Origin of the sequence: Enterobacter roggenkampii, assembly GCF_001729805.1 — a bacterium.
In the GTDB taxonomy this organism is placed as follows: domain Bacteria; phylum Pseudomonadota; class Gammaproteobacteria; order Enterobacterales; family Enterobacteriaceae; genus Enterobacter; species Enterobacter roggenkampii.
The window spans coordinates 57,672-115,342 of the sequence record NZ_CP017185.1; the positions used below are offsets into that span (position 1 = coordinate 57,672).

The following is a 57,671-nucleotide window of genomic DNA, read 5'->3' on the forward strand; positions in this document are numbered from 1 at the left end:
AAGTTACACTGATACATTAACAGACATTAATCCGCATATTATATAACCGATTTACCCTGCTGATATCCCACGAAAGTACGCAGGCCGTGCCGTCAGTTCCCTCTCGATGAGTTCATCCGCAAACAGCGGCGCGATCCTGTTAACACGGCGCTCCAGATTCCGCCGACGGGTTGCCGCCTTGCGCTCATCGCTCCAGCGCCTGACAGGCCTGTCATACAGAAAATCTACGCACACAGCATATCCGGCTCCGGCCACCCACAGTGACATCACGGACTCAGGTGCTGGCTTCCCTGCCTCCACCACTTCTGACGCCAGCTCTGGTTCACCGGGACAGGGACCGGGACGCTTCCAGCGCAGTGAGTAACGCCACTTCATACCTGACTCCGCGCGGTCAGCTTGTTGGGGACCATCCAGCGCTCCAGCTGCCTGGCAGACTCAGTGCTTTCCCGCGCCAGCGCATCCGTTTCAGCCATCACCGTCCAGAAAGGCTGGTTATCCGTCATCCAGCGTTCCATTGGCGCCAGTGACGGAAAACGCTCGCTCCAGCGCCAGAACATCTCCTCCAGGTCGTACAGGCGCAGTTCAGTCCCCGACCAGCGTGCGCTCCAGCTGCTGACCGTCTCCGGGGTATGGAATGCCAGCTCAATCTCCGCCTGCCCTGCCAGCGCCTGATACGCTGTTTCGCGCTGGCACGCTTCCTTACGGCGCTGGCGGGTGTATTTTTCATCCCGCAGAGCGTCCTGACAGCGAACCCGCTCGGTCTGCTGAAAGGCCACCTCCGGAAAGAGGCGCTGACCTGCACCGACAGGAAGCGGCAGCCAGCAACACGTCCCGCGACTTTCAATCAGGGCATCGATGGCACTGAGCCAGCAGTCCCTGCAGCCCCGCAGCTCCCGCGCCGTCAGCACCGGCGCAAAATGATGGATTTCCCTGAGTGAGATGCGCGTGCTGCCCGTGAGCCGGCGAAAAAAGGCGCTGGCATACGGGTACGCCGCTGACACCGCGCCGCGCGACCGCCTGCGCTCAACCTCAGCGATGGCTTCCATCGCGGCGCGGCGCTCAGGGCTGAAGGGAACCAGAGAGAGATGTGAGGGGATCATGCCGCGCCCTCCGCTGCCAGAATACTGATGATACTGGCCTGACTGTATCCGTCCGCATCGAGACGCGCCGTCAGGCTGACGGTGTGGCTGACAAGCTCCGGCTGGTAGCCGCTCAGGGTTCGAATGACGGAGAACGGACGACCGCTGGCGGGAACGAACACCACCATCCAGACGGGACTGATGGCACCGGGACTGCACACCGCAATATGATAATTGCCGTGCGAGGGGGTAAAGCGCATCTGTACGGGGAAGAACCCGCCGAACTCGCTGCGGTACTCGCCGTTCATGTCCCAGTTGTCAGGGCAGGACAGGTCACGCATGACGGCGTGGGTCAGTTCACGGCGGTAGTCTTCGCCGCTGTCTCGCCAGTCCTCAAACTCATCACAGGACATCGTTTTCAGTACATCGGAGGTCAGAATAGTGCGCATGGGTTTATCCTTATCGCCGCCCCGCAGGGCGGCGCTCCGTTATCAGGCGGCGTGTGCCGTGTCGGTGATGTTGTTGTCAGTGCTGTCGGTATCTGAAACGGCGTCGTCAGCACCGGATTCAGCCACTGACTCCGGTCCTTTCAGCCATGCCGGAACCCAGCGGGTGTGCTGCATAAAGTGCTCTGCATGTGCTGCGGCGTCGCCTTTCTTCATCTTCTCCGCGTCACCCGCCGCGCCCGTCAGCCCCGCCTCCTTCAGGGAGGCGACAATCTGCGGATGTTTCAGGCTGCCGAAGTAATTGTCCTTCGTCGGCTGCCACCAGTCGCGCAGGTGGAACCCGATTGCCGCCTCGACCGTATCGAGGGTACTGCGCGAGGTATGCCCCATATCGCGGGTCTGAACCCCGTCAACGGAACAGGCCGTGCAGAAGGCCATGAGCGACATCAGCACCTCCCCGCTCAGGGCGAAGAAGGTGGTGAAGTCCTTCTCCCAGCCCGCTGGCAGCAGGGCTTTCAGACGTGCTTTTTCTGTCATCAGGAGGTCAAACGCTGCGCCGCTCTTACCGGACGGGGCATTCTCCGTCAGGCTGCCGTGAGACACGGTCAGGCTGATACGGAACGGGTGTGTCGTCGTCAGACAACCGGAGAACACGCAGGTACACATGCGCCATACCATCAGCGCCACGGCTTTTTCAGGCTGCTGCATCAGCGCGGCCTGTACCGCCAGCGTACGCTCGGAGGTCATTTTCGTGAGCAACGGGACGCTGATCCCCTCGGCGGCATCTGTCTGACGCGAGGTGAACGGCACCGTTACGCTGCTGGTTTCGGTTTCTTCCGGCATATCCGCTTTCAGGCGCACACCTCGCTGCACGTATACCTGCCCTTCGTACAGACTGACCATTACCCCCGCCCCTGACTTCATATCGTCAGTCCACGCGCTGACTTCTGAGGCCTGTTCGATCGCTTCGATCTCAGCTTCCAGCGCGTCCGTCTCGTCGCAAACGCTGTCATATGTGTCGTACTGCTCCCGCAGGGCATCAAGACGCTGCTGTTGTTCAGGGGTGTAGACCGGATCGGGTTCAACAGGCTGAACGAACTCCTGACCGTCTTCGCCGTGATACCAGATGCGGGCTGCGCGTCCGCGGCTCCATGCCCAGCCCTCACGCTGCTGTATGTCCTGGGCGATACGCTCCAGCTTCTCCTGCACCAGACGCTCGACCAGCACGCTGTCAGCCGTGCCGTCGCCCTCGTCCTGGCTGAACAGATCTTCGCGGACGTACCCTCCCGCCGCCTCGTAAGCCTCGCGTCCAATGAAACGGAATTTGGTGTTGTCGGTGCGCATCTCGGTTTCAGTAATGGCGCGTTTTATCAGGTGCGCGGGGGCATTCGACCAGCTGGCCTTCACGCTTTCGAAGACCTCAACCTGACGGGCAGGATCGTCCTCGAGACAGATCGCCTGACACTGCTCAACAGTCAGTTCGTCCTGCGCGAGCCTGTCCATCAGGGACGGGGCGAGGTTTGCCAGCTTCAGCATGCGCTGCACGTGGCGGGTGCTGAATCCGAGGGCGTCGCCAATCTGCGCGGGGGTTTTGCCCTGCTCTGCCAGGGTACGGAAACCTGCGATCTGCTCGGCGGGGTGCATGGCGGCGCGCTGCTCGTTCTCGGCAACGGAGGCGAGCGCAGCAATATCGTCAGAGACGCGCCTGACCATCACGGCGTGGTCATCCGGCAGACGTCCCTCCTGCGCCAGCAGATTCAGGGCGGTAAGACGGCGGCCACCTGCGGCCACACCCAGCTTTCCGTCTGCGAGAGTGTGAACAATCAGGTTCTGGAGCAGTCCGAGCGTCTCAATGGAGTCGGCCAGACCGCGAACGCTGTCCACCGAATAGGGGATGGTGCGCACGTTAAGCGGGGATTTAACGAGATCGGACAGCGGAACATACTCGACCTCGGCGGCCTCAAGGGCGGCTTTCAGGGCTTCTTCCTGCGCCTTCGTGATTTTTTTGCTGCTCGCTTTTTTGGGTGCTTTTGATTTAACATCGGTTACTGACATAGTTAATACCTCACAGATTGATGATTGTCCGGCCCTGCGGAGTTAGCGCTCCGGCAGGGCACCTCTTACTGCTTACTTCGTTTTACGGATACCGTAACGTTCGATGTAACGGTTGAGCCATTTCCCTGCATCCGCTTCAAAATTCCATGCGCGCCACACCATCTCGCCATCCTTACGGACAACGAGGCGAAAGTGCGTCCCCTGGTCATCCTCAATCGCAACATTCTCAAACTCCGCCGCCACGGCTTCAGCCTGTTCGCGGGTGAAGGTGTCATCCGGTAACGGTCCGGCGTTATAAATACTCATGTTTTCTCCTTCAGCCCCGCCAGTTGCAGGGCGTGTTCATCAGGGTTTCAGTACGGGGCATCATCATCCATCGGCGGATAGTCGTCCGGTAGCGGCTGCGGCACCTGCTGAGACGGTGCGGCGCTCTGACGGCTTTTTCTGGCTCCCTTCGCTTTCGGGGATTTTTCCTGCGCATCAGCTGGCTGTGGCTGAGTCTGCGACTGCTGCGGGGCGACATTCCGGGACTGACCAGCGTCACGACGACCACCCAGCATCTGCATGGTGCCGTTCTGCCCGACCACGATTTCGGTGACGTAACGGGTCAGGCCGCTGTCGTCCTGCCAGTTACGGGTACGCAGCTGGCCTTCGACATACACCTGAGCGCCCTTGCGCAGGTACTCCCCCGCAACTTCCGCGAGCTTGCCGAACAGCACGACACGGTGCCATTCGGTATTTTCTCGCATCTCTCCGGTCTGCTTATCGCGCCAGGACTCTGATGTGGCGAGGCTGAAGTTAGCCACCGCGCCGCCGTTGGGCATGTAACGAACGTCCGGGTCCTGCCCCAGATTGCCCACGATGATGACTTTGTTGATGCCGCGTACTGTCATGATGAATCTCCTTCCGGTTGTTTTGCCTTTAAAAACCATCACCCGTTGAGTTGCCGGGGCCGCGGTTTTGACGTTTTGCGGGGACCTGCTGAACCTGCCCCCTGGTTGTTACCTTCACCCGTTTGAGAGCCGTTCGCCGCAGGGGCGTAAACCAGCACGGGCGATGGCGGATGTCCAGGGCGCGGTTTACCGCGTGCCATTTACCCTGGACAGCTGACAGCGACTGTGCTTGTCTCAGCCCCGGCGAAAGGACTCAGAGGGGTGAAATGACCAGGAGGAAATGAGCAGGAACCCGCCGCAACGACGGAACGCGCGGGCGCGAAACGGCGTTGCGCCTTACAGCCCGGCATCTGTTTGCCGGGGTGCAGAAAGCGCAGGATACGGCGCGTGAAGGGCGGCGTGACCGGAACGGTCGCAGCAAGCCTGCCGTTGACGTTGCGACAGAGGGATGGAAACCCGCTGCCCCGGAGGGGCCGGGCAGAGACAGCTCTGCTGGCTCTGTGCAGAGCATGACAGCCCCGGTTCCCGCCAGGGAAGTCGCCCGCACTCATATCGCTCAGGAAGAAAAGCTGACAGGGCAGCGATATCATCCTGTGCGCCATCACCAACGGCAACGGCAACGGCAACGGCAACGGCAACGGCAACGGCAACGGCAACGCAGGAATTATCACCGGAACAGAAATACCGCCGACCAGCTACAGCTCACCGGTATTCATACTCTGACACCACAGGAACATCAGACACTGGCGGAGATGCGCGGCGCCGCAGGCGCTGCGTACTTCGCCGGCAGGCAGCGCCTGCCAGGTTTTTGCGCGCGGGCTGACAGGCGGCTAAACCGCCTGCCCGGGATAATCAGTTGCTGAAGACGTAGCCGTCGTGGAATACATAACCGCTGCTGAACAGGTCACGCGCCCAGGCTTCAAAATCGAAATAGCTACGCAGCGGCTCCGGCACCTCATTCAGCAGGCCGTTGTCTTCAGCCATTTCACGCGCATAGTCCTCCTCGCTCTCCGCCTCGCCGCGATACGCATCATCAAACGCGTCATAGTCACACTCGCCTGTATACTCCGCCCAGGCGATAAACGCGGCTTCCCTGCCCTCTTCTTCGGCGCGTTTGTACGCGGCGATAAAATCCCAGTCGATGGCGCATTCAGAGACGAACTGTGACGGGATACCCTCCCAGTCCTGGAACATAAATTCTGCGCCCCATTCATCGGCGTGCAGCGCCTGACAGGCCTCGTAAAAATCCTCCCGGCCGTCAAACTCCGTCAGGTCAAACCATTTGCCGAAAATGCTCCCGCAGTTGTACTTGTGGTACGTGCCAACGTAGACAGCAGGTGTGGTGGTCGTAGTGCTCATGGAAATTCCTCCGTGGTCGATGTCGTCTGAGTTCCGGCTTACGCCGTGCCGACACGACAGCCCGACAGGGAGCGAAAAATGCATGGGCGATGCATGAAGCCGCAGCGCCGGTAAACAGCGGAGAGGGTCTGGACGGTTAGCGAGCGAATATTGAGCGAGATAACGACGGGAAGAACCGCGACAGGCATTTAAACAAACGGCGACCGGGTGAAGGCATCGACGTCAGTGAACCCTTGCATTTGCAGCGTTCGGGCTAAAGTAGAGGCACGGCGTTTGCCGCAGGCCGCACGAACGTCACTCACCGCGCGGCCGTAACGCCGTGGAGGTCTCGCCGGAACAGAGGAGCTGGCGACATCCTTTTACGTTGCAGGACCGGCAGGGCCAGGATTGCTCCCGGCCCTGCGGCTGCATCAGATCCGCTCCATCAGCATTCTGACATCGTGTAGTGCCTGTTTGAGGAATTCAGGCGTGGGTCGCCCGGCCTCCCATGCCTGCCCGACAAGATTTTCCAGGTCACCTTCCTGTCGCCGCAGTACGCGCATGAGCAGCGCCGCAGGAACGCTTACCTCGCGTGCCACGGCCTCACGGTGTCGTACCAGAAGGTCGCATACGCCTGAATTTGTAACGCCTTCCCTGCGATATACAGCCATATCCGTATTACCGGTTGTTTCCATCAGTCCCTGAATCTCGGCAGGTTCCGGCTTTACATCAAGTTCACCGCAGGCGACATAAAAAGCTTCTTCGGTCCATACCAGCAGTACCAGCGGCTCGTCGGGGGTGAACATGTTTTCGAGCCGGGTGCAGAGTTCTTCGCGTGTTCCGTACATTCTGATTCTCCAGAGTCTTCTTCTGGCGGGCGTTTCCGCCCGCCCGTGTCAGTCTTTAAAGCTGGCGTCCAGCTCCAGCGCCTGCCGGTATGCTTCAAGATAAAGTGCGTTGATGCGGCAAATTGTCTGGCGGGCCAGGCGCTCCGTCAGGTTCTCCGCGTCGTAGCGGTAGCGGGATTCCAGCGCATTGAGCGTGGCGCGCAGATCGCACATGCTGTTTGCCAGGGCGGCAACGTCGGCACGCAGTGCTTCGTTTCCGGCATAGTTCGTCATGCGGCCTCCGGATACCAGCGGTCGTCATTTGCCGCCGGGGTCTGCATGGCGCGGCGTACCGCATCAAGGCGTTTCTGTCCCGCCTGGTGATACTGCTCCAGCAGTTCGATCCCGATGTAGCGACGGCCAGACTGGAGGGCAGCCACGCAGGTGGAGCCGCTTCCGGCAAACGGATCGAGAACAATGGCGTTCGGGTGTGTGAAGCTCTCAATCAGCGGTTGCAGGCTGGTTACGGGTTTTTCGGTCGGGTGGTGGCGGTTGCCGCTGTATTTCCAGCCCAGCACATCCGGCAGCGGGTTTTGCGGAAGGGCCGGACGGCCTTTTGCCAGCAGGTAGGCACATTCATGGCGATAGCCAACATAAGCGGACTTCGATGTGTAGGTTTTGGTAAACACCAGGTGGCCGACAACGCTGAATCCGGCATGTTTCCAGGCGGCCATAAAGCGATCGACGCGGTTCCAGCCGTAGAAACTCACCATCAGCGCGTCTTTTTTCAGCACGCGATACATCTCATGGCAGGCGGGTTGCAGCCATTCATCGGTTTTGTCACCGGCGATGGTACGCCCCTGACGGTCACGAAAACCTACCAGATATGGTGGGTCTGTCAGGATAAAATCGACAGCGTTATCCGGAAAGCCGGACATGATATGGACGCAGTTACCCAGGATAAATCGGGACATGATACTTCTCCTTTCTCAAATGCGGCGCCAGTTACGCCGTGCCGATACGACAGCCGGGTTAAAAGCGGAGAATGCAGGGGCGGTGCCGCAAGCCGCAGCGCAGTGAAAAAGCAGACGCTGGCTGGACGGTTTGACGGCGAAAATTGAGACGGAAAACGACGGGAAGACAGCGGGTAATGCCTCTGAAATTAACTGCGACCGGGTGAGGACACCGACAGAGTGAACCCTTGCATTCGCAGCGTCCCGGCTACAGTAGCGGCACGGCGGCCACACGATGGCAGGAACCTTAAATACGGCCTATGTTCAGAACTGAGGTGAACCCTGATTAGAGATCCACAGCGGAGAAACACAATGTGTGGTCGGTTTACGCAGTATCACTCCCGCGAGGAGTACCAGGCCTTTCTCGGAGAAGAAGCTGAACGGGATATTCCGTATGATCCGGAGCCCGTCGGCCGCTACAACGTTGCGCCCGGAACCCGGGTATTGCTGCTGAATGAACGCCGCTCGCAGCTGCATCTTGATCCTGTTCACTGGGGTTATGCCCCGGAGTGGTGGAAAAAGCCCGCTCTCATCAACGCCCGAAGTGAAACTGCTGCCGGCAGCCGGATGTTCAGGCCACTCCAGGAGCACGTACGGGCCATTGTTTTTGCCGACGGCTGGTTCGAGTGGAAACAGCAAAACGGCGTGAAACAGCCGTTTTTCATTTACCGAAAGGACGGAAATCCACTCCTGCTCGCAGCCATCGGGAAACAACCATTTGAAAACGGCAATGACCAGGAAGGATTCCTAATCGTCACAGCAGCTGCGGATGAGGGACTGCTGGACATTCACGATCGGCGACCGCTCGTGTACTCACCGGCTGCCGCACGTAAATGGCTCAGCGAAAACACAACCGGTAAAGAGGCGGAAGACATTGCCCGCGAGGGCAGTCTTCCTGCCGAAGATTTCACATGGCACCCCGTCAGCCGGGCAGTTGGCAATCCCGGTAACCAGGGCCGGAAACTTATTGAGCCACTGACCTAGCAGACGCTGAGATACGCGGCATCCACTCACAGGGTTATGCACCGTTTCTGTGGATAACCCACAGCCTGTTTTATCCGCCAGAACAATGACCTGGTAATAGCCGGTAAAATTCTCCTTGCAGGACGGAAAATATCTTAAATAATACTGTATATAAAAACAGGTATTTTAAGAGGTATGCCATGATCCTTTTTGTCGCTCCCGCATCTGAGCCAGCACTGTTTACCGCACCACTTTTCACAGAGCGCTGTCCGGCAGGTTTTCCGTCACCGGCTGCGGACTACACCGAAGACGAACTGGATCTGAACGCCTACTGTATCCGTCGCCCCAGCGCGACTTACTTTGTCCGTGCCATTGGCGATTCGATGAAGGATATGGGCCTGCACTCCGGCGACCTGATGATTGTCGACAAGGCCGAAAGACCTGTGCAGGGGGATATCGTCATCGCAGAAACAGATGGCGAATTCACCGTTAAACGCCTGCAGCTTAAACCCCGGATTGCCCTGCTGCCGATGAATCCCGCCTACCCCACTCTTTATCCGGAAGAACTGCAGATCTTCGGCGTGGTGACGGCATTCATACACAAGACGCGGGGTACGAACTGATGTTTGCACTCGCTGACGTGAATTCATTCTATGCCAGCTGTGAAAAGGTATTTCGTCCGGACCTGCGTAACAGGCCCGTTGTGGTGCTCAGCAACAACGATGGCTGCGTCATCGCGCGCAGTGCCGAAGCGAAGCGGCTGGGTATTAAAATGGGCGTCCCCTGGTTCCAGCTGAAGACGGCAAAATTCCCGGAGCCGGTCATTACGTTCTCGAGCAATTACGAGCTCTATGCGTCTATGTCGAACAGAGTTATGTCTCATCTCGAGGAGCTGGCGCCGCGCGTGGAGCAGTACAGCATCGACGAGATGTTTCTGGACATTCGTGGCATAGACCGCTGCATTAATTTTGAGGACTTCGGCCGGCAGCTGCGCGAGCACGTGCGTTCCGGTACGGGGCTGACAATCGGTGTCGGGATGGGGCCGACCAAAACGCTGGCTAAAAGCGCGCAATGGGCGTCGAAAGAGTGGCCACAGTTCGGTGGGGTGCTTGCCCTGACTTTAAATAATCCGAAGCGAACGGAGAAACTGCTCTCACTGCAGCCGGTTGAAGAAATCTGGGGAGTAGGCCGGAGAATTTCGAAAAAGTTGGGCACTATGGGTATCACTACGGCACTGCAGCTGGCGCGCGCGAACCCTGTATTTATAAGGAAAAATTTCAACGTTGTGCTGGAGAGAACCGTCCGGGAACTCAACGGAGAAAGCTGTATTTCACTGGAAGAAGCACCTCCGCCGAAACAGCAGATTGTCTGCAGCCGCTCCTTTGGGGAGCGCGTCACGACATATGAAGCCATGCGGCAGGCAGTCTGTCAGTATGCTGAACGTGCAGCTGAAAAGCTGCGCGGCGAGCGTCAGTTCTGCAGGCATATTGCCGTTTTTGTGAAGACGTCGCCGTTCGCTGTAAACGAACCGTGTTACGGGAATGTGGCCAGTGAAAAGCTGATGACTCCCACGCAGGATACCCGGGACATCATATCCGCAGAGGTGAAAGCGCTGGATCGGATCTGGGTGAATGGCCATCGATATGCAAAAGCAGGTTGCATGCTCAATGATTTCACTCCTACCGGTGTTTCACAGTTGAATCTGTTCGATAATACTCAGCCCCGAAGCAACAGTAATCAGCTGATGAAAGTCGTGGACGGTATTAACCATTCTGGTATGGGGAAAGTGTGGTTTGCGGGGCGAGGCATTGCTCCTGAGTGGCAAATGAAGCGGGAGATGCTTTCTCCTGCTTATACGACACGCTGGTCAGATATTCCTGCAGCGAAACTGGCGTGAAATTTTGGCGATTTCACCTTGAAATTCTCAACCTAAATTATCTAATTACAATAAGTTAGGTGTGAAATCGCCGTGGCGAAATTATTGGCTCAAATTTCTTTCAAGGACCTCGTTGATAGCCTTGTCCAGTTCATCCTGAACCACTTTTGACATACGGCTAAACTCATAAGTCAGCGTGCGCCCTTTCACACGCTTGCGCGCGAATTTGTCCTTTTCTTCAAAGGACCAGAGTGGGGAAATCACTGACTTTTCCTTGGGGGGGGGAGCTATCAATGCCTGCGATGCCTGAGAAATCAGCTTCAGTATACTGGCTTTCTGTTCGTCTTCTGGTCGCTCGCGATCACTCAAAATTGCATTGTGTTGATCAGAGACAGACTGAATGAGTTCTTCAGACGTTAAGCCCTTTTCACTGAGCTTTTCATTAACCTCTAACAGAATTTTATAGTCACTAAACGACAGCTCAGACTGAACCGGGAACAAAGAAATCAATTCTTGCGGTACGGCTGCCGCCTGCAGTGCCCTGGTGACCTTAGCCTGGGATAACCCCTCCAGTTCAGCAATTTCCTTTTGATTGAATCCGGACTCTTTCAGAGCCATCAATCTTAAGCCGATCTCCCGAAGGTTATGCTCTTTAGCTGTCTGGATATCTTTAGCCAGCTGGCGAGCTTCATCAGCTGATAAAAGTTCATCGGTAACCATTACATCAAGGCCTGTACGGATATAAATCGCTGAGGCTCGCCGTCTTGAACCATCCAGTATCTCAATCCTTTCACCTTGTTGTATGCCAATACAGGGGAAGAACTGCTGAAACTTAATCGTCTGGATAATAGATTTCAGGGACTCCCTGGTCAGAGCAAGTTGATCTCTTCCGTTGGTTTCCTGGTTTACGAATGTCTTACTTTCAACGTCCGATGCAGGTACCCGAACAAACCTGAACGTTATCTTCCTGCCGGTTTTTAGAGTAAATACCTGACTTCTTTGGGTGTCAGTCATCTCGACCATTGACGCCTGGGTATTTAACTGCCTGCCAATGGTTTTTCTTTTCTCATTCGACATCACATACCTCCGTTAGTACGAATGAACTCAATGCGATCAAATACGGCCTTCGCAAAGTCTTCCGCTGCTGATTTTGCGCTTTTAAGCGCCTCGGTGCTTCCATCATAGGTTGCTGGATTTGCGGAAATAACGGTGTCAAAAGTCTCCCCGCAGCGCTCGAAGCCATCCAGCCGCGGCAGAACCATGTCGAGCATATCGGCACCGAATACCTCTTTGGCCTGACTATGGCAAATTTTGTGATCAGATTTGTTCAGGATTTTAGACATAAAACCGACATTTCCGATGAGATTGCAGGTGTGTCCATCCTGTTCAATCGAATCAATAAGCGCAGGAAGGCTGGCTACAAACTTCAGGGAAGAATGAAAATCAACTGTTGCCGGTGGAAGAGGGGTCAACATCAGGTCTGCCGCACCGATGCAGTTTTTCAGGAACGCATCGAGGTGAGGACCACTATCAAGGAAGATAAAGTCGTAGTCATACCGGAGCTTGTCGATAATGTTCTCTTTAAGCACTGCATGAATATTTTGCCCTGGCAGATGTTCCTCACACAATCCCTTCCAGCCTTCAGCAAGGAATGCATCGTCAATGGAAGCGGGAATAACATCAACGCCCGGGATAATTGACGGCACGATGAAATCTGACAGTAATTCTTCACGAGACACGTTCTGGAGCATGGCCTGAGCAGCCGTATTTTCAACCAGGCCCACTGAATTCTCATGGCTCAGGAACATTGTCAGAGATGCCTGCGGATCGAAATCGATGGCCAGAATACGCAGGTCTTCGAACAGAAGCTGAGGATGAGCCCGAAAAGCATGGGATAATGAAGCGGTAGATACTGTCTTGGAACCGCCACCTTTAAGGTTACATACAAAAAGAGTGAAGGCTTCATCGAAGCGATCTCTGTACTTGGGTACTTTACGATGGAAATACAGATCGATGACGTTCTGAATCGTCATCGCGTACTTCATCGTATTGCCGGAAGGTTTCTTTTTAAAAATGTAGCCACTGGCTTCCATTTCGGCCACAGCATACTCAACACTCCCTTTGCTGAGCTTAGGCAGCTTATATAGGGCGGCTTTGCTGTATTCCTGATAGAACTCGGTAAGCTTCAATTCCTCTTTTTGCTGGCGGATACTTTCGCTCAAGGATGTCAGAAGTTTACCTGCACGTGTGGCGACTTTCCGTAACTGATCAATATTTTTCATTTATCACCTCATGACATTTTTTGTCATTTTGAACAAAAAGAATCATGTTGCAAGAAATAATTCATATTATTTTGATTTTGCTCTCACAGGAGACTCCGAAGATTAAATGGAGAAGAGGGCACTACGTCCACAATCATTTTGTTGACCCAAAGCGCAAACCGTGAGTCTGTTCAGAACTTGCTTCTGAGCAGGTAAGGGGTTGGGCAAGCCCGGCGGGTGCGTCAGTCTGTCACATTTGAGTATGCTCTATATATCCCACCAGTAAAAATATCGTCAAATGTTATTGTGACCACATAAATGATACCATGGTATGCAAGACCACTTAAATGTTACCAGAAGGACAAATAATGTTCGTTTTTGGTTACCTCCGGGCATCAACATCAGAGCAGGATGCCAGCCGGGCAGAAAATGCACTGAAGGCATTTGCAAACCAACATGGCCACCGTATTGCTGGCTGGTATATCGATAATGTATCCGGTACGACAATGAACCGTCCTGAACTGATCAGGCTACTTGGTGATGCTGAACCAGGTGATGTTATTCTCATTGAACAGGTCGACAGGCTTACCCGTCTGGATGATAAAGGCTGGGAGACACTCAGAAAACAAATCACCGACAAGCAGCTGGCCATCGTCAGTCTTGATCTACCGACAAGCCATCTGGCGCTATCCAGCACAGTAAGTGATGACTTTACCCGAAGTATGCTGAAGGCCGTAAATGGCATGATGCTGGATATGCTCGCCGCTATTGCCCGAAAAGACTACGAGGACCGGCGACGGCGCCAGGCTGAAGGTATAAGCAAGGCAAAAGCGGAGAGCAGGTATCGGGGCAGGGTAGCCGATGCACAGAAACATGAATTGATACGCACTCTGCGGCTGGTCAACGGAAAATCGCTACGAGAAACAGCCCGCCTGGCTGGCGTATCAAAGATGACCGTAATCAGGGTCTGTAACAGCAACCATAAACAGGATACTGATTGACGATACTTATTCACGTTAGGTTCAGAACAAACAATTAAGATAATGGAGCGAATATGGCTGAAAGAATATCTCAAAGAGAACAGGAGTTGTTGGAGGATTTCCTTTGTACTGTTCTGGATGATTTCAGTAAAGGCAGTATAACCCGCCATCAGGCTGTCAGCGGTATCGTGACATTATATACAGCTGCCGCAGAAGGACGTAGAGAAGAGGCTTTAGAATATCTGAGAGAGGGAAGAAAGTTGCTCAGGCAGTAATCGATGATGAGTAAATAAGGTTCAGGAAGGGGACCGAACCCCCCCGGAACGGCCCCCTGAAGGAATGGCAATTCCTTTCACCGTAAATACTAGCTTTTTTCGAGCTGTGATAACATATTCGGGTCATTTTTCAGAGCCAGGGCTGATGAAGAAGAAAAACAGCACACCCACTCCTCACGATGCCACGTTCAGGCAGTTCCTGACGCAACCGGATATTGCCCGGGATTTCATGGAAATCCACCTGCCCGCAGAGCTGCGAGCAGTCTGCGACCTCAGCACACTAAAGCTGGAATCAGGCTCGTTCGTTGAGGATGATCTCCGCCAGTATTTCAGCGACGTCCTCTACAGCCTGAAAACCACAGCCGGCGACGGCTATATTCATGTTCTTGTCGAACACCAGTCAACGCCGGACAAACATATGGCTTTCCGCCTCATACGCTATGCGGTAGCCGCCATGCAGCGCCACCTGGAGGCTGGGCATAAAAAACTGCCACTGGTGATACCGGTGCTGTTCTATACGGGTAAGCGCAGCCCGTATCCGTACTCCACCCGGTGGCTGGATGAGTTTGACGATCCCGGGCTGGCAGGCAAACTCTACAGCGGCGCTTTCCCGCTGGTAGACGTTACGGTTATCCCGGATGATGAAATCGCTGGCCATCGCAGCATGGCCGCCCTGACTTTACTGCAAAAGCATATTCACCAGCGGGACCTGGCAGAACTGGTTGACCGGCTGGCGCCCATCTTGCTGGCGGGATACTTGTCTTCATCGCAGGTGATATCGCTGGTACACTATATAGTACAGGCAGGTGAAACATCCGACGCCGAAGCCTTTGTACGCGAACTGGCACAGCGTGTGCCGCAACACGGAGACGCACTTATGACCATCGCACAACAGCTTGAACAGAAGGGCATCGAGAAGGGGATTCAGCTCGGTGAACAACGTGGTATTGAAAAAGGCCGTTCAGAAGGGGAGCGCGAAGCGACCCTTAAAATTGCCCGAGCCATGCTGCAGAACGGTATCGACCGCAGTACCGTCATGAAAATGACCGGTCTGACTGAAGACGACCTGGCGCAGATCCGCCACTAATCCTTTCCTGACACTCCCTGTCTGGCCATCAGCATAAACTGGTGGGGCAGGGAGGCACCAGACTCTGCCAGCCACAACGATTAAACAGCTTCATTACCCCCGCTACGTTCCCTGTCAGACGTGCTGTCAGCGGATTTATCTGTCGGTCGCTGTCGTCAAAAGCGACATCGAGGTTGGCCCGTGAGAGATAAATGCCGTTCACGCCCGCACTGAGCGCCACAACATTCCGGCCGGACCATTCCCGACCGCTCAGCAGACGGTAGTTCCAGTGCATATCTTTCTTTTTTACCAGCTCATCCTGTGAGCGTCACGCTGTAGCCAGAATATAAGTAGTGCTCGCCGCAGCCTTGTGACCGAGCAGTGCGAGCGAACTGGCGAGGAAGCGCAAGATCATCATTACTAAAATGGGCTGGTACGCGCCTGTGTTTGATCACTGAAAATGCATATTTTATCGATTTTACTTCAGTGGGTTATCCACATATACAGCTCTTCGATCCAGCAATAAGATCCTTTGATCGATCCCTTCAAGATCCATATAAGATCCCCGGATCGCTGCAGCCCACGTCTGCTTTGTTCTTAGGGGATGATCACATAAGCTGTAGCAGGATAATCATAAGCTGTAACTTGTTTACAATAAGCTGTATCATGCAAAGGATATACTGTAATGAGTCAGGAACATAAACTACAGTAAGTATGAAGCCCAGAAATTTGCCCTGGGTTGTGTATAACATGAAGCCACTTGTAGTGGACCTTACGGCTATTACAGGTCATCAATCAGCATTCTTATTCTTTACTTTTCCACCGCCCGGAGGCTATCTGGACAAGGACAATCTGAACATAAAAAAACTGTTTGAAGAGGTGGATAAGTCCTCTGGCGAAATAGTTAACCTTACGCCTAACGGCAGCAACACGGTACAGCCCGTGGCGCTGATGCGGCTTGGTGTTTTCGTTCCAACGCTCAAGTCTCTGAAAAACAGTAAAAAGAATACGCTTTCCCGTACGGATGCTACGGAAGAGCTGACGCGCCTTTCCCTTGCCAGAGCTGAAGGTTTTGATAAGGTCGAGATCACAGGCCCGCGGCTTGATATGGATAATGATTTCAAAACTTGGGTCGGGATCGTCCATTCCTTTGCCCGGCATAAGGTTATCGGCGATAAGGTGGAACTTCCGTTCGTCGAGTTCGCTAAATTGTGCGGTATCCCTTCAAGCCAGTCGTCCCGTAAACTTCGGGAGCGCATCAGTCCCTCGCTTAAACGCATCGCGGGCACCGTGATCTCATTTTCCCGCACTACCGAAAAGCATACCAAAGAGTACATCACGCACCTGGTCCAGTCTGCCTACTACGATACGGAGAAAGACGTGGTTCAGTTACAGGCGGATCCACGTTTATTCGAGCTTTATCAGTTTGACCGCAAAGTACTTCTGCAGCTCAAGGCTATCAATGCCCTGAAGCGCAGGGAATCTGCTCAGGCACTATATACCTTTATTGAGAGTCTTCCGCGTGATCCGGCTCCTATCTCGCTGGCGCGCCTCCGGGCCCGCCTGAATCTGAAATCACCTGTCTTTTCACAGAACCAGACGGTAAGGCGTGCGATGGAGCAGCTGCGTGACATTGGATACCTGGACTACACTGAGATCCAGCGTGGCCGGACAAAGCTTTTCTGTATCCATTACCGGCGACCCAAGCTGAAGGCACCCAACGATGCAAGTGCGGAGAACCCGCAGCTGCCGGCGGCGAAGCGGGATGTCAGTCCGGAAATGGCTGAAAAACTCGCTGTCCTGGAAAAGCTGGGTATCACGCTTGATGATCTGGAGAAGCTGTTCAAAACATCATGAACATAAGCTGTAGTGAGTAATCGTATTGTTGCTACTCACCACAGCTTATATTACTGGTTCTGGAGAGTAACTTGCTCACTATAGTTTATATATGCTGTCGCGAGGCATCTCCTGTCAGGGCGTTTGTACCACTTGTCAGATTGCTGTTATCTTCGGTCTGAGCACTATTGGCTCGTTGCAACGGACGTTCTTAAGGATAAACTTACTCACTGTAGCTTATGCTACTCATTGTAGTTTATGTACTGGGCGTGTTGCTCACCATAGCTTATGTCATTGTGGTGGGTACTAAGGTCATTTCAGTGGCGGCAGTGCCCGTAAAATCTCAGCTGCATCACGTCCGTCTCCGGTACACGGCACTGCCAGCGTGGCGGCCATGTCCAGCGCAAACACCCGCGTATAAACCTCCATAGAACGCGGATCCTTGTGCCCCGCCAGCGCCTGAATAACTTTCCTGGGTTGCCGGTGATAGAGCATGTGCATGATATAGCTGTGGCGGAACGTGTGCGGCGTCACCGGGATGGAAAAATGCACACCGTCTTCTCCGGCCCGCTTCACCGCCTGCTTCAGTCAGTTGCGCATGGTTTCATCGGTGACGGCCCACAGAGGCTCGCGCCGGCGGGGCCGCGTGGTGACCATCCAGCTCTCCATCTGCTGCACAAAATTTCCGTCCGTCAGCGGAACCAGTCGAACCTCATCTTTTGGCGGGCGCCCGCGACGCGCGCGCACTTTTTCTGACAGAACCCGTACAAAGGGTCTTAACCCGTCCAGATCAAACGACTCCGGGGTGAGGGTTCGTGCTTCCCCGATACGAATGCCGGTGTTCCACATGGTGGCAAACAGCATGTGATGGCGCTGATCGGGCATATAAAAGAGGAGGGCGCTTACTTCAGGCGCCAGCAGATAAGCCGGTGTGGCACCGGTGGAGGTGGCCATCCGGCGGAGTGCGACAGCAGTCGCAAAATCAACTCCCGGGGAGATCGGCATCAGGGAGACGCGTTCTGGTTAATTCTGCAGAGGAATGATGTTATTCATCGGCTCATTTTCATATAGCGCACGCACTGTTTATGAATACAGTTATTCTGAACTGCAGGGCATGAGCCTTCCATCACAATAAGTCGCAGCGAAAGGATCCTTTTGTTGTCTTATCCTGCATTATTGCGGGTAAAACCAAACATATAAAGAATCACTTTTCGCCCCTGATCCACCACGAAGCCAGTTGACCTGCCCCCAGTATTAGATACAACCTTCAGTTAGTAATGTCGGTTGATTTTTCTTCATGCTTCCCGTTTCGCCAGCCTGCTGCAAATTCAGCTGGCGTCTGGTAATTCAGCGATGAATGAGGTCGACACTCGTTATAATCCTGCCGCCAGTCATTAATCGTTTTCCGGGCATGAAGAATATCGCTGGACCAGTGTTCATTCAGACACTCATCGCGAAAGCGTCCGTTAAAACTCTCAATAAATCCGTTCTGCGTTGGCTTACCTGGCTGGATAAGCCGTAGTTCCACACCATGCTCAAAGGCCCATTGATCGAGGGCGCGGCAGGTAAATTCCGGGCCCTGCTCGGTTCTTGTTGTCGCCGGATAGCCCCGAAACAGCGCGATGCTGTCCAGAATACGCGTGACCTGAACGCCTGAAATACCGAAAGCGGCGGTGATCGTCAGACACTCCTTCGTGAAATCATCCACACAGGTCAGGCACTTAATCCGGCGGCCGCTGGCAAGTGCATCCATGACAAAATCCATCGACCATGTCAGGTTCGGCGCATCCGGGCGAAGAAGCGGAAACCGTTCGGTTGCCAGCCCTTTACGGCGTCGTCTGCGTTTTACGCTCAGTCCATTAAGGTGGTAAATACGGTATACCCGCTTGTGATTGACGTGAAGGCCCTCCTGACGCAACAGCTGCCAGATGCAGCGGTAGCCAAAACGCCTGCGCTCAAGTGCCAGCTCAGTGATGCACCCTGATAAATGCGCATCAGCTGCCGGACGCTGAGCCTCATAGCGGCAGGTCGACAAGGACAAACCTGTAAGCCTGCCGGCACGACGTTGCGACAGACCGGTCGTATCACACATAAACTCAACGGCTTCCCGCTTCTGGCCTGTCGTCAGTACTTTCGCCCCAGAGCCACCTGAAGTACCTCCTTATCCAGCATGGCTTCGGCAAGTAGCTTCTTGAGGCGGGGCTTTCTCCTCTTCAAGAGATATAAGCCGCTTCACCTCAGGAACTTCCATGCCACCAAACTTCTTGCGCCAGGAGTAGAAAGTGGCGTCGGAAATGGCGTGCTTACGGGCAGAAACTCCGGCTTCCGCTTCGTGAAGAATACTGATGATCTGTTCGTCGGAAAAACGCTTCTTCATGGGGATGTCCTCATGTGGCTTATGAAGACTTTACTAACATCGGGGTGTATTAATCAACGGGGAGCAGGTCAATAAAACACGCTCAGTCGTAGAAAAAAATTATTGCATTGTCAAATTTAGTACAGATCACTACCTGTCCATTAAATAAATTATGTATCCGTAATATTAAGACGTGGACAACGAGCATGTATGATAAACATCACCTCACCCATCTTTTTTATTTCACTGTAATCAAGATAGCCAATCTTCAATAACTCTCTCATTGCCTTCCTAATTGTTGCGTTCTGATCTTTTACTTGGGAAGCCATAGACAATCGTTCTCGAAGCCTCTTAATTGAAATATATAAAGTGCCCGGTGGCATGCTCTCAAAATATACATAAAGTGATTGTGCAGATTCTTTACGAGATAATGCAGACAGAGCCTTTAACCCTAAAAGAACTTTATGGTCATAACTATAAAGTTCCCAAAGACTAGGATCCCCAACAATTTCAATCATATTCGCAGTTTGATCTAATCTAGCACGTTGCACCAAATGTGTTACCAAACTACGCCTTCCATCCTTACTTTGAAATGACAAAGTAACACTAGATATATTAAAAAGGGATTCATTAAAACGTTTTCTAGCCCTATCATTAATATCCGTAGGACTCAGACCACACATTCTCGCAAACTCTGAAAATGGTACATTAATAACGGGAGATGCATAACCATATCTGGAAAAAGCTAATATGATTCCAACCCATACCTTGAAATCTGTCGACATACCCAATTTGGCTCCCTGTATTTTTATATTTGTATATCCTTCCTGCCGGGCTACTTCCAGGCTTGAGAGCTCCTCAGAAGCATCAATTATAAAATTACGCGCCCTCTTTTCTCTTGGTGATACTGGGGTGAAAACACTTAACCTCAACAATGCTACCGTCTGCACGGTTTTCCTGCTGTTAGGAGTTAGTGTGTAACTTCCACTCAAATCTTTCTTCATAATTAAGAAAGGATCTTTATTTTCAATAACTTTCTTCATTTATCCACATCCATTTGCACGTAATTATATCCTTATGAAAGTAACCGCCATCGACTTATGAAAGTAACCGCTTTTTTTATGAAAGTAAACGCACGCATTATGAAAGCAACCGCTTTTCTTATGAAAGTAACCGCCTATATATGCAAATAAACTATAATAATCAATAAATTATATCTTCTTTATATTTTATTGATCTTTTCTTTTTAATAATTTGAACTGAAAAATTGTTCTATTCACTGGATATGTGGATAAGTTGATGACCAGCCCTCTTACCCAGAGGCTTAAATTCTGTCTAGTAAAGAATATTATATTAAATAAGTGTTTTTTTAAACACACACATGGGGGTGTACAATGATTTATGGTTGCTTTAGAGTGTCTCAAAATGAATTGAATTCATCTTTTCATTACTAAATTTATTTTTACCAACTTTTTTCATTAGAGCATCTGTAATGAAAACATACGAATACAATGTCCTAATCGGTTATCTCACTGATATTAATGAAGATCTTGGTATATTAAAACTCGTTGATTTATATGGTAAATGTTATATTTTCAAATCAAAACTAAAATACCTCTCCTCTTATGAGGGAGAAATGGGTTTTTTGTTTTTAGCAAAGTTTAACATAACAATGATTAGTTCAAATAGTCAAAGCGGTATTTTGGGGTGTATGAACTGTACTTTTTCTTGCTATGAGCTTCAAAGGCTTGCAGATTAACTATTCCGCGTTTCTTAAGTAAAATAAATGTATGGAAGTGACTGTTTGCCAAACTTATCATTTTAAACTATAATAAGTATAATAAAAGCAACCAAATAAAACTTACTATGACTTTAACCACCATCCCAAGACCAATCGATTCAATACAGAAGGTATTTTCTGAATTGAAACCTTCATTTTATGAAGTTCATTTCATGAAAAATGAAAAATGCATTATAAAAAGCACTGAAAACTTATTTTTTTTATCTTCTGGTCAAATAACATTAGTTAGTGATGGATTTTCTACCAGGATTAAAGCTCCAGTGCTTTTTGGGCTTGTTGGTTGCTTTGGGTTCCTGACAACATTGCATTTTAGAGCAACTGATAACGTTGTTGCCTATACTGCGAATACAGCAGAGGCACTTTCTTTAATTAAAAAAAATGATTTATGGGAAGATATTGGTAAAATAATAGCATTCAACAGTGCTATCTCTCAATATGTTTATTCTCACATGAGGGACCCATATAAAACAACACAATATAAAATAGCTAAAGCTATTGAAAACATAAATGAACTACAAAATAATAATAACACGGCACTCTTTTTAGCAAAAGAAATCATGTCATTAACTTCTTTATCAAGAAGTGTCGTAATGAAAAACATTTCCTTTTTAAAAGATAATAACATTATAGATATTAAAAATGGTCGATTGATCTTCTTAGATAGAGACAAGCTTGAAAAATATTATCTTTAGGCGTTTTTAACCTAAAATAGGATAACTCACTTCAATATTTAACAAAAACCTCAGAGTCATCTAAGATGGCTTAAAGGAAGACACCGAGGTGCGGTCAGTGTTACCCCGAAGAGATTAGAAATCAATCAATCAATCAAACTGGCTGTTAATCAATCTCAACCTGTTTCCTGCCTTGAAATACATTGAATCGCCACTGATAATCTAGACACTTCCGAGCCGTTGATGGACTGACCCCGCCCCGGTAGACGATCCTGCCCTATAGTTTGAGCATAGGAGGAGCGTATGGGCACACCACGATTTACACCTGAATTTAAGGAAGAAGCCGTCCGTCAGATAACAGAACGCGGTTATTCCGTTGCCGAAGTATCCGACCGTCTGGGCGTTTCTGCACACAGCCTCTACAAGTGGCTACGGGCTATCAAACCTGATAACAGCGAACAGCATGCCCGGGATTTACTGGAAGCCAAAAGCGAGATCCTGAAACTCCGGGCGCAGCTAAAACGCACCGAAGAAGAACGGGATATCCTGAAAAAGGCCGCGCGGTACTTTGCAAGGGAGCCCGACTGAAGTACCGCTTTATCAATGAACACCGCACTGTATGGGGTGTGATGACGATGTGTCGGGTACTGAATGTCGCCCGGGCCGGGTTCTATGCGTGGCTGCACAACCCGGTCTCGGCGCGTGATAAAGATAACCAGCGTCTGCTGATGCTTATCCGCGACTCATATTCACTGAGCGGAGGCGTATACGGTTACCGGCGGGTTCATGGCGACCTGAACGAAATCGGGGAAACCTGCGGCAAAAACCGGGTGGGTCGTATTATGCAACAAAACCGGATCAAAGCCGTACGCGGCTATAAAGCGCCGCGTCGTATCGCCGGCCGGCCTTCAGTGGTTGCCCCTAATCGCGTGCAGCGGCAGTTTACTGTTGTCCGGGCCAATCAGGTCTGGGTCACAGATATTACTTATATCCGCACCTGGCAGGGCTGGCTGTATCTGGCGGTGGTTATCGATCTCTTCGCCCGTAATGTGGTCGGCTGGTCGATGAAGCCCACTCTCTCACGCGAACTGGCACTCGACGCGCTGATGATGGCCGTCTGGCGGCGAAAACCGGACGGCGAGGTCATCGTGCACTCAGACCAGGGCAGCCAGTACGGCAGTGACGACTGGCAGCGCTTCTGCCGGGCTAATAACCTGGCCCCGAGCATGAGCAGGCGTGGCAACTGCTGGGATAATGCGGTGGCCGAATCGTTCTTCAGTTCGCTGAAAAAAGAGCGGATCAGAAAACGCATCTATAAAACCCGGGATCTGGCCCGGGCCGATATCTTCGATTACATTGAAGTGTTCTACAACCGGGCCCGGCGCCACAGTCACCTCGGCGGCCTCAGTCCGGAGGCCTTCGAACAGGCCTCATCGTGAGGACAGAATTTGTCTACGGGCGTGGGGTCAGTCCAATTTTTTTTTACAGCAAGCGGTTCCATCGATCGAGCCTGCAGATAACACTGCATGAATATGTATAATACTATTTACGCATCGAGTGTATCTAGTTTATCCTGGACGATTCATTTATAGGGCAAGAGCGTCCACTGGAACATAGTCTATCCATATTATCTGTTATTACACTCACCAATTGTTACATCCTTTCCACATTTTCAGTGATCTGTCTCGCAGGAGAGAATAGTGCCTATTTTCTTGTTAAATGGACGTGATAAACTTTAGGGAAAATTGTACTCATCAGAATTCAAATCATATTTATGCAAGTATTTATTTAAATGAGAGATTATATACCTGCTTGTTGTCATGTGAGTGTTTTATCGCTGGTGTAAATGAAGTCATTAACCTTCTTGTTAGCAACCGAGACAGTATTGTGAAAAACAATATTTTTATGCAACTATCTTTCGGGAAATTATAAGGAGTTCAGGATGGCAAGTTCCCCATTATTCAAGATTGGAAAGCTGAAATTTAAGTCAAGGAAAACAGCCGTTACACATTATTTGGCATATGAGAAAATCCTAAACAAAGGACCGCTAAAGAAGGGAACTGTTTTTGAAGAACTGAAGTCGCTCTATCTGACCTATAGTGAGTGCTGCGAAAAGTGGGGGATTGATAGTAAACAAATTTTTGCATTCGGCCTTGATAAAGACGTTAGTCAGAATTATAAAAACCATGTCCATGACCGACGTTATGCGGCCCATTTTCTTTGGAAACCAGTCCAGTCTTTTTCAATAAGGGATGCGGTTAACACGATCGCAAAGGTGTCTGCTGAAAGTAAAGCCTGATACTGTGCAACACTGACCATTTACACATCATCCGGGTAACACAACATAAGGCCGGTAAAGGGCAAAAGGAGAACCAGGAGAACAAAAACTAGTTGACTTGGCACACATTCTGCAAGAATGGATTGAAGTTGGTAATTCATTTTCTGAAAATAGATCTCAGTAACTACATTAATCAATCCTGCGAACGAGCCATTGCCGCTATTTGTGTCGTATTAAGTACGGAAATTTATGGGGAGAACTGCTGGACCGCATAAGGAAAACAACTTTCATTATCCATACCATAACCATATGGCAGGGATCCTGCAAATCTCACATCCATGATGCATCTTATTTTAAGATAAAGCTCACTTTATATATGGTTATATTTAATGAAAACCACTAGTGTTATGCAACAGAGGAAAACGGAATGATACATGATTCACAGGCTGCAGATGAAATTGTTGCATTGTTGATGCTGTGTAAGCAGCTGCAATCGGAAAAAGACGACAGGGAATGGACTGAACCTGATGTTCACGAACGTGAAAATCAGGATCTGGCCGATCGCATTATGGCCGCATGTTTTTACGCTTCCATGCTGCGCCAACTACTGCCAATGATGAGTTGCATGAGCTCGATTGGATCAGCACTGGAGAGGCGTGGAGAAATCATAGTCATGACAGGAGAAGGCTATGCAGACAAGGCCCTTGAATACCTTATGAATAAATATCTTTCTGATAGCATTGACACTCCATGATACCAGCGATTTAAGCTTATGTTGTTATGTTTTCCGCCTTGCAGCAGACGATATTATTAGGCTATCCGACTGCGTTATCATTGAGACCGCTGCCTCTGGTGCAGCGTGAGTTGTACGAGTATCTACTTTCTCCAGAGACGAGAGCACTTCTCTCCTAAGTCCCGGTTCTGTCCTCAAGATATTGCAGGCGACATTCTAGAATTCCGGTAGCCGTATCGATGCATTCCTGACGCGGGCTGGTTCCTGTTTTTTGCTAACCTGGCCTCTCCTCTTTGTACCGATAGCCACCTCAATCAGCGGTTGGAAAAAGCCGTCATAGCGGCAGGTGTGTGCCCTAATCAGGGCACACACCCATTGCCTTGTTTCCTTATCCAGTATGTCAGACAGCTACGGATGATGGCCGCGACGTTGTAAATTCCACTGTAGCATTGCGATAGTAAAAACTGCACATCGGGGCATATTTGCTGAGATCGGGAGTGCGTCAGTCTACCGGGCGCTGGAAAATTATGAGCAGCCGGCGTAGTGCGATTCCGCCTGACTCCCTGTTGCAACTACGGCAACGGCTCGATCGCCTGCTGCCAAAAAGCCCTGAACGTGCCGCTCAGATTGCCGCTACCGCTCAGCGGGATGGTATTTCAGTCACGACGGTTTATCGCGCTCTTCTCCTTGCCCTGAAACCACAAACTGCCCACCGCAGTGATCATGGTCAACCTCGGTCACTACCTGAGCATTACTGTGAACTGAATGCTGCACTCAAATTACGAACCACTAATTCAGCACCTTGATGCGTTGCCGCATTATCCCTTTGATGCCCAAAAATTTGAATATCGCTTTCCCACCACAATTGCGGCAAAACTGGCAATTGCCGACGATCTGGCCATACCGCTGGCCAGATGTCGGATGAAGACCGGGCGTTTATCGACAGTATTCTGACTGAGACGCTTAACCGTAGTGAAGTATTCGCCCGCATCAGAGACTATTTTCGTAAAAGACAATCAGGAGAAGACCATTCAGGTTGAAGTGATGGAACATTATGGACTGACGCAGTCTATTGAACAGGCCGGGTATTATATGAAAACCGCCCACCATAAGGACAACGCGAAGGACGACTCATAGCTGTCTGTGGTGTGTAGGAAGCGGGAAAACCGTCATTCTGCGACGCCTCCAGCAGCAACTGATAGATGAAAATAAAATCATTGTCTCCCGTTCCCTGTCAATGGACAAACACAGCATCAGGCTCGCCACTATGATTAACACACTGTTTTATGACCTGGCGCAGGATAAGCAGGTGCAGATCTCCAAACAGGGTGAATGCCATGATCGGGCACTGCAGGAACAGGTCAAAAAAGGCAAACGCCCAGCTGGCACTGTTTGTTGATGAGGCGTATGACCTGGACGGGTAATACAATGACGGGGCTCAAACGGTTGATGGAAGTGGTTGAAAACGGCGGTGGTCGGTTGTCCGTTGTTCTGGCCGGTCACTCAAAACTGCGTAATGACCTGCATCGTCCGACGATGGAGGAAATTGACTATCGTACCGATATTTTTACACTGGACGGGATCACCGACAGCCAGCTCGTGTATATCCAGTGGCAGCTGAAGTAAGCCGGAAGATTTTCTGATGACCGAAGCCGTTGACTTGCTGGGAATAAAACTGCGAACACCGCTGCAGGTCCAGCTGCACCTGACGCTGGCGATGGAAGCAGGATGCCAGACGGGCGAAACACCGATTACCGCCACTCTGTTTGAATCCGTGCTGTCATGCCAGCTGGATGACCTGGAACCGACGCTCACCCGGCGTGGTTACAGGCTGAAGGACATGGTAGAGCCGTTCGATGCAAAACCTGCTGAAATCAGGGCATTATTCGACAATCAGTTAGACCCTGCCCGCGTGGCTGAGTTGCGCGACAGAATGCTGGCGGTCAGTCTTGACTTGCAGTTAATGTGAGCCAAGATCGGCGCTGATTGCGAGTCGGGGGATTTCGATTACGAGCCGCTACATCTTATGAAACTGCATTCCAGCCATCACGTACATCCGTCCATACATTCCCGGTTTCTGTATGTTTCAGTACAAACGCGTCCTGCTCTTCGGTTAACGGGTCTTTTACATGATGATGAACCTCTCTGCAAAATGAAAGAAAGGCCAGAGGTCTCCAGTTTAGACTGGCACAGTCTTCCGCACAGGATATTGACTAAGGTGCGTTAGGGGGAACATACCGTAGTCAATATTACTGACCTGCTCCCCGTTGATTAATACACCCCGATGTTAGTAAAGTCTTCATAAGCCACATGAGGACATCCCCATGAAGAAGCGTTTTTCCGACGAACAGATCATCAGTATTCTTCACGAAGCGGAAGCCGGAGTTTCTGCCCGTAAGCACGCCATTTCCGACGCCACTTTCTACTCCTGGCGCAAGAAGTTTGGTGGCATGGAAGTTCCTGAGGTGAAGCGGCTTATATCTCTTGAAGAGGAGAAAGCCCCGCCTCAAGAAGCTACTTGCCGAAGCCATGCTGGATAAGGAGGTACTTCAGGTGGCTCTGGGGCGAAAGTACTGACGACAGGCCAGAAGCGGGAAGCCGTTGAGTTTATGTGTGATGCGACCGGTCTGTCGCAACGTCGTGCCGGCAGGCTTACAGGTTTGTCCTTGTCGACCTGCCGCTATGAGGCTCAGCGTCCGGCAGCTGATGCGCATTTATCAGGGTGCATCACTGAGCTGGCACTTGAGCGCAGGCGTTTTGGCTACCGCTGCATCTGGCAGCTGTTGCGTCAGGAGGGCCTTCACGTCAATCACAAGCGGGTATACCGTATTTACCACCTTAATGGACTGAGCGTAAAACGCAGACGACGCCGTAAAGGGCTGGCAACCGAACGGTTTCCGCTTCTTCGCCCGGATGCGCCGAACCTGACATAGTCGATGGATTTCGTTATGGACGCACTGGCCAACGGTCGGGGGATCAAGTGCCTGACCTGTGTGGATGATTTCGCGAAGGAGTGTCTGACGATCACCGCTGCTTTCGGTATTTCAGGCGTTCAGGTCACGCGTATTCTGGACAGCATCGCGCTGTTTCGGGGCTATCCGGCGACAACAAGAACCGAGCAGGGCCCGGAATTTACCTGCCGCGCCCTCGATCAATGGGCCTTTGAGCATGGTGTGGAACTACGGCTTATCCAGCCAGGTAAGCCAACGCAGAACGGATTTATTGAGAGTTTTAACGGACGCTTTCGCGATGAGTGTCTGAATGAACACTGGTCCAGCGATATTCTTCATGCCCGGAAAACGATTAATGACTGGCGGCAGGATTATAACGAATGCCGTCCCCATTCATCGCTGGATTACCAGACGCCAGCTGAATTCGCAACAGACTGGCGAAACAGGAAATATGAAGAAAAACCAACCGACATTACTAACTGAAGGTTGTATCTAATCCTGGGGGTAGGTCAGAGCTTGTGTTTTTAAAAGCACACTAATATTTATTATTAAGGTGTTTCAGATTTAGAATTAAAGATGCATTATATTTAACAAGTACTCCAAGGCATAATTTTTCCTTGGAGTAAAGTTTGACCATGCGAGTTCACTGACTGGAAAATACGAACATTATCCAATGTTGATATTGTTAAGTAAGTAATAGCACACTCCGGAATGAAATTATTCCTGTCAGAACATATTGTTGCACAGGTATATGGATGGTCTGTTTCAGTCAATTGGTTGTCGCTGCGACGATCAATTTTTCTATTATACATGTCATCTTTTCTTTAACTACGGATTTATGCCATCAAAAGCCGTATGGATGGAATGACACGCTTAGAGTAAATGTAAGGCATTGATTTTAATGTTTATTAAAAATGGTATAAAACTTTTAGCAATAAAGACGGGCATGTTTTTTTGTTCTCGATTTTTGAAAATTCCAGCGGTGAGTCCGTAATTACTTACTCAAAATCAGGCCAGCACTACATCCTGGCTAAATGGATTCATGCAAATGAAACGTGGCCCGTAAACTTCAACCTTTGCATATAACCATAGCTGGAGATACTCTGGACGGTTAACCTGCAAGACAGGAGGAAAGAATGAAAATACTGCTGATTTCTGAGGATTTTTTTTTAGCAACTGCTCTGAATACTAAGATGAATATTTCCTGGACTGGAGACCGCGTCTCCTTCGTTCTCAAAACAGCATCCTGCGAAAAACTCGTTCTCTTGGTTGATGATCGGGTTCAGAGAATGGATTACATCCGAATTAAGAAAGCTTATCCCAGGAATGTCTTTATTGCCAGACTTCGCCTCACAGAAAGTCCTCTGGAGTCAGATACAGTTGATGCTCAGTATGAAATAAATTGCCGGAGCAATATAATGGTTCTTTTTGCACATATCTTTCAGTTTCTTGCTTACGTACAAGATAAAACAGTCCCTCTCGACATGCGTCTGCGTATCACAAAGATGGAAAAAGAGGTATTCCTTTTCCTGAGTTGCGGAGCAACGGTGCCAGAAATCGCTGCAGTCCTGTCTCTTTCTGAAAAAAGTATTCTCGGTCACTGCTACAGGGTTATGAACCGATATGGTTTCCAGGACTTAATCTTTTTCTGTACCTTCATGTTCCCACGGGTCTTTCACCTGGACCACCCCGGTCTTTACCTGAGATCGGGTTCAGATAAAACCCATGAAAGGTGTCACCATGCCATTCATTGAAATAGTCATTCCGCTTGTAATGCTGTTTTTTCCTGTTGTGATCGCTCGCTGGCTCTGGCACAGGAAAGTTAAGCACTACGTCATGTCCGGCAACTATACGATGCACTATCAGCCCATGGTTCTTGAGGGGAATATAGTGGCGCTGGAGGCACTGATATCTCTCCCAGCGGAACTCATCGACGACGGACAGAATAAGGAAGATGTTATCGACTACATCGAGCGGCACGCTATGGGGTACAGCTTTACGCCAGCCGTGTTTCGCACTGTTTTGCGGGATTATATACATCACTTCCGGGAAAGGACTGACCTCATTGTAAGTATTAATATTCCTCCACAGGACATATGTGATGATAGCCTGGTGAATTATGCTCTTGATTCCCTCCGTAATGCAGGTATTCCGGCAGGCACCTTTATGCTGGAAGTAACAGAGCGTACCCGTATACCATCAAAATCGCAGTTCATACATAATCTGAACCGCCTTCGTGAGGGAGGATTTTTGCTGGCCATAGATGATGCAGGCAAGGGCCTTTCAGAAGATATTATTGCCCTGCGCTTTCCTTTCGATTATGTCAAAACGGAAATCGCGATGTTGAAAAAGCAGCGCACTGAATTTACAGACAATTCTCTGTGGAACGCGATACAGGATGCCCGGACAGGCGTCATCGTAGAGCGTATTCAAACTGCAGGAGACGCAGGTCTTGCGAAGGAAATGTGTAATCAGCCACTGCTGCAGGGATGGTACTTCTTTCAGGCTATACCCGCACGGGATGCAGCAGAACTCCTGTTGCAGCCTGTCGACCCAACGAATCAGAACATAAAAAGAGGGTACAATGCAGGATAATATCACTCATTTTGGATTCAGGGAGCTTGCTGATATAGCCAGCGAGATGGAACGTTGTGGTGAATACCTTATGGCTGCAGATGTCTGGGAGAAAGCGCATATGTGTGCGATAAAAAATGAAAACCGTATATGGGCGCTCGCAAGAAGTATGGTATGCCGCAAAAGAATTCCTGGTCCCTGTTCAGTGAATTGAGCAACTGTGTGCTGATGTCGACAAACCTGCATACAGGAACAGAATGGGCTGTGACGACCTGAAGCCTCCTGACTCTTATTTTGCAGCAAATTTATGATGATGAGTGGGTTAAAAGGCTTTTTCATCGCTGTAGCTGATAATGATACTTTTTTGCCCGCCGTTATTGCAGAATGAACTTGGCATGGCCATAAAGGAGTCTGTCAGTAATTCTGTGTAACTGCCCACTCATTAATTGTGATCTCTCAGGCGGTCACCAAACTCGATAATAAAACGACTCATCGCCAGCCACCAGTTCTGGATCGGTATAGTCAATTTTTATGACGCATTCTTTATTCCTGATAAACCACCTTACGCACTGAGTCGTCAGTCGGGAGCACCTTGCGTTTCTTTATGGCCGCCCGGATAACGCTGTTTAGTGATTCAATATCATTCGTGGGATAGATGGCCTTGCGGATATATGGCGGGTAGATAAAGAACGTATTCAGCTTTTCTCAGTGCGCACGCCAGCTTTTGCTGATTTGCGGATACTTAACGTCCCAGACTTTCGCGAACACATCCATCGCTGTCAGCGCTGCCTCTTCTGTCGGAAACTGATAAACAGTCTTCAGCTCACTGGTGACTGTCTTGTAGTCCTTTCATGCCACGTATTTCAGGCAGTTACGCACCATTTGGATGATACACAACTGCACATTGATCTGCGGATCAACGCTGTTTATTGCATCCGGGGAGCCCTTAAGATCGTCCACGCTGGAAATCAGAATGTCCTCAAAGTCACAATTTTTCAGCTCTGTCAGCTGGTACAACCAGAACTTTTCGCCTTCATTTTCGGCCAGCCACATGCCCAGTAATTCTTTCTGGCCTTCAATGTTTATGCCCAGCGCCAGGAAAGCAGCGTTGTTTATCACGCGGCCATTCTGTCGAACCTTTACAACAATAAATTATATATAAACAATGTGATAAAATACATCCAGCTTTCGGTTATGCCACTCGGCAACCTGTTCTTTTACGGCGTCGGTGACCTTAGATAACAACGTGGGCGACACGTCGGCATCGTACATCTCTTTGAAGGTAGCGATGATTTCGCGCATGCTCATCCCTTTGCTGTAAAGGGATAAAATCAGGTCGTCCAGACGGGTGACACGCATCTGGTTCTTATTAATCAACTGTGGTTCAGAGGTATTTTCACGATCACGCGGCGTGTTCAGTTCAGGCTCTCCTCATCACAAAGCAGGATTTTTGACGAGTAGCTATTACGGATATTGGAGCCTTTTTAGGCGCGTTTTTCTCTTGCCCGAGGTGGCCGTTAAGTTCAGCACTGAGCGCTGTTTCAACGGTAAGCTTCTTCAGTTTCCGGGAAAACGGATTAAGGTCAGCTTCGGTTCCAGTTCTGCCGCGAGAGCTTTGGACTGCCCCCACGACAGTAGACAAATTCTGTCCTCACGACGAGGCCTGTCCGAAGGCCTCCGGACTGACGCCGCCGAGATGACTGTGACGCCGGGACCGGTTATAGAAGACTTCAATGTAATCGAAGATATCGGCCCGGGCCAGATCCCGGGTTTTATAGATACGTTTTCTGATCCGTTCTTTTTTCAGCGAACTGAAGAACGATTCGGCCACCGCATTATCCCAGCAGTTGCCACGCCTGCTCATGCTCGGGGCCAGGTTATTAGCCCGGCAGAAGCGCTGCCAGTCGTCACTGCCGTACTGGCTGCCCTGGTCTGAGTGCACGATGACCTCGCCGTCCGGTTTTCGCCGCCAGACGGCCATCATCAGCGCGTCGAGTGCCAGTTCGCGTGAGAGAGTGGGCTTCATCGACCAGCCGACCACATTACGGGCGAAGAGATCGATAACCACCGCCAGATACAGCCAGCCCTGCCAGGTGCGGATATAAGTAATATCTGTGACCCAGACCTGATTGGCCCGGACAACAGTAAACTGCCGCTGCACGCGATTAGGGGCAACCACTGAAGGCCGGCCGGCGATACGACGCGGCGCTTTATAGCCGCGTACGGCTTTGATCCGGTTTTGTTGCATAATACGACCCACCCGGTTTTTGCCGCAGGTTTCCCCGATTTCGTTCAGGTCGCCATGAACCCGCCGGTAACCGTATACGCCTCCGCTCAGTGAATATGAGTCGCGGATAAGCATCAGCAGACGCTGGTTATCTTTATCACGCGCCGAGACCGGGTTGTGCAGCCACGCATAGAACCCGGCCCGGGCGACATTCAGTACCCGACACATCGTCATCACACCCCATACAGTGCGGTGTTCATTGATAAAGCGGTACTTCAGTCGGGCTCCCTTGCAAAGTACCGCGCGGCCTTTTTCAGGATATCCCGTTCTTCTTCGGTGCGTTTTAGCTGCGCCCGGAGTTTCAGGATCTCGCTTTTGGCTTCCAGTAAATCCCGGGCATGCTGTTCGCTGTTATCAGGTTTGATAGCCCGTAGCCACTTGTAGAGGCTGTGTGCAGAAACGCCCAGACGGTCGGATACTTCGGCAACGGAATAACCGCGTTCTGTTATCTGACGGACGGCTTCTTCCTTAAATTCAGGTGTAAATCGTGGTGTGCCCATACGCTCCTCCTATGCTCAAACTATAGGGCAGGATCGTCTACCGGGGCGGGGTCAGTCCAACTATAGGGCAGGATCGTCTACCGGGCTGGGGGCAGTCCACTTTGAGTTTCTTTTTGTCCATAATTTGCCTGTCTCCGTTGTTGGAATGAACATATCAAAAACAGGGAATTACACATTTTTATTTTTAGTCTCATTTTATTAGCACGACCTGTGTTAAGCACATCTGCCTGCTTTTAAATATGTTCCTTTAGTTGACTATTCTTCTTCAACCAGAAAGTCCTAATTTCACCACTTCAATGCTGAATGTACTCTGCGTAATCTGAGAATGTTTTCATATGAGCTAATAGTTCCTGATAAGGCTTTTTTTCAGTGGTTTACTGTTATTTTTATTTATTGTGTTTTTAAGTACACATTAAATTGTGGATTTTATACGGTGAAACCTTTTATAAAAGCCCATTATGAGTAGTAGGAATTTTATTAATCACTGACCACCCCGTCAGCGTGAATTCGTTTTCCGTTGATTTTCCCGTGGTTGCTCTTATCTTATTAGGTGCCTTTAATTGTGAGTTACTTATCCCGTATACAGAGACTGAAATCTGTAGCTTGGTTATGTCTGTTTCTACAGTTTTATTCCATAATCAGTATTACGTTTAGCTCCGTTGCAGCAGCAGCCGCAACTTCATCTGTCACTGATATTGATCTGGCAGCCCTTCCATCACAGCCATATGTCTTGCGTGATGGGGAAACGCCGGCATCTGTCGCATCCGCTTTTGGTCTGACAAACGCTCAGCTGCAGGCATTCAACCAGTTTCGCTCATTTCGTGTCCCTTTCTCTCAGCTCAGGGCGGGAGATGAGATCGATGTACCGGTGATGCCACGTTCAGGTGGCAATACAGAGAGCAAACTGGACAGTGAAGGCCGCAAGGATACCGGCGTTCGCGTCGTTTCCCGTATGCAGGATATGGACAGAGAGGAGGATAATAACCGTAAGAGCGATGCAGCAGGGGGTATGGCGCGATCTATGGCTTCCGGAGCAGCAAGCGACGCCATGCAGCAGTGGATGAATAATTTTGGCAAAGCTCAGGTTAACCTGAATATGGATGAAAAAGGCAGCTTGAACAATAGCGCTATGGATTGGCTACTTCCTGTCTATGATACTGCCGATAATTTGTTGTTTACCCAGATAGGGGCACGGAATAAAGATGAGCGTACTACGGTCAATCTTGGGTGGGGATGGCGAACGTTCACCCCGGCCTGGATGTTCGGGTTCAATAACTTTTATGATAATGATCTGACGGGTAATAATCACCGGGTCGGTCTCGGCGTTGAGGCAAGGACAAATTACCTACAGTTTGCAGGTAACACCTATCTTCGTTTGAATAACTGGCATCAGTCCCGGGATTTTGCTGACTATGATGAGCGCCCTGCGAACGGTTTTGATATCCGGGCTCAGGGGTGGTTGCCTGCTTATCCGCAACTGGGCGGAAAACTGATGTACGAACAGTACTACGGCAATAATGTGGCTCTGTTCAGTAAGGATAATCTCCAAAGTAATCCGTACGCCGTGACAGCAGGGGTGAACTGGACACCTTTTCCCCTCCTTACTGTGGGTCTTGACCACAGGATGGGGAAAGGAGGACAGAAAGATAATAACATTAATCTGCAATTTAACTGGCGGATTGGGGAATCTCTGTCATCACAACTCGCTTCCGACAGTGTCGCATCCATGCGTTTACTTGAAAGTAACCGGTATGACATTGTGGATCGTAACAATAATATCATTCTGGAATACCGTAAACAGACGCTGATCTCACAGTCGTTGAGTGTTAGCAGTATTTCTGGCCCTGCAGGAAGTCAGCATCCGCTCAACGTCTCAGTGAATTCGAAATACGGTGTAAAAACTGTAACAGTGGACGGAGACGATTTCATCTCTGGTGGAGGTCGTGTTACTGAACAAAATACAACGAGCTTCATCCTGACGCTGCCTCCGTATCAGGCGGTGCAGGAGGATAGAATTTCGAAAAAGGCTGGCAGCCGCTCATCAACAGCAGCAAACATTTACGTCCTGACGGTGAAAGCAGAAGATACTAAAGGCAACGTCTCACCAGCAGAATATCTAACCGTCGAAGTATTGCCTCCAGAGCTGAGTATTGACGGCGAACTTCAGGTTCTGAATGACAATGCTCCTGCTAACAATACGGCAACAGTCACAGTGAGCGCCCGTATTGTTGACAGTAGTGGCAACCCTGTATCGGCTCAGGACGTTACCTTTACCACGGTGTTTGCAGACGGGAGTTCAGTTATCCATACAGCTATAACTGATGCTCAGGGACTGGCCAGCACGGGCATCAGTTCCCTTATCGTGGGTAAGGCCACGGTAACGGTCACAGCAGACACGGTCAGTAAAAGTACTTCAGTACATTTCGTGGCTGACGCCGCCAACGCACGTGTGGCGGAGCTCGCCGTTGAGAAAGACGGCGCCGTGGCCGACGGCACGGCCGCCAACCGCGTGCGCGCCCTCATCACCGACGCCCGCGGCAACCCGGTGTCCGGTGCGTCGGTGGCCTTCACGGCTACCAACGGCGCCGTCCTGGCTGCCGCCACCGGCACCACCGGGCCGGACGGCAGGGTGACCGTCACCCTGACCAGCACCCGGGCGGGGACCAGCACCATCACCGCCGTCAGTAATGACAGCTCAGAGACCGTCGACGTGCAGTTCGTGGCCGACGGCGGCACCGCGCGCGTGGCGGGACTGGCCATCCTTGAGGACGGCGCCGTGGCCGACGGCACCGCCGCCAACAGCGTGCAGGCCCTCGTCACCGACGCCCACGACAACCCGGTTGCCGGGGCCGCGATGACCTTCACCACCACTAACGGCGCCGTCGTTCCCTCTGCGGGGATCACCGCATCAGATGGAACGCTGATTGTTAACCTGACCAGCACCCGGGCGGGGGCCAGCACCGTGACCGCGACCCACAACGGCACCTCGCAGACCGCGGACGTGCAGTTCGTGGCCGACGCCGGCACCGCCCGCGTTACCGGGCTGACCGCGGTAAGCAATAATGCCGTGGCCGACGGCACGGCCGCCAACAGCGTGCAGGCGGTCGTCACCGACGCCAGCGGCAACCCGGTATCCGGTGCGGCGGTGGCCTTCACGGCCACCAACGGCGCCGTCCTGGCTGCCGCCACCGGCACCACCGGGCCGGACGGCACCGTGACCGTCACCCTGACCAGCACCCGGGCGGGTGACAGCACCGTGACCGCGGCCCACAACGGCACCTCGCAGACCGCGGACGTGCAGTTCGTGGCCGACGCCACTACAGCGCGCGTGGCGGAGCTGGATCTGATGGAAGACGGCGCCGTGGCCGACGGCACGGCCGCCAACAGCGTGCAGGCGGTCGTCACCGACGCCAGCGGCAACCCGGTATCCGGTGCGGCGGTGGCCTTCACGGCCACCAACGGCGCCGTCCTGGCTGCCGCCACCGGCACCACCGGGGCGGACGGCAGGGTGACCGTCACCCTGACCAGCACCCGGGCGGGGGCCAGCACCGTGACCGCGGCCCACAACGGCACCTCGCAGACCGCGGACGTGCAGTTCGTGGCCGACGCCGGCACCGCCCGCGTTACCGGGCTGACCGTGGTAAGCAATAATGCCGTGGCAGACGGCACCGCCGCCAACAGCGTGCAGGCGGTCGTCACCGACGCCTATGACAACCCGGTATCCGGTGAGGCGGTGGCCTTCACGGCCACCAACGGCGCCGTCCTGGCTGCCGCCACCGGCACCACCGGGGCGGACGGCAGGGTGACCGTCACCCTGACCAGCACCCGGGCGGGGGCCAGCACCGTGACCGCGGCCCACAACGGCACCTCGCAGACCGCGGACGTGCAGTTCGTGGCCGACGCCACTACAGCGCGCGTGGCGGAGCTGGATCTGATGGAAGACGGCGCCGTGGCCGACGGCACCGCCGCCAACAGCGTGCAGGCGGTCGTCACCGACGCCTATGACAACCCGGTATCCGGTGCGGCGGTGGCCTTCACGGCCACCAACGGCGCCGTCCTGGCTGCCGCCACCGGCACCACCGGGGCGGACGGCAGGGTGACCGTCACCCTGACCAGCACCCGGGCGGGGGCCAGCACCGTGACCGCGGCCCACAACGGCACCTCGCAGACCGCGGACGTGCAGTTCGTGGCCGACGCCACTACAGCGCGCGTGGCGGAGCTGGATCTGATGGAAGACGGCGCCGTGGCCGACGGCACCGCCGCCAACAGCGTGCAGGCGGTCGTCACCGACGCCAGCGGCAACCCGGTATCCGGTGCGGCGGTGGCCTTCACGGCCACCAACGGCGCCGTCCTGGCTGCCGCCACCGGCACCACCGGGGCGGACGGCAGGGTGACCGTCACCCTGACCAGCACCCGGGCGGGGGCCAGCACCGTGACCGCGGCCCACAACGGCACCTCGCAGACCGCGGACGTGCAGTTCGTGGCCGACGCCACTACAGCGCGCGTGGCGGAGCTGGATCTGATGGAAGACGGCGCCGTGGCCGACGGCACGGCCGCCAACAGCGTGCAGGCGGTCGTCACCGACGCCAGCGGCAACCCGGTATCCGGTGCGGCGGTGGCCTTCACGGCCACCAACGGCGCCGTCCTGGCTGCCGCCACCGGCACCACCGGGGCGGACGGCAGGGTGACCGTCACCCTGACCAGCACCCGGGCGGGGGCCAGCACCGTGACCGCGGCCCACAACGGCACCTCGCAGACCGCGGACGTGCAGTTCGTGGCCGACGCCACTACAGCGCGCGTGGCGGAGCTGGATCTGATGGAAGACGGCGCCGTGGCCGACGGCACGGCCGCCAACAGCGTGCAGGCGGTCGTCACCGACGCCTATGACAACCCGGTATCCGGTGCGGCGGTGGCCTTCACGGCCACCAACGGCGCCGTCCTGGCTGCCGCCACCGGCACCACCGGGGCGGACGGCACCGTGACCGTCACCCTGACCAGCACCCGGGCGGGGGCCAGCACCGTGACCGCGGCCCACAACGGCACCTCGCAGACCGCGGACGTGCAGTTCGTGGCCGACGCCACTACAGCGCGCGTGGCGGAGCTGGATCTGATGGAAGACGGCGCCGTGGCCGACGGCACCGCCGCCAACAGCGTGCAGGCGGTCGTCACCGACGCCAGCGGCAACCCGGTATCCGGTGCGGCGGTGGCCTTCACGGCCACCAACGGCGCCGTCCTGGCTGCCGCCACCGGCACCACCGGGGCGGACGGCAGGGTGACCGTCACCCTGACCAGCACCCGGGCGGGGGCCAGCACCGTGACCGCGGCCCACAACGGCACCTCGCAGACCGCGGACGTGCAGTTCGTGGCCGACGCCACTACAGCGCGCGTGGCGGAGCTGGATCTGATGGAAGACGGCGCCGTGGCCGACGGCACGGCCGCCAACAGCGTGCAGGCGGTCGTCACCGACGCCAGCGGCAACCCGGTATCCGGTGCGGCGGTGGCCTTCACGGCCACCAACGGCGCCGTCCTGGCTGCCGCCACCGGCACCACCGGGGCGGACGGCAGGGTGACCGTCACCCTGACCAGCACCCGGGCGGGGGCCAGCACCGTGACCGCGGCCCACAACGGCACCTCGCAGACCGCGGACGTGCAGTTCGTGGCTGACGCCACTACAGCGCGCGTGGCGGAGCTGGATCTGATGGAAGACGGCGCCGTGGCCGACGGCACCGCCGCCAACAGCGTGCAGGCGGTCGTCACCGACGCCTATGACAACCCGGTATCCGGTGCGGCAGTGGCTTTCACCGCCACCAATGGTGCAACCATTGCGACCACCGCCGCCACCGGGGCGGACGGCACCGTGACCGTCACCCTGATCAGCACCCGGGCGGGTGCCAGCACCGTGACCGCGGCCCACAACGGCACCTCGCAGACCGCGGACGTGCAGTTCGTGGCTGACGCCACTACAGCGCGCGTGGCGGAGCTGGATCTGATGGAAGACGGCGCCGTGGCCGACGGCACCGCCGCCAACAGCGTGCAGGCGGTCGTCACCGACGCCTATGACAACCCGGTATCCGGTGCGGCGGTGGCCTTCACGGCCACCAATGGTGCAACCATTGCGACCACCGCCGCCACCGGGGCGGACGGCACCGTGACCGTCACCCTGACCAGCACCCGGGCGGGGGCCAGCACCGTGACCGCGGCCCACAACGGCACCTCGCAGACCGCGGACGTGCAGTTCGTGGCCGACGCCACTACAGCGCGCGTGGCGGAGCTGGATCTGATGGAAGACGGCGCCGTGGCCGACGGCACGGCCGCCAACAGCGTGCAGGCGGTCGTCACCGACGCCAGCGGCAACCCGGTATCCGGTGCGGCGGTGGCCTTCACGGCCACCAACGGCGCCGTCCTGGCTGCCGCCACCGGCACCACCGGGGCGGACGGCAGGGTGACCGTCACCCTGACCAGCACCCGGGCGGGGGCCAGCACCGTGACCGCGGCCCACAACGGCACCTCGCAGACCGCGGACGTGCAGTTCGTGGCCGACGCCACTACAGCGCGCGTGGCGGAGCTGGATCTGATGGAAGACGGCGCCGTGGCCGACGGCACGGCCGCCAACAGCGTGCAGGCGGTCGTCACCGACGCCAGCGGCAACCCGGTATCCGGTGCGGCGGTGGCCTTCACGGCCACCAACGGCGCCGTCCTGGCTGCCGCCACCGGCACCACCGGGGCGGACGGCAGGGTGACCGTCACCCTGACCAGCACCCGGGCGGGGGCCAGCACCGTGACCGCGGCCCACAACGGCACCTCGCAGACCGCGGACGTGCAGTTCGTGGCCGACGCCACTACAGCGCGCGTGGCGGAGCTGGATCTGATGGAAGACGGCGCCGTGGCCGACGGCACGGCCGCCAACAGCGTGCAGGCGGTCGTCACCGACGCCAGCGGCAACCCGGTATCCGGTGCGGCGGTGGCCTTCACGGCCACCAATGGTGCAACCATTGCGACCACCGCCGCCACCGGGGCGGACGGCACCGTGACCGTCACCCTGATCAGCACCCGGGCGGGTGCCAGTACCGTGACCGCGGCCCACAACGGCACCTCGCAGACCGCGGACGTGCAGTTCGTGGCTGACGCCACTACAGCGCGCGTGGCGGAGCTGGATCTGATGGAAGACGGCGCCGTGGCCGACGATATTGACAGTAATAGCGTGCGGGTCCTTGTCACCGACGCCTATGACAACCCGGTATCCGGTGCGGCGGTGGCCTTCACGGCCACCAATGGTGCAACCATTGCGACCACCGCCGCCACCGGGGCGGACGGCACCGTGACCGTCACCCTGACCAGCACCCGGGCGGGGGCCAGCACCGTGACCGCGGTCACGAACGGCACCTCGCAGACCGCGGACGTGCAGTTCGTGGCCGACGCCACCACTGCAGGTATCGACGTACTAATGGTCATTGATAGCGACACAGTGATTGCCAACGGCATAGCCACTGGCCGTTTACAGGCCTTGGTCACCGATGCTAATAGCAACCCGGTGGACGGAGCCACGGTGACCTTCACGGCCACCAACGGTGCCATCCTGGCTGCCGCCACCGCCACCACCGGAGCGGACGGCAGGGTGAATGTCACCCTGACCAGCACCCGGGCGGGGACCAGCACCGTGACTGCGGCCACCAACGGCACTTCACTGTCCACGGACCTGTTGTTCGTCGCCGATGCCACCACCGCCCGAGTGTCCAGTATGAGCGTTGTAACCAATAGCGCGACCGCCAGCGGCACGGCCACCAACAGCGTGCGGGCCCTGGTCACCGACGCCAGCGGCAACCCGGTATCCGGTGCGGCGGTGGCCTTCACGGCCACCAACGGCGCCGTCCTGGCTGCCGCCACCGGCACCACCGGGGCGGACGGCAGGGTGACCGTCACCCTGACCAGCACCCGGGCGGGGACCAGCACCGTGACCGCGACTCACAACGGCACCTCGCAGAATGCAACTGTCCGGTTCGTCGCCGACGCTGCTACCGCCCGCGTCAGCGGGCTGACCGCGGTAACTAATAATGCCGTGGCAAACGGCACGGCCACAAACAGTGTGCGGGCGGTCGTCAACGACGCCCGCGGCAACCCGGTATCCGGTGCGGCGGTGGCCTTCACGGCCACCAACGGGGCCAACATTACAGCAAGAGGTACCACCGGAGCTGACGGCAGCGTGACCGTGACCCTGACCAATACGACGGCAGGGACCACTACCATCACCGCAGCCCACAACAGTACTTCACTCACCGTGGACGTTATGTTTGCAGTGGATTCACGGGTATCCACTCTGGGAGTTGTCACCAATAACGCGGCTGCCAGCGGCACGGCCGCCAACCGCGTGCGGGCCCTGGTCACCGACGCCCGTGGTAATCCGGTATCCGGAGCGTCAGTGGCCTTCACCGCTACCAACGGTGCCAGCGTTGCCGCCCAGGGCACTACCGGAGCTGACGGCAGCGTAGCCGTGACTCTGACCAGCACCACAACTGGGACCAGTACTGTCACCGCCACTCACAACGGCACCTCGCAGAGCGCGGACGTGCAGTTCGTGGCCGACGCCGCCACCGCGCGCGTGGCGGAGCTCACCGTTCTGGACGACGGTGCCGTGGCCGACGGCACCGCAGCCAACAGCGTGCAGGCTCTGGTCACCGATGCGCGCGGCAACCCATTATCCGGGGCCACTGTGACCTTCGCAGCCACGAGTTACGGCAATGTGCCCGGTACCGCCACCACCGGAGCGGACGGGACAGTGACTGTGACAGTGACCAACGTAAACGCACTTCCGGTCACTGTGACAGCCCTCCACAACAGTACTTCGATGACGGCGAATGTCGTGTTCGTGGCAAATCCAGCCACTGCCCGTATGCAAACACTGACTACCGTCAATAATGGTGTAGCCAACGGCAAGAACATCGGCAAAGTGACTGGGCGTGTAACCGACGCTAACGGTAACTATCTACGCGGAGTAGTGGTAGCCTTCACAGCCAGCAACGGCGCCGTGATTGCTGAGACCGCCACCACCGATAAAAACGCGAGCGTGACTCTTAATGTGACTAGCACCCGGGCTGGCACCAGCATCATCACTGGCACCATTAACGGGTCCTCACTTTCTACGAACGTGGAGTTCACACCCGACACGTTAACCCGGCGTGTGGCATCCTTGGCAACCATAGACAATAATGCCGTGGCGAATGGCACAGCCACCAACAGCGTTCGGGCTCTGGTCACCGACGCCTATGGCAACCCGGTTGGCGGGATGGCGGTAAGCTTCAGCGCCACCAACGGCGCCGTGATTGCCGGCGGCACCACTGGGGCGGACGGTATCGTGGACGTTACCCTGACCAGTACCCGCGCGGGGGTCAGTACCGTCACTGCCAGCATTAACGGCACCTCGCAGACCACGAACGTGACGTTTATCGCCGACATGAGCTCCCGTCGTTTGGTTTCCTTGAACATCGTGAGCGATAATGCCCCGGCAAACGGGAAGGATGCCAACAGCGTGAGGGCCCTCGTCACCGACGCCAGTGGCAACCCGGTATCAGGAGCGGTGGTGACCTTTAGTGACGACTTTATCGCCGTTTTTATTGCGGAACAGGGGACCACCGGAGAGGATGGCACCGTGACCATGCCCGTTACCAGCCGGAGAGTTGGAAAATACACTATAACCGCCAGCCTTGACTCGATCTCAATGGGCACGATTGTTTCTTTTACCGCGGTAACGCCCTAAAGGAGAATGTCATCGGCAGCAACGGTAATGCATTCCTTGGAAGTAAGGTAGAGTTCAGTTTCCCCCTGAGGCCGCCGGTGTTAGTAAGCTCTATATTTTCTCTAATTGTTATTACAGGTGAGGATGAAGATGCTGAAGTTCGGGGAGCCACGGACTGGGAATATTTTCGAGTCTTTGTGGCCTACCATCGAGCGATAATTAGCTAGATATCTGAGTAAGGTGACATTCTGGAAGGATACCCGGCTCGACTGAGCCGGGTATAATGGTCTCTGAAGATAAAAGGAAAACACTATGTTAAAAATTCTCAACACTTCGGAAGGAAGAAAGTTTTTGGTCGCAGTGACTATTATGTTCATTGTTTCGGTAAGTGTGGTTTCCAAAGCAGCGTTTCAGGGAGTTGAAAAGCAGTATAATTTGCCGATGGAAACCTGGGACACATCACTGTTTATCATACAGGGTGCATGGGTAGCCATTTATAGCATAATGTTCACTATGGTGGGTTCACTGCCTTTTGGGTTTTACTATCTTGGTCCCAAAGGTGATAAACAGTGATTAGCAGAAGTGCTGGCATCAGTAATTTCTTGATTTCGTATGCTACTTCAATCATCAATGAAGGATATGAAAATATTCTTTTCTCGATTCTGAGGTGAAACTACTCCTTCCGCTTTATATTAATATAAGTGGAATATATGGCTTGGAGGCATCGGGTGCTAAGCGCCCCAGAATCTTACAACATTGCGCTGTGTGAAAAATGATCGGGTTGCAGGGGGGCCTGGTCAGATTTTACGTCGTGCAACCTATTTATCATCCCCCAGTATGAATCGCCACGGATAATTTAGACGACTTCTGAGTCGTTGATAATATGGATTTTCATATTCTGTCGGTTTATCTGAACACTCGAACCCTGCAGACGCTTACTGTTATAAAACATTTCGATGTAGTCAAAAATATCGCTCCGGGATTCTTCCAGCGTTCCGGAGATCTTTTCCTTTATCCGTTCACGCTTCAGCAGCTGGAAAAAACTTTCTGCAACTGCGTTGTAGGTGACAGTTACCACGACGGCTCATACTGCCCTCCAGTCCGTGTGATTTCAGGAACGACTGCCACTCATGGCTTGTATACTGACTGCCCTGGAAGCCCTTCTAAGAGTCAAGAGGTTATTTGAGTACTGTCGATTAATCGGTTTTGATTACGTGGAAACGTACAGACTTCACGTGAGATATAACGTTTAAGGCAACGCAGTACTACCATTTTCGAGTCTCCTTCAGCTACCCTTTTTGCCACAAACTCCTGTATCTTCTTGTCCCTGCGTGCGTATTCCGCTCTGTTCTATCACGCGTTCGGTCTACTCACCAGTCAGGCGAAACAACAAGCATGATGATGAAAACTGACACAGACATTCTTACTATCAGAATGAACAAGCACCTGTTTTTGGCGATTACGTCGCCATATGGCCATCATAAGCACATTCAGGATAATATCTTTTGTCATCCGGGGTTGCATTGACCAGCCAATAACTTTGCACGAGAACAGGTCAACAACTACGGCCAGATACAGCAGCCTTCATGGGTTCGGATGTAAGTTATGTCCGTTTTACCCCATGTTCATCCGGGGCTTCCGGGTTGAACTGACGCTGGAGTCTGTTAGGTGCCACGATACTGACTTCACCTTTATGCGCTCGTGGGCTTCGATACCCGACCTGTGCCTTATCCTGGCATGCTTCATCAGCCGCAAGCCCCAGTTAATCGTAAGCGTCGTCTCAGTACCGTCTGGTCATAATCTGATGTATTCGACAAAGTGGTGTACACCAAATAGTGGTGGGAATCAAAGTGTCAGATATGCAGAAAAATGTGACTTCCGGCAGGCGTAAAGGCTGCCCTAATTATCCTCCCGAATTTAAGCAGCAGCTCGTTGCAGCTTCCTGTGAGCCCGGCGTGTCGATATCAAAACTAGCACTTGAAAACGGCATCAATGCCAATTTGTTATTTAAATGGCGCCAGCAGTGGCGTGAGGGAAAGCTGCTATTACCTTCCACTGAGAGTCCTCAACTACTTCCTGTGACTCTTGATGCCACCACCGTACCGCCAGAACAGTACGCAGAGGCTTCTGAGCCCCTCAGTATCAGCTGTGAGGTAGCGTTCCGGCACGGAACACTTCGCCTCAACGGCACCGTCAGCGAAAAACTCCTGACCCTGCTGATACAGGAACTGAAGCGATGATACCGTTACCTTCAGGAACCAAAATCTGGCTCGTTGCCGGCATCACCGACATGCGCAATGGCTTCAACGGCCTCGCCGCAAAGATACAGACGACGCTGAAAGATGACCCGATGTCCGGCCACGTCTTCATCTTCCGGGGACGCAGCGGCAGCCAGGTAAAACTGCTCTGGTCAACCGGCGACGGGCTGTGCCTGCTGACCAAACGGCTGGAGCGCGGTCGCTTCGCATGGCCCTCTGCCCGTGATGGCAAAGTGTTCCTGACCCCGGCACAGCTGGCGATGCTGATGGAAGGCATCGACTGGCGACACCCCAAACGGTTGCTGACATCCCTGACCATGCTGTAAATCTCTTTATCCTGGTTGTTGCTGAATAAGCCTGGTAAAATACGGGCTTATGAACGACACCTCTTCTGACGAAATCCTTCTGCTGAAACAGCGGCTTGCCGAACAGGAAGCGCTGAACCGTGCCCTGCTGGAAAAGCTGGCCGACCGTGAGCGCGAAATAGACCACCTGCAGGCGCAACTGGATAAACTCCGCCGGATGAACTTCGGCAGCCGTTCCGAAAAGGTATCCCGTCGTATCGCACAGATGGAAGCTGACCTGAAGGTGCTTCAGAAAGAAAGCGATACGCTGACTGGTCGGGTGGATGACCCGGCAGTGCAGCGCCCGCTGCGTCAGACCCGCACCCGCAAACCGTTCCCGGAGTCACTCCCTCGTGACGAAAAACGACTGCTGCCGGCAGCGACATGCTGTCCGGAGTGTGGCGGAGCGTTGAGCTACCTGGGTGAGGATGCCGCCGAACAGCTGGAGCTGATGCGCAGCGCCTTCCGGGTTATCCGGACAGTACGTGAAAAGCATACCTGTACTCAGTGCGATGCCATCGTGCAGGCTCCCGCTCCTTCGCGGCCCATCGAACGGGGTATCGCAGGACCGGGGCTTCTGGCCCGTGTGCTGACCTCAAAATATGCAGAGCACACACCGCTGTATCGACAATCTGAAATATACGGCCGACAGGGCGTGGAGCTGAGTCGCTCACTGCTGTCGGGCTGGGTGGATGCAAGTTGCCGGCTGTTGTCACCACTGGAAGAGGCGCTTCAGGACTATGTCCTGACGGACGGCAAACTCCACGCCGATGACACGCCCGTCCCGGTACTGTTGCCAGGTAACAAGAAAACGAAGACCGGGCGGTTGTGGACGTACGTTCGCGACGACCGCAACGCCGGGTCAGCGCTGGCGCCGGCCGTGTGGTTCGCTTACAGCCCGGACAGAAAAGGCATCCACCCGCAGAGCCATCTTGCGGGCTTCAGCGGTGTTCTGCAGGCGGATGCGTACGCCGGGTTCAACGAGCTGTACCGCAATGGACAGATAACTGAAGCAGCCTGCTGGGCTCACGCCCGCCGCAAGATCCATGATGTGCACGTTCGTACTCCATCAGTGCTGACGGAGGAGGCACTGAAGCGTATCGGCGAGCTGTATGCTGTTGAGGCGGAGATAAGGGGAATGCCGGCAGAGCAGCGCCTTGGCGAACGTCAGCAGAAAGCAAAACTGCGACTGAAATCCCTGGAAAGCTGGCTGCGTGAAAAGATGAAAACGCTGTCGCGGCACTCAGAGCTGGCGAAAGCGTTCACGTACGCTCTGAACCAGTGGCCGGAACTGACGTACTATGCGGAAGACGGCTGGGTCGACGCCGATAACAACATCGCTGAAAATGAACTGCGGATGGTCAGCCTGGGGCGCAAAAACTTCCTGTTCTTCGGCTCTGACCACGGTGGTGAGCGCGGAGCGCTACTGTACAGCCTGATCGGTACATGCAAACTGAACGGCGTGGATCCAGAGAGCTACCTCCGTCATGTACTCAACGTTATAGCTGACTGGCCGGTCAATCAGGTCAGCGAACTGCTACCCTGGCGCGTAGCACTGCCAACTGAATAGCACATCCCCGTCAATACGGTTCTCGTTGGACGCTTACAGTTAATCCCACATTGTTGCCCACTATCTTTCAGGTCGAGATGGATCTTGCGATAGGCATAAACGCAACCGGACTTCTGCCAGAACTGTTTGATTTGTCCTGTCAGCCTGAGGTCCACCTGATGCTGTGGTGAATGCTGAAACTGAAGCCAGGCATAAAACCCATTCGGATGAATATTCAGAACCCGGCAGAGCAGACGAACTTTAGTGGTCAAGTGGGTCTGGTCTGAACTAATATCACTTAAATAATGGTGTATTTAAAAGTACATTATTTATATTATACAATAATTTACATATAGATCTTATCGATCTTAATTGTCGTTTTGTGTCGTTTTTCAGAATTATATTCTGACATTGTAATTTGATTTGATGTTTATATCTGGAATAATCTTTTTAGTAACGACAAATTAATTAAATGTGCTGATCTTTGGTATTCACAAGACAAAGTCTTGATACTAATATACTCATCAAGTGTGGCATCGGATGTTTGGCTAATGTGCAAATAAATTATGACCTCACACATGTATTAGACTTATGATTTTCGAGTGATTAATTTTTTTATACGAATTCATGCTGTTTGGGTATGAAAGTGGCAGAGCCATGCTTGATGGAATGGAATTATAAATGTACACGCATCAATCAGAAAACAGAATCGGTGTTGAAAATTGGTATCTCGCTTGTCATAAAGCAGGTAAGCATAATGCCTTCAAAGCTCAAATGTTCTTATCTGAATCTGGAATTCCAGTTTTTATACCTCAAATGTTTTTCCGACAACCAAGAAGTGACAGGCCTGGCCAGTATAGAAAAAAGCTTGAACTTCTATTTCCTGGGTATCTATTTATTTACTTTAACGTTGAAGAACATTCTTTTCCAAAAATATTATGTTGTCCCGGTATCAGTCACTTTGTTAGATTTGGTGGTGCGATAAAACCGCTTAATGACATGATAATCGACGAGTTGATGCAAGTAACAAAAACCATAGGCTCTGCTGAGTCTGGCATCAATGAATGTGGTCATAACTTGCAGGCAGTAGACTGCAAAAAAAGTAATAATATTACTGAGCTACAGCGTGAAGAATTTAAATTGATTGTGCAGGAAAAGAATTCTGAGACCAGAAGTTTAATGTTTTTTGATTTTATAGAAACGATCGTGAATGTAAAAGAAAGGCCATGATTTTATTATGGGTATTTGCCGTTTAATCAATGTCGTTACATAATATCTATTTTAAAAAATGGCCAGATGTCTTTAAGTTATCATTTTTATTTATACGATCTATTTTTCCAAATAAAAGAAACTCATTATTTTTATTAAGGTGATTGTCTTGAAAGTGTTAAGGGTTAATTCACTCATTACATCATGGTAAAAAATAGTATTTACAATTTATGTTGTTATTTGTCATATGACAATCCCATCACATATTTTATTTAGGTCTGTAAGGTATCCCCTAAGATAAATTTGTAAATGGAGGTGTTAGTTTTGCAACCAGAAAAATATAAGAGTAATAATACTGACATCGGGAAGTCAGAGATGCATAAACGTAATATATATGAACAATTGTTAAATCTGTGTTCTCCAGTTATTTTTCCGCCTCCACCATATGATTTGTGGGTGAAGACTCGAGATATTGCAGATAAATGCAATATTAGTATTTACTCTGCTAGGTTATATCTTCTTGAGTTAGAAAGTGATGGAAAAATAATGTGCTCACATCAGATTGTTAATAATTCTCTAAGATGGTATCCGAAAATGCAATTTTAAAACGTCAATTTATATTGATATATAGAGTGTCGTTCAAGTAAATGCAATATCAAAAATTATTTAAGTGGATTTGATTTTATTTTTTACTTGGCGGCTCCAATTGTTTTTGTATTTTTCTTAAAGTGGTAGTGATTTAAATTAGAACATCTAATAAGCTATCGCGAGCGAAAGATAAAAGTATGATATGGAAGTGTTTGTGATTAATATTATGAGGTAAATATCTACTTAAAATTTCTATTTTTCACTCCGATTTATAGTTGATATATATTATCGCATTCGAATGCATATTGTATTGGAGTGGCGTTTGACGATAAAAGCCCACTTTAAAAAATCAGTACAAAACTAATGTTACATTAATTATTGAATTGAATGTGGTTATCTTGAAATAAACAATCAGGAGGTGTTGCACAAATATTGTTATTAAGTTCGGATTATGAAATCACTAACTAGTTTTTATAAAGGAATAATTATGTCTACTACCACAGAGCAAATTGCTGAAGCATACCCAATTCCCAGCTACAGATTTGTTGTATCGCTGGGAGATGATAAAGTCCCATTTAAATCAGTTTCTGGGCTCGATATTAAATACAATTCTATTGAATACAGGGATGGGGTCGGTAATTTATTCTATATGCCTGGTCAAATTCAAAAAGTATCTATCACTCTTTCCAAAGGTGTCTTTGCCGGTAAGAACGTACTATATGACTGGATCAGTTCTATTTCACTAAATAAAGTTGAAAAGAAAGATTTGATGATTAGTCTTACCAACGAATCTGGTAGTGAGCTATTGGTTACCTGGAATGTGCTGAATGCCTTTCCCACAGGACTGACTTCTCCATCCTTTGATGCTACGAGCAATGATATTGCAGTGCAAGAAATTACACTGGAAGCAGATCGAGTCACAATGCAGACTCACTAATTGTATCTGATGCCAATAAGAGTAGTTAAGGAGATTCTATGACCGTTGTTACTTCATACCCAGGTTTATATATCGAAGAAATCGAGAGTACGGCCATGTCTGTTTCAAACAGCGCCACAGCCGTTCCTGTTTTTGCTATCGAAGATGATGATAAAATTTTCACCAGTACCACACGCATTAGCTCCTGGCTGGATTATATGAACCATCTTGGAAAAGCCGGTTTTAACAATAGCAGTATTCGCGATGTTTCTATCCGCACTTATTTTGAAAACGGAGGAGGTTACTGTTATCTGGTTCCGCGCGGTATGCTGATTACAGATGTACCAAAGCTTGATGATGCTACATTGCTCGTTGCAGCAGGCCAGAATATTCAGTCTGACGTTGCAACCCTCTGTACAGAGGGTAAAAATATGTTCGCTATCCTTGATGGTCCACGTACAGAAGATGAAGTTACCGATACTGATTCAAAATGGCATGATATGTACGATGAAACTCCATATGCAGCCATTTATTATCCATGGCTGACTGCCCCATGGGCAGATCAAAAGACTCATGTTCCTCCCAGTGCCGTTGTAGCCGGTGCCTACTGTTTCAACGATCGCACCCGTGGTGTATGGAAAGCTCCAGCCAATATGGTTACAAAGGGCGGTGTGCTGCCACTATATAAAGTGACGGATGACTTTCAGGGTAAATATACCAGTGGTGGAAAAGCATTGAATATGATCCGTCACTTTAACAATGGTACACCAGTTATCTGGGGGGCACGCACTTGCGAGGATACAGATTCCTGGCGTTATGTTCCTGTTCGTCGTTTGTTCAACAGTGTTGAGAAAGATATTAAAGACGCGATGCAACAAATGATGTATGAACCGAACAGTCAACCAACATGGGAGCGTGTGCGTTCTGCTGTTGCTAACTACCTTTATGGACTGTGGAAGCAAGGGGCACTGACAGGCGCAAAGCCTGAAGATGCATATTTTGTGCACATTGGCCTTGGTACCACGATGACTAATGAGGAGGTCAATCAAGGTAAAATGATCGTTAAAGTGGGCATGGCTGCTGTCCGTCCTGCTGAGTTTATTATTCTGCAGTTTACCCAGGATGTGGCTCAGTAAAATCTGTTGAACAGGAACCTGTTTCAAATAGGTTCCTGATTATATTTATAATTATTTTATTCTGAGGATAATGTCATGGGGAGTCTGCAACCCGGCGTGAGAGTGGTTGAAAGTACTTTCAACGTACAAAGCACTGCCATTGACAGCGCAATGCCTTTATTTATTGGTTATACGGAAATACAACCAGAAACATTACCCGTATTAATTACCTCTTTTGCAGAATATGAGGTTCAATTTGGTGGCCCACATGCAGGTAATGCGGTGCTCTACTATACGGTTAAACATTTTTTTGATAATGGCGGACGTAGTGGTTTTATTTATTCACTGGGCACTTACGCTGAACTGGAATCCTGTGTATCTGCAAGTATTAAAGATGCGTTGACTGAAGCCAGACTTTCCCACGTGATCGCTGCTGAATACAGGATCACATTGCTGGCATTTCCCGACATCACCCTTATACCTGATAATGAGACAGCATTATGGCACCAGTCCTGGCAAACAATGTTGTCATTTTGCCAGCTACGGCCAGGATTATTTGCTGTACTGGATGCCCCTGATGAACCGGCAGATGCCCAGACATGCCTGATGACTTATGGTGGGGCCAACTGTGAGTGGGGGGGAGCATGGTGGCCGCGGTTAGTGACGCCTTATCGCACAGCAAATACTGTGGTGAGTGTACCTCCTTCTGGCGCAGTATTGGCCGCGATGCAGACTACGGACAACAACAAGGGAGTGTGGACTGCACCCGCTAATATAGTACTCAATCAGGTTACTCAACCCACACATACCTGGCACGAAATCGGCAAACTCTTCTCACAGGATACAACATCATTAAACCTTATTCGGAGTTTTCCTGGTCGGGGCACCCGTTTATGGGGATGCAGGACTCTGAGTGGAAACAAAACGTCCTCGTTCCGTTATGTCCAGAGCCGCAGGCTAATTAACTGGTGCGAAACTAACATTATTCATCTGGGGCGGATGTTTGTATATGAGCCCAATAATGAGCTCACATGGTTTAAGTTTCGAGGGGTTGTAACCAACTGGCTACGTAAGCTTTGGTTACAAGGGGGGCTATATGGTAAAGAGGAGCAGGAGGCGTACCGGATATTTCTGGGGCTGGACGAAACCATGACATCCGATGATATTCGGGCTGGTCGAATGATTATAAATATTCGGTTATCGGTTTTATCACCTGCGGAATTTATTGAGTTGAGCTTGGTATTCAATATGAATGCCAGTGTGTCAGCCTGACTTCAGTAAAAAAACGGAGTAATATACCATGTCAGATTTATATACCCCTGATGTTTTCAAACCATCGGTTTCGCATCGATTCATTACTACCTTCTTATTTGAAGGTGTCCCAAGCCCACTTGATATTGCTTTTAATCGGATATCTGGACTTAGCCGGGAACTAAATGTAAGCCAGTACAGTGAAGGGGGCGAAAATCTAAGAAACAATTATCTTGCAGGAAAAATTAATCATGGATCTCTGATACTGGAGCGTGGGGTGATGACTGTAACACCACTGACAGCCATCTTTGAAAATATTATGCGTGGTGGGACACTTATTTATGCCGATGTTGTGATCTTACTGCTTGGTGAACATTCTTTTCCAGTTGCCAGCTGGACGTTGAGTAATGCACTGCCTGTTCGTTGGCAGACAGGAGATTTTGACGCCAGTACCAGTAAAGTCCTTATTAACACGCTGGAATTGCGCTACCAAGAAATGTTTTGGCTGGGGGTGAAGGCATGACTATTGAAATAAGAGAATTGGTTATTGAAGCTCGTATCTCGGACAGTGAAGGTTCCTCAACTAAGAGTCTGGCAGAGGAAATTGCCAAAAACAGAGAAGAAGAAGCTCGCTGGGTGGAACTCATTAGCAAGATGGTAGTTGAGCAGTTGCGTGAAGAGCGAGGAGTATGATGATACTGGACAAGTCATTATCCAGACTCACGATTAAAGGTTATACCGATCGTGAAATGAGAGAGTCGGTTGGAACGGTTGTATCAATGTACAACCCGGATGCCTTACAGCTTAAGTATCAAACAAGGTATGCTCAGGATGGGTTTATCAGCAGCAATACCCAAAGCAATACTTATCAGTCATCCCACCCAGGTGAACTGGACCTGGAGCTGATTTTGGATGCGCGAATGCCGGGAAACTCGCGCCCCCTGGACATACAACTAACGGAGCTGCATGAACTGTGCTATGCCGTAGATCCTGTTAGCTGCGAGCCACATTTTTTAGCAGTGTCCTGGGGTAAACTTCCAATGGGCGGGGTGGCAGGGCATGAATTTATGGGCAGGGCCACGAAATTTGCGGTCAGTTATACTCTATTTGAACGTGATGGATCTCCTCTGCGGGCCAGCATAACGCTTTCCTTAATCGCAGATGCCAGTATAGTTTTGCAAAATGCCAAATTAAGTCTTAGATCGCCGCCAGTTGCCGTTATTTCCGTACCCGATGCCAGCACGTTGCCACTTATTGCCGCTAAGAGTAGCTCTCTTCTTAAGGGAGGCGTGGATTATCTAACTTTGGCCGACAGCAATGATTTGAACAGCCTTAATGCTATCAAGCCTGGTCAGACACTGATGGCTCCAGCACTGGGGGGCAAGTAATGAAGAAACATGTCTATTCTGCGATGGCCCCGAGCGATCGGGTCTTCTTGTTTGCAGGCTGGCAAGAACTGAATACGTTGTGCCCGATTTATATACGTACAGAGCAGCGTGTTAATGGAATTCCTTCTGTATCCTTAGAATTATCTGTTCCTGGTAATGCGCAACGTGAACTGAGCACCAATAAAGAAATGGAGCTTTGTCAGGTTGGGTTACCTATGTCGATCAAGGTATATGACGATGAATTGTGCCTTCAGGTGGAACTCTTTTCAGGCGTTATCACTGCCCGGAGCCTTACGATAGTCAAGGGACAGGCAATTCTGTCACTCGTTCTTAAACACAAGCTTGTCCAGCTTGATAATGTTGTCCGTTCCCGGGTGTTTAATCAAATGAGTTGTAGCGACATTATTCGGACACTTTGTCCAGCTGATGTCTCTAAGGTTAACAACCAGACGAGTATGGGCACCATATATGAGCAACGTGTTCAGTTTCGTTGTTCTGACTGGCGAATGCTACGTTATTGCCTGGATGCCTGCGGAGCATGGCTGATTGCAAGCCCCTCCATGGTCCATATTTTCCATCCCATGCTTGCACCTGAGACGCAGGCAGTTCATCACTTGCAGGCTGAGAATGGCCCATTTATTGAAAAGGCAACCTGGAATTTTAGCGCTATAGATCAGCCTGCCAGTTTGAGGCTGACTGCATGGGATATTGCTTCGCAGACACAGATTTCCGCATTGGCCCGTAAGTGCTCCCTGGGTAGTGGCGCACTTGAGCCCGGAACGGGCCTCAGTGATGAACCCTGGGTTTTGGGGTATGGAACATCACCCTCTATGGAGGAATTGCGGAGTCAGGCCGAAAGCATGCTTTTGAATCTGCAGCTTCAGGGAGTAAAAGGGGAGTTTACCGTACAGGGTTCCTTAAAGTATCAACCAGGAAATACATTAAAGCTCTCGGGCTTTGGTCAACATTTCGACGGCGTTGGGATTATCACAGCAGTTATTCACACAATCACCCCTTCCCGCTGGACTACTACCTTGACACTTGGACCTGGTGGACATGCGCTTACACCAAAACCATTCTTGCAGATGAGTGGTATACATACCGCTGTGGTTTCATCGTATGACAAGAGTGACAAACTCTACCGGATCCGTGTTCATTTAAATGCATTGGGTGATGATCAGAATAAAAATCAGCTCTGGGCGAGATTCGCTATGCCATATGCCACAAAAGGTAGCAGTTTTATCTGCTATCCTGAGCCTGGCGATGAGGTTGCAGTTGGTTTTTTTGAAGACAATCCCGATTACCCGGTGATCGTCGGTTCCTTACACAATCCAAAAAGTCCACCGGTCATTGAACCCGGTAAGGATGAGGGGCTTAAAGGATGGAAAACAAATCAACTTCAGCTACAGATTGATACACGCAAACAGAATCTGATGCTTAAGGCAGGGGAGGAATCGACAATTACCCTCGATAAATCTAAGGCTATTGAGGTCAATGGAGCCAATGGCATCAATATATATGGGAAGCAAAGCGTGACAATAAAAGGAAATAAAATTGATTTGTCTAAGTAACTTACTATAAATATATTACGTTTATATTAATGAGGTACCTATGAGCGAACAACTAGCGCAGGTATATGGTCGTGGCTGGGCTTTCCCTCCCGTGTTCACTATCGAGGGTGTTGCTATGGCAGGCGGTGCCGAGGATATTGCTCAGAGCATGCGGATCCTGTTCTGCACCCTGCCTGGTGAAAGGATTATGCGGGAAAACTTCGGTTGTGATCTCAACCAGTTTCTGTTTTCTGGTATAACTAATAGCCTTCTGTCTGATATTGAGCAACAGATCCAGAACAGCATTTTGCGTTTTGAGCCGCGGGTTCAGATAATCAACATTTTATTTGACACAAAAAACATGTCTTCTGGTCAGTTGAGTATTAAGGTGAATTATTGCCTGCGTGGAAGTGATATACAGCAACAGCTTACAGGAAGACTGGATGTCGTGAATGGTCTGGGAATATCCTTATGATGTCATGGGTTATAGTTGATAGTGATTTTATTGAGTTTGATAAAATGTTCGGTCATCGGAAAGTGACCATTACCGACAGTAAAAAAATAACTGGCAGCGGCCATGCTGAAATAAATAAAAAAAAAGTATGTGTGCTGGGAGATGAAAAAAAAATAAATCTGAAAGCAACTTATACGATTGATGGGTATGCATCTCCAGGAAACGGTCAGGTTACAATTACTAAACTTAACGACAGCCAATTTACTCAGGGGTGTATTAGTGAGAAACCACTCATTACTGAAGGAAATGGCACGTTTGTCGCTCTTTTTACTCCTTCGACCCCGGCAATTGGCCCATCCCCTGCAAATATGCCTGATGTAACAGCTCCTACGCCAGGAACAGGATGGTTTAAACACAGTCAGGATTGGGTTAAAGCAGGATAGTACGTTCATATTGAGTCGTTTCATCAGCTATTTCTGACCAGCTAAGGTGCATCTAAATTAAAATCAATAACAGACTTGTTTTTTTTGAGTGCTTTATTGAAAATATTTTATAATTATCATTATATACATTTGCAATGGTAAATGATGATTTGTTTAGTTTGTGGTGTTTTTATTTATTTCGGTTGGTTTTTTAGCTGTTTTTTTATATTCTTTGCTGCTAGCCTTTGATAAGAGTTTTTCTGTATTTATACTTTACCTGCAAGAGATTAATATTTATTTTACGTGGTTAAAGGTAATCTGAATGGGGCTCCGGTCTGTATGTATTAGAATTAAAAGTGTTATTTATGTATTTTATTTAATTTGGTGTAAGGGTTGTGGTGGTTGTCATGATAATAGTGGGTGAGCTATTGTGTATATTATGGCTTTTTAATTATTTTGTTTTTATTGCATTTCTTTTTTTAAATGTGTTCCCGTTGTGTAAGTTGTACGGAAATGCTCCTGTTAATTCATGGTGTATAAATTTCATTTCTCCACGCGCAACTATTTTATAGTGTGCTATTAATTGAGTTGGTAATATCATGGCTGATAAATCTGCATTGCAAGAGGCATTATCTGGGGTTGTTCCTGATGTCGGTTTTTTGCTGGACAGCCGGACCGTTCTGACACGCCTTAAGGCTATTGAAGAATATGCGCGTTGTGTGCCTTATGTGCCTGACGATCCGGCTCATCGGGAAACAGGGCTCAGCTGGTCTGATTTTCTTTTTATGGGGGGAAATACACCGGAACGATTGGCTGCACTCTATGATTCACCATCAACTGCAGATGGGAATTTATTGCCTCACCAGGCTTTTTTATTGGCCATTCTGGCTCTGCTTGAAACCCCCAGTGCATTCATAAATTATTTTTCTGGGGCCCATCGCAATCTGTATTATCGGCAGTTATTATCACTGCAAGAAAAGGCTGCCGAACCTTCACAGGTTGCCGTTTCAATCGAACTAAACAGCGATACTCCTGAGAAAATGTTATCAGCCGGCACGCTTCTGGATGCCGGACAAGATAGTCAGGGGAGAGTAATTGAGTTCAGGTTAGACGACGAATTGCTGGCCAATCACAGTAAATGGACTGACTTACGATGGTGTTACCCTTCCGTAAAGGGCGTTGGAGCTGGAACCTCTGCTATCGTGTATGACGAACAATACGTCTGGCCATCAAACGGAATGAATCTTTTTGAAGCGGTTGAGCAGGATCAGCTCATTCTGACCGGAAGAATGCTGGCCTCTCCCTTACTTGTGAATGACTCTTCTCAAGACCTGGTCGTTTCAGTAATGTTTGCAACCTCTCCAGCCAAGGCTGGACTGCTGGCCCATGCCAGCAGTGGTGAAGAATGGCTACCCCTGAAGATTACAGACTCAGCTGATCGCTCATTATCATTTACCTTGCCTGCTGACAGTGGCGGAATCAGCATCCCTGACGGCCTGGCTGGTGTGGCTTTTACTATTCCCGTGATACGACTGTCGCGTCAGGATGGTCAGAGTGTGCCTGATATTGTCTCGGTGACAGTGAATGGTATCGACCTTACCAGTGACCAGTACCAAACAGCGATCATGACCCCATTTGGTCACAGTGATGAGGTTCAGGCAGTTGAGAATATGCAGCTTTATATTGGGATCAGTGGAATGCTGCCGGAACAAACTCTTTCCTTGTTCTGGAAGCTTAATACAGCCCAACCTCTGACTCTGAACTGGCAGTATTTGACAAAAAATAACCGATGGAAGGAGCTTGATCCCTATTTGATAGATCGTACCCATCGTCTGCTT

Annotated in this window: 47 protein-coding genes and 11 pseudogenes (1 of these 58 only partly in view); 36 read left to right on the plus strand and 22 right to left on the minus strand. The window is 51.5% G+C overall.

Annotated elements, in window-relative coordinates:
• Positions 1–51 precede the first annotated feature (51 nt).
• The 10 genes from BFV67_RS24480 to BFV67_RS22665 form a co-directional block, all read right to left on the minus strand.
• On the minus strand, positions 52–375 hold the full coding sequence (locus BFV67_RS24480; RefSeq protein ID WP_069599028.1) for a theronine dehydrogenase: 324 nt from the start codon (positions 373–375) through the stop codon (positions 52–54).
• Positions 372–1,100, minus strand: coding sequence for a plasmid SOS inhibition protein A (locus BFV67_RS22620; protein WP_069599029.1), 729 nt, complete (start codon positions 1,098–1,100; stop codon positions 372–374). Before BFV67_RS22620 ends, BFV67_RS24480 begins: the two co-directional genes overlap by 4 nt.
• Positions 1,097–1,528: a conjugation system SOS inhibitor PsiB gene (psiB, locus tag BFV67_RS22625; protein WP_069599030.1), complete on the minus strand. Its 432-nt coding sequence runs from the start codon at positions 1,526–1,528 to the stop codon at positions 1,097–1,099. The genes BFV67_RS22620 and psiB overlap by 4 nt, the downstream gene beginning before the upstream one ends.
• Positions 1,529–1,570: 42 nt before the next feature.
• On the minus strand, positions 1,571–3,580 hold the full coding sequence (locus BFV67_RS22630) for a ParB/RepB/Spo0J family partition protein (RefSeq protein WP_069599031.1): 2,010 nt from the start codon (positions 3,578–3,580) through the stop codon (positions 1,571–1,573).
• Between the two features lie 72 nt (positions 3,581–3,652).
• Positions 3,653–3,886, minus strand: a complete 234-nt coding sequence (locus BFV67_RS22635; RefSeq protein WP_069599032.1) for a DUF905 domain-containing protein — start codon at positions 3,884–3,886, stop codon at positions 3,653–3,655.
• 47 nt (positions 3,887–3,933) lie between these two features.
• Positions 3,934–4,473, minus strand: a complete 540-nt coding sequence (gene ssb / locus BFV67_RS22640) for a single-stranded DNA-binding protein (RefSeq protein ID WP_069599033.1) — start codon at positions 4,471–4,473, stop codon at positions 3,934–3,936.
• A gap of 852 nt (positions 4,474–5,325) precedes the next feature.
• Positions 5,326–5,832, minus strand: coding sequence for an antirestriction protein ArdA (locus BFV67_RS22650; RefSeq protein ID WP_069599035.1), 507 nt, complete (start codon positions 5,830–5,832; stop codon positions 5,326–5,328).
• A gap of 410 nt (positions 5,833–6,242) precedes the next feature.
• The gene (locus BFV67_RS22655) at positions 6,243–6,659 is read right to left on the minus strand and encodes a DUF1380 family protein (protein ID WP_069599036.1); all 417 of its coding nucleotides are present in this window, start codon (positions 6,657–6,659) and stop codon (positions 6,243–6,245) included.
• Positions 6,660–6,707: 48 nt separating this feature from the next.
• The gene (locus BFV67_RS22660) at positions 6,708–6,932 is read right to left on the minus strand and encodes a hypothetical protein (protein WP_045420362.1); all 225 of its coding nucleotides are present in this window, start codon (positions 6,930–6,932) and stop codon (positions 6,708–6,710) included.
• Positions 6,929–7,612, minus strand: a complete 684-nt coding sequence (locus BFV67_RS22665) for a DNA methylase (RefSeq protein ID WP_069599037.1) — start codon at positions 7,610–7,612, stop codon at positions 6,929–6,931. The genes BFV67_RS22660 and BFV67_RS22665 overlap by 4 nt, the downstream gene beginning before the upstream one ends.
• 351 nt (positions 7,613–7,963) lie before the next feature.
• Here BFV67_RS22665 and BFV67_RS22670 point away from each other — a divergent pair, with 351 nt between their 5' ends.
• From BFV67_RS22670 to BFV67_RS22680, 3 genes are all read left to right on the plus strand, one after another.
• Positions 7,964–8,635 carry an SOS response-associated peptidase family protein gene (locus BFV67_RS22670; protein ID WP_069599038.1) on the plus strand — a complete coding sequence of 224 codons (672 nt, stop codon included), beginning with the start codon at positions 7,964–7,966 and terminating at the stop codon, positions 8,633–8,635.
• A gap of 179 nt (positions 8,636–8,814) precedes the next feature.
• Positions 8,815–9,237 (plus strand): translesion error-prone DNA polymerase V autoproteolytic subunit, encoded by a 423-nt coding sequence (umuD, locus tag BFV67_RS22675; RefSeq protein WP_069599039.1) that lies wholly within the window; start codon positions 8,815–8,817, stop codon positions 9,235–9,237.
• Entirely contained in the window at positions 9,237–10,511 is a 1,275-nt protein-coding gene (locus tag BFV67_RS22680) for a Y-family DNA polymerase (RefSeq protein WP_069599040.1), read from the plus strand. The genes umuD and BFV67_RS22680 overlap by 1 nt, the downstream gene beginning before the upstream one ends.
• Before the next feature lie 81 nt (positions 10,512–10,592).
• Here the strand turns inward: BFV67_RS22680 and BFV67_RS22685 are convergent, their stop codons facing one another.
• Positions 10,593–11,567: a ParB family protein gene (locus BFV67_RS22685; protein ID WP_069599041.1), complete on the minus strand. Its 975-nt coding sequence runs from the start codon at positions 11,565–11,567 to the stop codon at positions 10,593–10,595.
• The gene (locus tag BFV67_RS22690; protein ID WP_069599042.1) at positions 11,567–12,772 is read right to left on the minus strand and encodes an AAA family ATPase; all 1,206 of its coding nucleotides are present in this window, start codon (positions 12,770–12,772) and stop codon (positions 11,567–11,569) included. Before BFV67_RS22690 ends, BFV67_RS22685 begins: the two co-directional genes overlap by 1 nt.
• 347 nt (positions 12,773–13,119) lie before the next feature.
• On the opposite strand from BFV67_RS22690, the gene BFV67_RS22695 reads away from it, so the two are divergent.
• The 3 genes from BFV67_RS22695 to BFV67_RS22705 all read left to right on the plus strand — a co-directional run bounded on the left by BFV67_RS22695 (position 13,120) and on the right by BFV67_RS22705 (position 15,093).
• Positions 13,120–13,752 (plus strand): recombinase family protein, encoded by a 633-nt coding sequence (locus tag BFV67_RS22695; RefSeq protein WP_069599043.1) that lies wholly within the window; start codon positions 13,120–13,122, stop codon positions 13,750–13,752.
• Between the two features lie 53 nt (positions 13,753–13,805).
• The gene (locus BFV67_RS22700; RefSeq protein ID WP_069599044.1) at positions 13,806–14,006 is read left to right on the plus strand and encodes a hypothetical protein; all 201 of its coding nucleotides are present in this window, start codon (positions 13,806–13,808) and stop codon (positions 14,004–14,006) included.
• A gap of 145 nt (positions 14,007–14,151) precedes the next feature.
• Entirely contained in the window at positions 14,152–15,093 is a 942-nt protein-coding gene (locus BFV67_RS22705) for an Rpn family recombination-promoting nuclease/putative transposase (RefSeq protein WP_069599045.1), read from the plus strand.
• Here BFV67_RS22705 and BFV67_RS23725 read toward each other — a convergent pair.
• Positions 15,090–15,373: pseudogene (locus tag BFV67_RS23725) on the minus strand (DUF2913 family protein); the annotation flags it as partial. The gene BFV67_RS22705 and the pseudogene BFV67_RS23725 sit on opposite strands and share 4 nt — an antisense overlap.
• 578 nt (positions 15,374–15,951) lie before the next feature.
• Here BFV67_RS23725 and BFV67_RS22710 point away from each other — a divergent pair.
• Entirely contained in the window at positions 15,952–16,929 is a 978-nt protein-coding gene (locus tag BFV67_RS22710) for a RepB family plasmid replication initiator protein (RefSeq protein ID WP_059356395.1), read from the plus strand.
• Positions 16,930–17,220: 291 nt separating this feature from the next.
• Here the strand turns inward: BFV67_RS22710 and BFV67_RS23730 are convergent.
• The 3 genes and pseudogenes from BFV67_RS23730 to BFV67_RS22740 all read right to left on the minus strand — a co-directional run bounded on the left by BFV67_RS23730 (position 17,221) and on the right by BFV67_RS22740 (position 20,307).
• A pseudogene (locus BFV67_RS23730) lies at positions 17,221–17,913 on the minus strand (tyrosine-type recombinase/integrase).
• 262 nt (positions 17,914–18,175) lie between these two features.
• Positions 18,176–19,285, minus strand: a pseudogene (locus BFV67_RS22730) (IS3 family transposase).
• 149 nt (positions 19,286–19,434) lie between these two features.
• Positions 19,435–20,307: a RepB family plasmid replication initiator protein gene (locus tag BFV67_RS22740; RefSeq protein WP_069599048.1), complete on the minus strand. Its 873-nt coding sequence runs from the start codon at positions 20,305–20,307 to the stop codon at positions 19,435–19,437.
• A gap of 449 nt (positions 20,308–20,756) precedes the next feature.
• On the opposite strand from BFV67_RS22740, the gene BFV67_RS24330 reads away from it, so the two are divergent.
• The 12 genes and pseudogenes from BFV67_RS24330 to BFV67_RS24945 all read left to right on the plus strand — a co-directional run bounded on the left by BFV67_RS24330 (position 20,757) and on the right by BFV67_RS24945 (position 30,486).
• Positions 20,757–21,023 (plus strand): hypothetical protein, encoded by a 267-nt coding sequence (locus BFV67_RS24330; RefSeq protein WP_157888842.1) that lies wholly within the window; start codon positions 20,757–20,759, stop codon positions 21,021–21,023.
• A gap of 107 nt (positions 21,024–21,130) precedes the next feature.
• A complete protein-coding gene (locus BFV67_RS22745; protein ID WP_157888843.1) occupies positions 21,131–21,757 on the plus strand; it encodes a cyclic nucleotide-binding domain-containing protein in 627 nt (208 codons plus the stop codon).
• Between the two features lie 282 nt (positions 21,758–22,039).
• A protein-coding gene (locus BFV67_RS22755) for an IS3 family transposase (protein WP_201405648.1) occupies positions 22,040–23,175 on the plus strand; the annotation gives its coding sequence in 2 pieces (ribosomal slippage) (positions 22,040–22,286 and positions 22,286–23,175; 1,137 coding nt in all).
• A 503-nt stretch (positions 23,176–23,678) separates the two neighbouring features.
• A complete protein-coding gene (locus BFV67_RS22760) occupies positions 23,679–24,035 on the plus strand; it encodes a hypothetical protein (RefSeq protein ID WP_069599050.1) in 357 nt (118 codons plus the stop codon).
• 406 nt (positions 24,036–24,441) lie between these two features.
• Positions 24,442–24,768 (plus strand): hypothetical protein, encoded by a 327-nt coding sequence (locus tag BFV67_RS22765; protein ID WP_069599051.1) that lies wholly within the window; start codon positions 24,442–24,444, stop codon positions 24,766–24,768.
• A gap of 506 nt (positions 24,769–25,274) precedes the next feature.
• Positions 25,275–25,547 (plus strand): annotated as a pseudogene (locus BFV67_RS24935) (IS481 family transposase); the annotation flags it as partial.
• Complete coding sequence (locus BFV67_RS24940) at positions 25,513–25,701, plus strand: hypothetical protein (protein WP_201258626.1); 189 nt, start codon at positions 25,513–25,515, stop codon at positions 25,699–25,701. The pseudogene BFV67_RS24935 and the gene BFV67_RS24940, both read left to right, overlap by 35 nt.
• Before the next feature lie 18 nt (positions 25,702–25,719).
• A pseudogene (locus BFV67_RS24735) lies at positions 25,720–26,716 on the plus strand (AAA family ATPase).
• Between the two features lie 355 nt (positions 26,717–27,071).
• Positions 27,072–28,181 (plus strand): annotated as a pseudogene (locus tag BFV67_RS24350) (IS3 family transposase).
• A 653-nt stretch (positions 28,182–28,834) separates the two neighbouring features.
• Positions 28,835–29,452, plus strand: coding sequence for a helix-turn-helix transcriptional regulator (locus BFV67_RS22795; RefSeq protein WP_069599054.1), 618 nt, complete (start codon positions 28,835–28,837; stop codon positions 29,450–29,452).
• Positions 29,439–30,293 carry an EAL domain-containing protein gene (locus BFV67_RS22800; protein ID WP_069599055.1) on the plus strand — a complete coding sequence of 285 codons (855 nt, stop codon included), beginning with the start codon at positions 29,439–29,441 and terminating at the stop codon, positions 30,291–30,293. Before BFV67_RS22795 ends, BFV67_RS22800 begins: the two co-directional genes overlap by 14 nt.
• 70 nt (positions 30,294–30,363) lie before the next feature.
• Entirely contained in the window at positions 30,364–30,486 is a 123-nt protein-coding gene (locus tag BFV67_RS24945) for a hypothetical protein (protein WP_418251762.1), read from the plus strand.
• 228 nt (positions 30,487–30,714) lie between these two features.
• On the opposite strand, the pseudogene BFV67_RS22805 reads toward BFV67_RS24945, so the two are convergent.
• A pseudogene (locus BFV67_RS22805) lies at positions 30,715–31,914 on the minus strand (IS256 family transposase).
• A 9-nt stretch (positions 31,915–31,923) separates the two neighbouring features.
• A protein-coding gene (locus BFV67_RS22810; RefSeq protein WP_217058713.1) for an IS3 family transposase occupies positions 31,924–33,059 on the minus strand; the annotation gives its coding sequence in 2 pieces (ribosomal slippage) (positions 31,924–32,813 and positions 32,813–33,059; 1,137 coding nt in all).
• Between the two features lie 871 nt (positions 33,060–33,930).
• Between BFV67_RS22810 and BFV67_RS24360 the strand changes: the two genes are divergently transcribed.
• Together BFV67_RS24360 and BFV67_RS22825 are read left to right on the plus strand one after the other, a co-directional pair.
• Complete coding sequence (locus tag BFV67_RS24360; protein ID WP_157888845.1) at positions 33,931–42,810, plus strand: Ig-like domain-containing protein; 8,880 nt, start codon at positions 33,931–33,933, stop codon at positions 42,808–42,810.
• 291 nt (positions 42,811–43,101) lie between these two features.
• Positions 43,102–43,362 (plus strand): DUF2534 family protein, encoded by a 261-nt coding sequence (locus BFV67_RS22825; RefSeq protein ID WP_069599058.1) that lies wholly within the window; start codon positions 43,102–43,104, stop codon positions 43,360–43,362.
• A 245-nt stretch (positions 43,363–43,607) separates the two neighbouring features.
• On the opposite strand, the pseudogene BFV67_RS22830 reads toward BFV67_RS22825, so the two are convergent.
• The 3 pseudogenes from BFV67_RS22830 to BFV67_RS24365 all read right to left on the minus strand — a co-directional run.
• Positions 43,608–43,943: pseudogene (locus BFV67_RS22830) on the minus strand (IS3 family transposase); the annotation flags it as partial.
• A 16-nt stretch (positions 43,944–43,959) separates the two neighbouring features.
• Positions 43,960–44,121 (minus strand): annotated as a pseudogene (locus BFV67_RS24740) (IS110 family transposase); the annotation flags it as partial.
• 96 nt (positions 44,122–44,217) lie between these two features.
• Positions 44,218–44,518 (minus strand): annotated as a pseudogene (locus BFV67_RS24365) (DDE-type integrase/transposase/recombinase); the annotation flags it as partial.
• Positions 44,519–44,648: 130 nt separating this feature from the next.
• On the opposite strand from BFV67_RS24365, the gene tnpA reads away from it, so the two are divergent.
• From tnpA to tnpC, 3 genes are read left to right on the plus strand one after another with little or no spacing between them, the layout of a single operon-like run.
• Positions 44,649–45,029 carry an IS66-like element accessory protein TnpA gene (tnpA, locus tag BFV67_RS22840; protein ID WP_069599059.1) on the plus strand — a complete coding sequence of 127 codons (381 nt, stop codon included), beginning with the start codon at positions 44,649–44,651 and terminating at the stop codon, positions 45,027–45,029.
• A complete protein-coding gene (gene tnpB, locus BFV67_RS22845; protein ID WP_069599060.1) occupies positions 45,026–45,373 on the plus strand; it encodes an IS66 family insertion sequence element accessory protein TnpB in 348 nt (115 codons plus the stop codon). The genes tnpA and tnpB overlap by 4 nt, the downstream gene beginning before the upstream one ends.
• A 49-nt stretch (positions 45,374–45,422) precedes the next feature.
• Complete coding sequence (gene tnpC, locus BFV67_RS22850) at positions 45,423–46,961, plus strand: IS66 family transposase (RefSeq protein ID WP_069599061.1); 1,539 nt, start codon at positions 45,423–45,425, stop codon at positions 46,959–46,961.
• A gap of 38 nt (positions 46,962–46,999) precedes the next feature.
• Here tnpC and BFV67_RS24370 read toward each other — a convergent pair.
• Positions 47,000–47,215 (minus strand): annotated as a pseudogene (locus tag BFV67_RS24370) (IS3 family transposase); the annotation flags it as partial.
• Positions 47,216–47,621: 406 nt separating this feature from the next.
• On the opposite strand from BFV67_RS24370, the gene BFV67_RS22855 reads away from it, so the two are divergent.
• The 12 genes from BFV67_RS22855 to BFV67_RS22900 all read left to right on the plus strand — a co-directional run.
• The gene (locus BFV67_RS22855; RefSeq protein ID WP_069599062.1) at positions 47,622–48,170 is read left to right on the plus strand and encodes a transcription termination/antitermination NusG family protein; all 549 of its coding nucleotides are present in this window, start codon (positions 47,622–47,624) and stop codon (positions 48,168–48,170) included.
• A 354-nt stretch (positions 48,171–48,524) separates the two neighbouring features.
• Positions 48,525–48,755 (plus strand): FaeA/PapI family transcriptional regulator, encoded by a 231-nt coding sequence (locus BFV67_RS23750; protein WP_071965143.1) that lies wholly within the window; start codon positions 48,525–48,527, stop codon positions 48,753–48,755.
• Positions 48,756–49,224: 469 nt separating this feature from the next.
• Positions 49,225–49,674, plus strand: coding sequence for a phage tail protein (locus BFV67_RS22860; protein ID WP_069599063.1), 450 nt, complete (start codon positions 49,225–49,227; stop codon positions 49,672–49,674).
• 38 nt (positions 49,675–49,712) lie between these two features.
• Positions 49,713–50,789 carry a phage tail sheath family protein gene (locus tag BFV67_RS22865; protein WP_069599064.1) on the plus strand — a complete coding sequence of 359 codons (1,077 nt, stop codon included), beginning with the start codon at positions 49,713–49,715 and terminating at the stop codon, positions 50,787–50,789.
• Positions 50,790–50,864: 75 nt separating this feature from the next.
• The gene (locus tag BFV67_RS22870) at positions 50,865–52,040 is read left to right on the plus strand and encodes a phage tail sheath family protein (RefSeq protein ID WP_069599065.1); all 1,176 of its coding nucleotides are present in this window, start codon (positions 50,865–50,867) and stop codon (positions 52,038–52,040) included.
• A 28-nt stretch (positions 52,041–52,068) separates the two neighbouring features.
• On the plus strand, positions 52,069–52,542 hold the full coding sequence (locus tag BFV67_RS22875; RefSeq protein ID WP_069599066.1) for a phage tail protein: 474 nt from the start codon (positions 52,069–52,071) through the stop codon (positions 52,540–52,542).
• A complete protein-coding gene (locus BFV67_RS24375; RefSeq protein WP_157888847.1) occupies positions 52,539–52,712 on the plus strand; it encodes a DUF5908 family protein in 174 nt (57 codons plus the stop codon). The genes BFV67_RS22875 and BFV67_RS24375 overlap by 4 nt, the downstream gene beginning before the upstream one ends.
• Complete coding sequence (locus BFV67_RS22880; RefSeq protein ID WP_069599067.1) at positions 52,709–53,407, plus strand: CIS tube protein; 699 nt, start codon at positions 52,709–52,711, stop codon at positions 53,405–53,407. Before BFV67_RS24375 ends, BFV67_RS22880 begins: the two co-directional genes overlap by 4 nt.
• Entirely contained in the window at positions 53,407–54,978 is a 1,572-nt protein-coding gene (locus BFV67_RS22885) for a phage baseplate assembly protein V (protein ID WP_069599068.1), read from the plus strand. Before BFV67_RS22880 ends, BFV67_RS22885 begins: the two co-directional genes overlap by 1 nt.
• Before the next feature lie 40 nt (positions 54,979–55,018).
• Complete coding sequence (locus tag BFV67_RS22890) at positions 55,019–55,432, plus strand: GPW/gp25 family protein (protein WP_069599069.1); 414 nt, start codon at positions 55,019–55,021, stop codon at positions 55,430–55,432.
• A complete protein-coding gene (locus BFV67_RS22895) occupies positions 55,429–55,854 on the plus strand; it encodes a hypothetical protein (RefSeq protein ID WP_069599070.1) in 426 nt (141 codons plus the stop codon). Before BFV67_RS22890 ends, BFV67_RS22895 begins: the two co-directional genes overlap by 4 nt.
• Positions 55,855–56,432: 578 nt before the next feature.
• Positions 56,433–57,671, plus strand: the 5' portion of a protein-coding gene (locus BFV67_RS22900) for a baseplate J/gp47 family protein (protein WP_069599071.1). It continues 915 nt past the right edge of the window; 1,239 of the gene's 2,154 nt are visible here — the first part of the coding sequence; the start codon lies at positions 56,433–56,435; the stop codon falls past the right edge of the window.

Coding starts and splice junctions, on each gene's coding strand:
- BFV67_RS24480 (WP_069599028.1), bottom strand. CDS start 375: ATGAAGTGGCGTTACTCACTGCGCTGGAAGCGTCCCGGTCCCTGTCCC.
- BFV67_RS22620 (WP_069599029.1), bottom strand. CDS start 1,100: ATGATCCCCTCACATCTCTCTCTGGTTCCCTTCAGCCCTGAGCGCCGC.
- psiB (WP_069599030.1), bottom strand. CDS start 1,528: ATGCGCACTATTCTGACCTCCGATGTACTGAAAACGATGTCCTGTGAT.
- BFV67_RS22630 (WP_069599031.1), bottom strand. CDS start 3,580: ATGTCAGTAACCGATGTTAAATCAAAAGCACCCAAAAAAGCGAGCAGC.
- BFV67_RS22635 (WP_069599032.1), bottom strand. CDS start 3,886: ATGAGTATTTATAACGCCGGACCGTTACCGGATGACACCTTCACCCGC.
- ssb (WP_069599033.1), bottom strand. CDS start 4,473: ATGACAGTACGCGGCATCAACAAAGTCATCATCGTGGGCAATCTGGGG.
- BFV67_RS22650 (WP_069599035.1), bottom strand. CDS start 5,832: ATGAGCACTACGACCACCACACCTGCTGTCTACGTTGGCACGTACCAC.
- BFV67_RS22655 (WP_069599036.1), bottom strand. CDS start 6,659: ATGTACGGAACACGCGAAGAACTCTGCACCCGGCTCGAAAACATGTTC.
- BFV67_RS22660 (WP_045420362.1), bottom strand. CDS start 6,932: ATGACGAACTATGCCGGAAACGAAGCACTGCGTGCCGACGTTGCCGCC.
- BFV67_RS22665 (WP_069599037.1), bottom strand. CDS start 7,612: ATGTCCCGATTTATCCTGGGTAACTGCGTCCATATCATGTCCGGCTTT.
- BFV67_RS22670 (WP_069599038.1), top strand. CDS start 7,964: ATGTGTGGTCGGTTTACGCAGTATCACTCCCGCGAGGAGTACCAGGCC.
- umuD (WP_069599039.1), top strand. CDS start 8,815: ATGATCCTTTTTGTCGCTCCCGCATCTGAGCCAGCACTGTTTACCGCA.
- BFV67_RS22680 (WP_069599040.1), top strand. CDS start 9,237: ATGTTTGCACTCGCTGACGTGAATTCATTCTATGCCAGCTGTGAAAAG.
- BFV67_RS22685 (WP_069599041.1), bottom strand. CDS start 11,567: ATGTCGAATGAGAAAAGAAAAACCATTGGCAGGCAGTTAAATACCCAG.
- BFV67_RS22690 (WP_069599042.1), bottom strand. CDS start 12,772: ATGAAAAATATTGATCAGTTACGGAAAGTCGCCACACGTGCAGGTAAA.
- BFV67_RS22695 (WP_069599043.1), top strand. CDS start 13,120: ATGTTCGTTTTTGGTTACCTCCGGGCATCAACATCAGAGCAGGATGCC.
- BFV67_RS22700 (WP_069599044.1), top strand. CDS start 13,806: ATGGCTGAAAGAATATCTCAAAGAGAACAGGAGTTGTTGGAGGATTTC.
- BFV67_RS22705 (WP_069599045.1), top strand. CDS start 14,152: ATGAAGAAGAAAAACAGCACACCCACTCCTCACGATGCCACGTTCAGG.
- BFV67_RS22740 (WP_069599048.1), bottom strand. CDS start 20,307: ATGAAGAAAGTTATTGAAAATAAAGATCCTTTCTTAATTATGAAGAAA.
- BFV67_RS24330 (WP_157888842.1), top strand. CDS start 20,757: ATGAAAACATACGAATACAATGTCCTAATCGGTTATCTCACTGATATT.
- BFV67_RS22745 (WP_157888843.1), top strand. CDS start 21,131: ATGACTTTAACCACCATCCCAAGACCAATCGATTCAATACAGAAGGTA.
- BFV67_RS22760 (WP_069599050.1), top strand. CDS start 23,679: ATGGCAAGTTCCCCATTATTCAAGATTGGAAAGCTGAAATTTAAGTCA.
- BFV67_RS22765 (WP_069599051.1), top strand. CDS start 24,442: ATGATACATGATTCACAGGCTGCAGATGAAATTGTTGCATTGTTGATG.
- BFV67_RS24940 (WP_201258626.1), top strand. CDS start 25,513: ATGCTGCACTCAAATTACGAACCACTAATTCAGCACCTTGATGCGTTG.
- BFV67_RS22795 (WP_069599054.1), top strand. CDS start 28,835: ATGAAAATACTGCTGATTTCTGAGGATTTTTTTTTAGCAACTGCTCTG.
- BFV67_RS22800 (WP_069599055.1), top strand. CDS start 29,439: ATGCCATTCATTGAAATAGTCATTCCGCTTGTAATGCTGTTTTTTCCT.
- BFV67_RS24945 (WP_418251762.1), top strand. CDS start 30,364: ATGGCTGCAGATGTCTGGGAGAAAGCGCATATGTGTGCGATAAAAAAT.
- BFV67_RS24360 (WP_157888845.1), top strand. CDS start 33,931: ATGCCACGTTCAGGTGGCAATACAGAGAGCAAACTGGACAGTGAAGGC.
- BFV67_RS22825 (WP_069599058.1), top strand. CDS start 43,102: ATGTTAAAAATTCTCAACACTTCGGAAGGAAGAAAGTTTTTGGTCGCA.
- tnpA (WP_069599059.1), top strand. CDS start 44,649: ATGCAGAAAAATGTGACTTCCGGCAGGCGTAAAGGCTGCCCTAATTAT.
- tnpB (WP_069599060.1), top strand. CDS start 45,026: ATGATACCGTTACCTTCAGGAACCAAAATCTGGCTCGTTGCCGGCATC.
- tnpC (WP_069599061.1), top strand. CDS start 45,423: ATGAACGACACCTCTTCTGACGAAATCCTTCTGCTGAAACAGCGGCTT.
- BFV67_RS22855 (WP_069599062.1), top strand. CDS start 47,622: ATGTACACGCATCAATCAGAAAACAGAATCGGTGTTGAAAATTGGTAT.
- BFV67_RS23750 (WP_071965143.1), top strand. CDS start 48,525: ATGCATAAACGTAATATATATGAACAATTGTTAAATCTGTGTTCTCCA.
- BFV67_RS22860 (WP_069599063.1), top strand. CDS start 49,225: ATGTCTACTACCACAGAGCAAATTGCTGAAGCATACCCAATTCCCAGC.
- BFV67_RS22865 (WP_069599064.1), top strand. CDS start 49,713: ATGACCGTTGTTACTTCATACCCAGGTTTATATATCGAAGAAATCGAG.
- BFV67_RS22870 (WP_069599065.1), top strand. CDS start 50,865: ATGGGGAGTCTGCAACCCGGCGTGAGAGTGGTTGAAAGTACTTTCAAC.
- BFV67_RS22875 (WP_069599066.1), top strand. CDS start 52,069: ATGTCAGATTTATATACCCCTGATGTTTTCAAACCATCGGTTTCGCAT.
- BFV67_RS24375 (WP_157888847.1), top strand. CDS start 52,539: ATGACTATTGAAATAAGAGAATTGGTTATTGAAGCTCGTATCTCGGAC.
- BFV67_RS22880 (WP_069599067.1), top strand. CDS start 52,709: ATGATGATACTGGACAAGTCATTATCCAGACTCACGATTAAAGGTTAT.
- BFV67_RS22885 (WP_069599068.1), top strand. CDS start 53,407: ATGAAGAAACATGTCTATTCTGCGATGGCCCCGAGCGATCGGGTCTTC.
- BFV67_RS22890 (WP_069599069.1), top strand. CDS start 55,019: ATGAGCGAACAACTAGCGCAGGTATATGGTCGTGGCTGGGCTTTCCCT.
- BFV67_RS22895 (WP_069599070.1), top strand. CDS start 55,429: ATGATGTCATGGGTTATAGTTGATAGTGATTTTATTGAGTTTGATAAA.